Below are 56,457 nucleotides of genomic sequence, written 5' to 3'. Positions count from 1 at the left end.
ACGAGGGGGACCGCTGTGTACAGCGCCTCAATGGGCACGTTGTACCGGGTCTGAGCGGGGATCTCCACCTTGGAGCGGCTGCGCCGGTGGAAGATCACGCTCCAGATGATCAGACCCCACATCAGTGCGCCGACCACCAGTGCCGCGATCCAGGAGCCCTGCCACATCTGAAGGACCATGGGTCCTTCCTTGGTGACGGGGGTGGGGAGGCCAAGCCTGGGGAGGTCGTTGGCCGAGCAGCCGGTAGCGGTCGCGATGACGAGGCCCAGTGCCAGCGCCTGAGGCAGCTTCCGCCGCATCGTGCGCCGCGGCGAGCGGTCGGAGCCGTTGGGACTCACGTAGCGCCTTCCCGAAGTCTCGCCCGCGATCGCGTCGCCGCCGGGAGTGCTGTGCGCCTCCCCGGCGACCCGGCCACGGGCACGGTTTGAATGCTTATGCGGGCCAAACCCTACTCCAGGCTTATGCGCTCCTGACGGGCAGGTCCCAGTAACGCGCCGCCCGGGTACCCGATCAGCCCCCGCAGGGGTTGACTCGCAGGTCATGGCAGGCATTAGAGGCTCGCACACCCGATCGGGGGACACTGCTGCGACACACGGGTGACGGATCGTCGGACGCCCAGGAACCGGACAAATCGGCGTGCCGCGACGCGCACCCGGAGGCATGCCGGGCCCGCACAGCTGATGGACGGTGAGACGGGGATTACGGTGTGGTGCGTGTCCTACTTCGACGTCGCCTCGACCGCTCCGCTGCATCCCGTCGCCCGGCAGGCGCTGACCGCCGCGCTGGACGAAGGGTGGGCCGACCCGGCCCGGCTCTACCGCTCCGGACGGCAGGCCCGGATGCTGCTCGACGCGGCCCGCGAGACGGTGGCCGAGGTGCTCGGCGCGCGGGCGGACGAGATCTCGTTCACCGCCAGCGGCACCCAGGCGGTGCAGTTGGGCATGCTCGGCGCACTCAAGGGCAACCGGCGCAGGGGAAACCACCTGGTCCACTCCGCAGTCGAGCACTCCAGCGTGCTGCACGTCGCCGAGCAGCACCTCGCCGGCGGCGGCGAGGTGAGCGCCGTCCCGGTCGACCGCCTCGGCCGGGCCGACCCGGCGCAGTACCCGCTCCGTGAGAACACCGCGCTGGCCGTACTCCAGACGGCCAATCACGAGGTCGGCACCCTCCAGCCGGTCGAGGAGGTCGCCGCCCGGTGCGCGGCGGCCGGTGTCCCACTGCTGGTGGACGCCGCGCAGAGCGCCGGCCGGCTGCCCGTCCCGGCCGGCTGGTCGCTGCTGGCCGCCTCCGCGCACAAGTGGGGCGGCCCGGCGGGCGTCGGCGTGCTCGCCGTCCGCAAGGGCGTCCGCTACGCCTCGCCGCTGCCCGCCGACGAACGCGAGCGCGGCCGGGTCCCCGGCTACGTCAACGTGCCCGCGATCGTCGCGGCGGCGGCCTCACTGCGGGCCGTCCACGCCGAGGCCGAACGGGAGAACGCCCGGCTGCACGCGCTGGTCGAACGCATCCGCACCCAGGTCGCGCAGTTGGTTCCCGAGGTGGAGGTGGTCGGCGACCCGGTCAACCGGCTGCCGCACCTCGTCACCTTCTCCTGCCTGTACGTGGACGGCGAAGTACTGCTCGGCGAACTCGACCGGGCCGGCTTCGCGGTCTCCTCCGGCTCCTCCTGCACCTCCAGCACCCTGACGCCCAGCCACGTGCTGGCCGCGATGGGCGTGCTGACCGAGGGCAACGTCCGGGTCTCGCTCCCGTACGGCGTCGACGAGGCCGACGTGGACCGCTTCCTCGCCATCCTGCCCGGCCTGGTGGCCGACGTACGAGCCCCGCTCGGGCTCGACCTCCCGACCGCCCCCGCCCGGACCGACAGCCTGGTCATCGACGCACTGGGCAAACTCTGCCCGCTCCCGGTGATCGAGCTGGCCAAACGGATCGGCGAGGTCGCCCCGGGCGGGACGGTCGCCGTCCTGGCCGACGACGAGGCGGCCCGGCTGGACATCCCGGCCTGGTGCGGCATGCGTTCGCAGGAGTACCTGGGCGAGGCCCCGGCCGCCGACTACGGCGCGGACCGGGGCTTCGCCTACCTGGTGAAACGGATTTCCTGACTGGTCACAGCAACCGGAGCAGGGGCCCGAGGCCCCGCCCCTGCTCCGGTCAGCCCTTACTTGACGAGCTTGGCGCGGACCTCCGCTGCCGCGGCCTCGCCGTAGGCGGTGGCGAAGCGGTCGAGGAACTGGCCGTGGCGCAGCTCGTACTCCTGGGTGCCGACGGTCTCGATGACCAGGGTCGCGAGCATGCAGCCGAGCTGGGCCGAGCGCTCCAGGCCGAAGCCCCAGGACAGGCCCGCCAGGAAGCCGGCCCGGAAGCCGTCGCCGACGCCGGTCGGGTCGGCCTTCCGCTCCTCCGCCGGGCAGCCGACGGTGATCGCGGGCTCGCCCGCGCGCTCGATCCGCACGCCCTTGGGGCCGAGGGTGGTGATCCGGGTGCCGACCCGGCCGAGGATCTCCTCGGCGCTCCAGCCGGTCTTGGTCTCGATCAGCGCGGCCTCGTACTCGTTCGTGAACAGGTACGCGGCGCCGTCCACGATCTCGCGGATGTCGTCGCCCTCCAGGCGGGCCAGCTGCTGCGAGGGGTCGGCGGCGAAGGCGTAGCCACGGGTGCGGCACTCCTGGGTGTGCCGGACCATCGCCTGCGGGTCGTCGGCGCCGATCAGGACGAGGTCCAGGCCGCCGACGCGGTCGGCGACGGGCTTCAGCTCGATGTTGCGGGCCTCGGCCATCGCGCCCGTGTAGAAGGAGGCGATCTGGTTGTGGTCCTGGTCCGTGGTGCACATGAAGCGGGCGGTGTGCCGGGTCTCGGAGATGTGCACCGAGTCGGTGTCCACGTTGTTGCGGCCGAGCCAGCTGCGGTACTCCTCGAAGTCCGCGCCGGCCGCGCCGATCAGGATCGGGCGCAGGCCGAGCACGCCCATGCCGAACGCGATGTTCGGGGCGACCCCGCCACGGCGGATGTCGAGGGTGTCGACCAGGAAGGAGAGCGACACCGTGTGGAGCTGCTCGGCGACCAGCTGGTCGGCGAAACGCCCGGGGAAGGTCGTCAGGTGGTCGGTGGCGATCGAGCCGGCGACGGCGATACGCACGGGGTTCTCCTCAGGTGGCCCTAGGGCGGCGGCAACGGACTGAACCCCCACACGGTACCGGGCCGAGCCCGGGTGGCACACCCGACCCTCGAAGGTGTACTACCCCGCAGTAGCTCTGTTCCGGCGCGATGCGGCGGCCTAGGGTCGCAGACAAAGGGCCGAGACGGGCCCCCGGCCAGGCTCGTGGCGTCGCCGCCACGGCCGAGTGATCGGAGCGATGACCGATGATGTCCAGTCACCCCGCCCTACGGCCCTCCGGCAGCCGGCCGACCTCCGGCTCCCGCAAGGGTGACGCCGACACCGACACCCTTGACTCGCTGGTCAGCACCTCGCGCCGGATGGGCCGGTTCTGGCCGTCCTCCGCCGCGCACCAGGAGCCGGCCGCAGCCACCCCGGTCGGGGTGTCGGTCCCGACCCGCACCCAGCGGCTGGTCGCCGGGATGCCCGAGTACGGAGGCTGAGCCAGGGGTCGGCCCGGGTGGCGGGGCCGCGTGGCCGCCCTTACCGGTCTGGCAGGTCGGCCGAAATGTCGGCGGGAAAGTGTCGGCGGGAACCAGAATCCTCCGAGCCACGTCACACCCGCACAGCGCCGCTGTGGAGGCGGAGGCTGAACCCCCGGGAGGATGTCTCAGCATGAACCAGAAGACCGCAGTGGTAACAGTCAGGACCACGCGCAGGCGTCGGGTGACGGCACTGGCGGGGCTGCTGCTTGCCGCCGGAGCGGTCAGCGCGTGCGGATCGGGCACCAGCACGACGGCGGCGAGCGCCTCGATGACCACCCCGCCCGCTGCCTCACCCAGTACCTCCGCCAGCCCCAGCCCGTCCGTGGGCCCCTCCCAGTCGGCCGGTGGCGGTGCGACCAGCGCCCCCACTCCCGGGCCGCCCGTCTCGCCCAGCAGCCCGGGGGTCGCGAGCGGTGAGCCCGCCCCCGTCAAGCTCCCGGCCATCGGCTACCAGAGCCAGGGCAACACGCTCACCGTCTACTTCTACGGCGGCACCTGCGACACGTACGGCCTGAAGGCGGACGAGTCCAAGGCCGGCCAGGTGGGCGTCCGCGTGGTGATCACCCAGACCGCGCCGATCGGCCGGGAGTGCCCCGCCCTGGTCAAGAGGAACGCGGTGAGTGCCCAGCTCAGCCACCCCCTGGCGGGCCGCAAGGTGGTCGACCTGGCGACCGGCCAGGACGTCCCGAACGACCCGGGCCCCATCGGCGGCCCCCAGTAGTCCGTTCCGGACGAACGAAGCCCGGACGCACGAAGCCCGGACAGACGAAGGCGGCCCCCGGGATCACCCGGGGGCCGCCTTCGATGCGTCAGGCTCAGCTCTAGTTGAAGCTGTCGCCGCAGGCGCAGGAGCCGGTGGCGTTCGGGTTGTCGATCGTGAAGCCCTGCTTCTCGATGGTGTCGACGAAGTCGACCGACGCGCCGCCGAGGTAAGGGGCGCTCATCCGGTCGGTGACGACCTTCACACCGTTGAAGTCCTTGACCACGTCGCCGTCGAGCGAGCGCTCGTCGAAGAACAGCTGGTAGCGCAGGCCCGAGCAACCGCCCGGCTGAACCGCCACGCGCAGCGCGAGGTCGTCACGGCCTTCCTGCTCGAGCAGGCCCTTCACCTTGGCCGCAGCGGCATCGGTAAGGAGCAGACCACTCTCGACGGTGGTCTTCTCGTCCTGGACGGTCATCTGCTACTCCCGGTCTTTGACGACGATCTGCCGCCAGTCCCAACCAGCGGCCGCCCGGATTAATTTCCGAGCGGTGATTCTGGTGTCTCCGCAATAAGAGGCGCCGTTCAGCGCCCACTCCCCCACACACCCATGCTCGCACACCCACGGCCGCTGGTCACCGCCCGATCGGCCAAACCACCCACGGGTGCGGGTCCGGGACAGCAGGATGGGAGGCATGCTCATTCGCCAACTCCAGGACACCGCAGCGGATGCGGAAACGGTCCGGGCCATCTCCCGGAACACGTTCCGCGATCCCGCCGCTGTCACCCCCGGAGCCCCCGAGACCCCTGAGCCCCCGGAGTCGCCGGACGCCGCCGCCCGCATCCAGCAGCTCGCCTGGATACGGCACCTGGTACGGACCGACCCGGAGGGCTGCTGGATCGCCGAGCAGAACGGCAGCGCGATCGGAGCGGCGCTCTCGATCCGGCGCGAGGGGGTCTGGATCCTGGCGTTCTTCGCCGTACTGCCGAGCGCCCAGGGCAAGGGCGTCGGACGGCTGCTGCTGGAACGGGCGGCGGAGCACGGCCGGGGCTGCCTCCGCGGTCTGATCTGCGCCTCGCCCTCCCCCGCGGCCGCCCGGCGCTACCGGCAGGCCGGTTTCACGCTGCACCCCACCATGCGGCTGACGGGCAAGGTGGACCGCGCCGGGCTGCTGGACCCGGGCGACATCCCCGTACACCCCGGCAGCGCCGTCCACACCCACCTGCTGGACTCGGTGGACCGGCGCACCCGGGGCTCCGCGCACGGCCCCGACCACGCCTTCATGCTCGCCCACTACGACGAGCTGCTGATCGCCGACACCCTGGCCGGCAGCGGCTACTGCTACCGCGACGGCGGCACCGTGAAGCTGCTCGCCGCCACCTCCAAGCGGATCGCGACCCGCCTGCTCCGGGAGGCGTTGGCCCGGGTGCCGGACGGTGAGGAGGCCGTGGTGGGCTTCCTCACCGCCGAGCAGGAGTGGGCCGTGGACGTCGGCCTGGAGGTCGGCCTCAGCCTGGAGACCCGGGGCTACCTCGCGGTACGCGGCATGCGGCCGCCCACGCCGTACATCCCCAGCGGGGGCTTTCTCTGACCAGGGCGGCCAGACCGACCCGCAGGCCGGTCAGGCCATCGTGGCGAGGATCTCGCGGACCATGTCCATCGTGGTGCCCGGGTGCAGGAAGGCGAAGCGGGCGACGGTCTCGCCCTCCCAGCCGGTCGGGGTGACGAAGCCGATCTGGTCGGCGAGCAGTTGCTGGGACCAGCGGTAGTAGTCGTCGTTGGTCCAGCCGGTGCGGCGGAAGCAGACGGCGGAGAGCTGCGGGTCCATCAGCAGTTCGAGGTGCTCGGTCTCCTCGATGAGCTGCGCGGTCTCGCGGGCCAGGGTCAGGCCCTCCTCGATCGCGTCCGTGTACGCCTGGGTGCCGTGCACCGCGATCGAGAACCAGAGCGGCAGGCCACGGGCCCGGCGGGTGAGGTGGTAGGCGTAGTCGGTGGGGTTCCACTCGTCGCCCTCGGTGTGCAGCACGTCCAGGTACGAGGCGTCCTGGGTGTGCACGGACCGGGCCAGCTGCGGGTTGCGGTAGAGCAGCGCGGCGCAGTCGAACGGCGCGAACAGCCACTTGTGCGGGTCCACCACGAACGAGTCGGCGTGCTCGATGCCGTTGTAGCGCTCCCGGACGGAGGGGGCGAAGAGCCCGGCGCCGCCGTACGCGCCGTCCACGTGGAACCACATGCCGCGCTCGCGGGTGACCTCCGACAGACCCTGCAGGTCGTCGATGATGCCCTCGTTGGTGGTGCCGGCGGTGCCGACCACCGCGATCACGGTCTCGGGGTTCGGGTCGGCGGCCAGCGCGGCGCGCAGCGCCTCGCCGGTGAAGCGGCGGTCGACGGTCGGGACCTTGAACGCTTCGACGCCGATGATGTTGAAGGTGTTCTTGACGGACGAGTGCACCTGGTCCGCGACAGCCACCCGCAGCCGCGCCTCCGGACCCACGCCGAGCTTGCGGCGGGCGGTGTCCCGGGCGACGACCAGGGCGGAGAGATTGCCGGCCGAACCGCCGGAGACGAAGGTGCCGCCGGCCGACTCGGGCAGGCCCGCACGGTCGGCGATCAGGCGCAGCACCTGATTCTCGGCGGCGATCGCACCGGCCGCCTCCAGCCAGGAGATGCCCTGCAGCGAGGCGCAGGAGACCACCATGTCGAAGAGCAGCGCGGCCTTGGTCGGGGCGCACGGTATGAAGGACAGGTAGCGCGGGCTGTCGGCGGAGATCACCGCGCGGGAGAGCTCGTGGTCGTAGAGCTTGAGCACGTCGGCGGGGTTGTTGCCGTGCTCGTTCAGCAACCCGGCCAGGTGGGTGCGCAGGTGCTCGCCGTCGCCGGGGTGGTCGAGCGGCACGGGATCGTACTGGAGCCGCTCACGCATGTAGTCGAATACCAGGTCGACCAGCTCCGCGTCGGGCCGGTGCATGCGGTTGGGGGCTGCAGACACGAGGGTGCCTCTCGCTGTGGGGTGGCAGGGGGAGGCCCGGGGGCTGCCGAGGGACGCCTGCCGGACATGATCAGCGTAGGCAGCGCAGGCCCCCGGGCGCGCGTCGGAACCCGGCCGGTCGGGCAGTTTTCGAGCGCGTTCGAGAGGTGTCGCGCAGGATTCCTGCGTGGCGGCTGTTACAGCTGGCCGATCAGCTGCGAGAGCACCACTGAGCTGCGGCTTCGCTGTACGCCGGGCTCCTTGCGGATCCGCTCGATCACGGCTTCCAGGTGCCGGGTGTCGGAGGCCCGCAGGTGCACCAGGGCGTCCGGATCGCCGGTCACCGTCCAGGCGGCGACCACCTCGGGGAACTGGCGCAGGCTGGCGAGGATCTCCTCGGGCGCGGTGCGCTCGCGGCAGTAGACCTCGACGAACGCCTCGGTCTGCCAGCCGAGCAGCGCGGGGTCGAGGACGACCGTGAAGCCGCGTACCACGCCTCGTGAGCGCAGCCGGTCGATTCGGCGGCGGACGGCGGTGGCGGAGAGGTTGGCGAGCAGGCCGATCTCGGCGTACGAGGCCCGGCCGTCCCGGCTCAGGTGGGCGAGCAGCAGCCGGTCCGTGTCGTCCAGGGAGGCCCCGCCCAGCTCTGGCTCTCGATCCGGCGCTCGGTCCGGCGCTCTACTCGTGCTCATGGGTGCGGGGCTCCACTGGTGACAGGTACGTGGGGGAAGGCTGGACGTTCTTGCAGAAACGTCACGCCGCTCCCCATTCTGGCGAAGATTCCCGGTCAGTCCACCAACAGGACGATCTTTCCCCTGGTCCGGCCCTCGGCGTTCAGCGCCTGGGCACTGGCGGCCTGGGAGAGCGGGAAGATCGAGGCGACCGGCACTGTGAGCTTTCCCTCGTCGGCGAGCCGGCCGAGTTCGGTCAGGTCGGCGGCGTCCGGACGTACGAAGAGGTACTGCCCGCCGAGGGCGACCACTCCGTAGTCCGCGATCGAGGCGATCCGGTGCGGGTCGGCGACCAGCCCGGCCGAGAGACCGACCACGCCGCCGCCGATCACGTCGAAGACCGCGTCCACCCCGGCGGGTGCGAGCGCCCGGACACGGTCGGCCAGCCCGTCGCCGTACGTCACCGGCTCGGCGCCGAGTTCGCGCAGGAAGGCGTGGTTGCGCTCGCTTGCGGTGCCGATCACCCGGGCACCGAGCGCCTTGGCGATCTGGACGGCCAGGCTGCCGACGCCACCGGCGGCGGCGTGGATCAGTACCGTCTCCCCCGGCTGCACCCGCAGCTTCTTGACCAGCCCCTGATAGGCCGACAGCCCGGCCAGTGGCAGCCCGCCCGCCGCCGCCCAGTCCAGCGACGCGGGCTTGAACGCGAGCGTCCGCACGGGGGCGGAGACCAACTCGGCGTACGTGCCGAACTCGACGGAGTCCTTGCGGACGTAACCGACCACCTCGTCACCGGGCTTGAACTCGGTGACGGCCCCGCCGACTGCCTGGACCACGCCGGCCACGTCCCAGCCCATGATCAGGGGGAAGTGGACGTCCAGGATGCCGTCCAGGTGCCCGTCGCGGATCTTCCAGTCGACCGGGTTCACCCCGGCCGCCTTGACCCGGACCAGCACCGAGTCCGGTCCGACCTTGGGATCGGGGAGCTCGAGGTACTCGACGACCTCGGGACCGCCGTACTGCAGAATCGCGATTGCCTTCATGGGCCCAGCCAACACGGGCGGGCCCGGGCCGCAGCGCGACACGCCTGGGAAGACTCCGTCCCGGTGAGCGGTTCTGATCACATCGACAGGGTGGACATCGTCAGAGTGACGCGAACGGGTTATGATAGATAGCGTCAGATAGACGAAAAGGCTGCTCGACTCGGCCGGCCGTACAGGAGGGCACCCGCCCGTGACCACCACCACCGAGACCTACGGGATCGACCCCACTCCGACCCCGCTGGCTCTGCTGCTGCTCGGCCGCGAGGCCGACCCGAACAGCGAGCGCGGCGTCGAGTGCCCGGGCGATCTGCCCGCGGCGTCCGACCCCGACCTCGTCGAGCGCGCCCGCGCCGCCAAGGCGAAGCTGGGTGACCGGGTCTTCATCCTGGGTCACCACTACCAACGTGACGAGGTCATCGAGTTCGCCGACGTGACCGGCGACTCGTTCAAGCTGGCCCGCGACGCCGCCGCCCGCCCGGAGGCCGAGTTCATCGTCTTCTGCGGCGTGCACTTCATGGCGGAGTCCGCCGACATCCTCACCAGCAGCGCCCAGCAGGTCATCCTGCCGGACCTCGCGGCCGGCTGCTCGATGGCCGACATGGCCACCGCCGAGCAGGTCGCCGAGTGCTGGGACGTGCTCGCCGACGCGGGCATAGCCGACGTCACCGTCCCGGTCTCGTACATGAACTCCTCGGCCGACATCAAGGCGTTCACCGGCAAGCACGGCGGCAGCATCTGCACCTCCTCCAACGCCCAGCGGGCGCTGGAGTGGGCGTACGAGCAGGGCCAGAAGGTGCTCTTCCTGCCGGACCAGCACCTCGGTCGCAACACCGCCGTCCGCGACCTGGGCTTCTCGCTGGACGACTGCGTGCTCTACAACCCGCACAAGCCGAACGGCGGGCTGACCACCGAGCAGCTGCGGAACGCGAAGATCATCCTCTGGCGCGGGCACTGCTCGGTGCACGGCCGCTTCTCGGTCGACTCCGTCAACGACGTCCGCGCCCGGATCCCCGGCGTCAACGTGCTGGTGCACCCCGAGTGCAAGCACGAGGTGGTCTCGGCCGCCGACCTGGTCGGCTCGACCGAGTACATCATCAAGGCGCTGGACGCCGCCGAGCCCGGCTCCAAGTGGGCCATCGGCACCGAGCTCAACCTCGTCCGCCGGCTCGCCAAGGCGCACCCGGACAAGGAGGTCGTCTTCCTGGACCGGGCGGTCTGCTTCTGCTCGACCATGAACCGGATCGACCTCCCGCACCTGGTCTGGACGCTGGAGTCGCTGGTCGAGGGCCGGGTCCCGAACGTCATCACCGTGGACGCCGAGACCGAGAAGTACGCGAAGGCCGCGCTGGACCGGATGTTGGCGCTGCCGTAGGGCTCCGCCGATTCCGAGAAGGTTGAAGGGCGGGCACCCGGTGGGTGCCCGCCCTTCTCACGTACTACTCGCTCTCGCCTACTCGGCGAAGCCGGGGATGATGCCCTCGCCCTCGGAGAGCAGCATCTCCTTGACCTGGTCGATGGTCGCCTCGGCGTCCGGCAGGATCAGGTCCGACGGTTCGAGGGAGTCGTCGGGCAACGGGGTGCCGAACTCCTTCACCGCATCCAGCAGCTTGCCGAGCGCGGCTCGGAACTGGGGTTCGTCCCCCGCCTCCAGCGCGGTGAGCAGCTCGTCGTCGAGCTGGTTGAGCCGGTTCAGGTGGTCGTCGCCCACCCGGTACTGCCCCTCACCCATGACCCGCATGATCATGCCGGTGTCTCTCCCTGCTCTCGGAAGCGCCGCTTACTGAGTTGTGTCACTACTACTTGTTGTAGTTGATCGTCGGGGGCTTGTCCTGCTTGCCCTGCTCGATCGCCGGCTGGGCCGCCGGGCTGCCGCCGGTGAGCTCGGCCTTCATCCGGGCCAGCTCGAGCTCCACGTCGGAGCCGCCCGCCACCCGCTCCAGCTCGGCCTCGATGTCGTCCTTGCGGCCGAGCCCGCTGTTGTCGTCGAGCGCACCCGAGGCGAGCAGCTCGTCGATCGCACCGGCCCGCGCCTGCATCTGGGCGGTCTTGTCCTCGGCCCGCTGGATCGCCAGGCCCACGTCGCCCATCTCCTCCGAGATCCCGGAGAAGGACTCCGCGATCCGGGTCTGCGCCTGGGCGGCGGTGTACGTGGCCTTGATGGTCTCCTTCTTGGTACGGAAGGCGTCCACCTTGGCCTGCAGCCGCTGGGAGGCGAGCGTGAGCTTCTCCTCCTCGGCCTGCAGCTGCTGGTACTGCGTCTCCAGGTCGGTGATCTGGGACTGCATGTTGGCCTTGCGGGTCAGAGCCTCTCGGGCCAGATCCTCACGACCCAGCGAGAGTGCCTTGCGGCCCTGGTCCTCGTACTTGGCGGACTGCTGCTGCAGCTGGGTCAGCTGGAGCTCCAACCGCTTGCGCGAGGTGGCCACGTCGGCGACGCCCCTACGAACCTTCTGCAGCAGTTCGAGCTGCTTCTGGTAGGAGTAGTCGAGCGTCTCTCGCGGGTCCTCCGCACGGTCCAGGGCCTTGTTCGCCTTGGAGCGGAAGATCAGCCCCATACGCTTCATGATTCCGTCGCTCATGGGCCTCGGGTGCCCCCTTCTCGGGCCTGCGGTTCGTCTCGTACTGACATGACTGAGTGTATGTGCAGCGAGAGGCTCGCCGCAGTGCACCTGCCTGCAACAAGACTGCTACATCCACCGCCGCCCCGACATCGTCCCAAGGGTGGATACCCGGACCGACCATGATCCGTCAGAGGGAGGTCACGCCCGTAGGGGACACGCCGGGCGGACGCTCCTATCGATACCGCTTCGGTTTGGACGGCACGACGGGAACCGCGCACCCACCACGTACGCTGGGGGTGTGTTCCGACGCCGCTCAGATGATGCCTCCTCCGCCACCGCGCTGGCCGAGCAGGACGATACGACCCAGTCCCGCGACCCGCAGGCCCCCAAGGGCCGGCCCACGCCCAAGCGCAGTGAGGCCGAGGCCAACCGCCGTACCAAGGTGGCTGTCCCCAAGGACCGCAAGGAAGCCGCCAAGCAGTCCCGCGAGCGCATCCGCGCCAAGCGGGAGCAGGAGCGCACCGCCCTGATCGCGGGTGACGAGCGCTACCTTCCGGCCCGTGACAAGGGCCCGGTGCGCAGGTTCGCCCGTGACTACGTGGACTCCCGCTGGTCGCTGGCCGAGTTCTTCCTGCCGTACGCCGTGGTGGTGCTGGTCCTCAGCATCGTCAAGGTGCCCGCGCTTCAGCTGCTCTCCACGCTGCTCTTCCTGCTCTTCCTCGTCCTGGTGGTGCTGGACTTCCTCCGGCTGGGCCTCGGCCTGCGCAAGGCGCTGGCCGCCAGGTTCCCCGGCCAGAACACCCGTGGTGTGGTCCCCTACGCGCTGATGCGCCTCCTGCAGATGCGGCGGCTGCGGCTGCCGAAGCCGCAGGTGAAGCGGGGCGAGCGACCCTGACGGCCGAGCCGGTTCCGCCGCAGCCGTACTGGACCGTTCCGTCCTGGGCCACCCAGAGCGCACCGGAGGTGACCGGTCCGTACGCGCTGCCCGGGCAGGGGGCCGGTACGCACGACCGGCTGCCGGCCCGTGGCGGCTCGTACCCGGCCGGGTCCTGGCTGGAACGGCAGGGCGGGCTGCGCAACCTCGTCCGCCAGGAGCTGGTGGCCCGGCAGCTCGCCGAGCAGCTCGACGGGCGGACCGGCCTGCGGGTGCTCGACGTCGGCTGCGGCCAGGCCACCCAGGCGATCCGGCTGGCCCGGGCCGGCCACCTGGTCACCGGGCTCGACCCCGACCCGGTGATGCTCGGCGCCGCGCAGGCCGCGCTGGCGGCCGAGCCGTCCGAGGTGCGGGAGCAGGTCCGGCTGCTCAGCGGGGACGGGCACCAGTGCGGGCGCTGGTTCGGGCCGCGCAGCTTCGATGTGGTGCTCTGCCACGGTGTGCTGATGTACCTGCCCGACCCGGACCCGATGCTCGCCTCGCTGGCCCGGATGCTGGCACCCGGCGGCCTGCTCTCGCTGCTGGTGCGCAACGCCGACGCGCTCGCCATGCGGCCGGGCCTGACGGGTGACTGGCGGGCCGCGCTGGACGCCTTCGACCACTCCCGCTACACCAACCACCTCGGCCTGCCCGCCCGCGCCGACCGGCTCGAGGACCTGGCGACGACGTTGAGCGAGGTCTCCGTCCCGCTGCGGCACTGGTACGGGGTGCGGGTCTTCACCGACAGCACGCCGGAGAGCGCCGCGCCGGTGGACGGGCGCCAGCTCGCGCAGCTGCTGGACGCCGAGGAGCGCGCCGGGCAGCAGGACCCGTACCGGCAGGTGGCGGCGCTGCTGCACGTGTTCGGCGCGAAGTAAGCGTCAGGGACAAGGGCGCGAGGGACTTGCGCGATGCGGGAGGGTGCGGGTCTGTTGCCTTCCGTTTCGCGCAGCTCCCCGCGCCCCTGGCTGTGGCTGGGCGGTTGCCTTCAGCTCTCGTGCAGGCTCATGGAGTAGATGACGTTACCGTCCTCCAGCAGGACGGCCCGGTCGACGCCGCCGTCCAGGAGTTCCTTCCAGTTCTCGCCGATCCACGACTCGGCGTCGCCCTGGCCCGGGTACTCCTCCTGGTCGGGCAGGGTGACCAGGGAGCCGTCCGCCGTCTCGTACCGCCACGTCCACACCATGCCTGGCTCCTCCCGATGACCTCGCTGTCGTGCGAAGGGTAGCGTGCCCACCCCTGGCCGCCCCATGCCTGACCGGGACTGCCGGTCGGGCAGGATGGGCGGCATGGCACTCCCCCGCACCCTGATCCTCGGCGGCGCCCGCAGTGGCAAGTCCACCCACGCCGAGCAGCTGCTCGCCGGTCATGCCGACGTGCTGTACGTGGCCACCAGCGGCTCCCGCGAGGGTGACCCGGAGTGGGCGCAGCGCGTCGAGCTGCACCGGGAGCGCCGTCCGGTGAGCTGGCGGACGGCGGAGACCTGCGAGCTGACGGCGGTGCTGGCCGACCCGGCGGACCGGGCGCCCGTACTGATCGACTGTCTGGCGCTCTGGCTTACCGCCGTGCTGGACGAGTGCGACGCCTGGGACGACGCCGTCTGGGCGGCGGGCGGCGAGCGGGCGGTCCAGCGGCGCTGCGACGAGCTGGCCGACGCCTGGCGGCTGACCGGTCGTCAGGTGATCGCGGTGAGCAACGAGGTGGGCATGGGCGTCGTCCCGGCGACCGCCGCCGGCCGGAGGTTCAGGGACACCCTCGGGCGGCTGAACATGGCGGTGGCAGACGCCTCGGAGCGTGTACTTCTCGTCGTTGCCGGGCAGGTGCTGACCATCAAACCCCCTGCCGTGTAGCCTTCCCAGCGATGGACACCACCATGGATCTCGATACCTTCTCCTCACTCGTGGAGCGCCCCGACGAGAGCGCTCGCCGGGCCGCCGAGGAGCGCTGGCAGCAGCTGGACAAGCCGCCCGCCGGCCTTGGGCGGTTGGAGGAGCTCGGCAGCTGGCTGGCCTCCGTCCAGGGCGCCTCGCCGGTACGGCCGCTGACCGCCGCCAAGGTGCTGCTGTTCGCCGGCGACCACGGGGTGGCCGCGCTCGGGGTCTCCCGTCCCGCTCCCGCCGGGCGCACCGCGCAGCGGGTGCACGCCGTGCTCGACGGCACGGCTCCCGTCGCCGTGCTGGCCCGGCGCTACGGCGCCGAGGTGCGCGTGGTGGACCTCGCGGTGGACGCCGACGCCGGGGAGTTCCCGGCCGAGGTGGTGCAGCACCGCGTGCGGCGGGGCTCGGGCCGGATCGACATCGAGGACGCGCTCAGCCCCCAGGAGGCCGTCCGCGCCTTCCGCGCGGGCATGGCGGTCGCCGACGAGGAGGCCGACGCCGGGACGGACCTGGTGCTGCTCGGCGACCTGGGGGCCGGCTCGACCACCGTCGCCGCCGTACTGGTCGGCGCGCTCTGCGGCACCGACGCGGCGGCCGTCACCGGGCGCGGCTCGGGGATCGACGACCACGTGTGGATGGTCAAGTGCTCGACCGTCCGGGACGCGCTGCGCCGGGCCCGCCCGGTCCTCGGCGACCAGCTCGCGCTGCTCGCGACGGTCGGCGGCGCGGACTTCGCCGCGATCACCGGCTTTCTGCTGCAGGCCGCCGCGCGCAAGCTGCCGGTGGTGCTGGACGGCACGGTCTCCGCGGCCTGCGCCCTGGTCGCGCAGCGGATCGCCTTCCGGGCACCGGAGTGGTGGCGGGCCGGTCAGTCGAGCGGCGAGCCGGCCCAGGCGAAGGCGTACGACCGGCTGACGCTGACCCCGCTGCAGAGCCTGGACGTCTCGATGGGCGAGGGCGTGGGTGCGCTGCTGGCGCTGCCGCTGCTGCAGGCCGCCTCGGACACGCTCGCCGACCCCGCCGACACCCTGCTGGTGACCACGGCCACCCGCGCGCCGCAGGAGCCCCCGCGCCTGCCCAGCGCGGCGGAGCTGCTGGGCAGGCTCTGAGAACTTGGCTGTGAACCAGCCCGTGCGTGAGCCCGGGCCCGGGCTCACGCACGGGCTGCGCTTCGCGTTCGGCACGCTGTCCGTGTTGCGGGTGCGGGTGGAGCGGTGGGACCGCCCGACGGCGGGGCGGGCGATGCTCTGCGCGCCGCTGGTCGGGCTGGTGCTGGGCGGGCTCGCCGCCGGCGCCGGTGCGCTGGCCGCCTGGCGCGGCGGCGGACTGCTCGGAGCCGTCACGGCGGTGTCCGTACTGGCCGCGCTCACCCGTGGGCTGCACCTGGACGGGCTGGCGGACGTCGCGGACGGCCTGGGCAGCGGGAAGCCCGCCGAGGACGCGCTGCGGATCATGAAGCAGTCGGACATCGGCCCGTTCGGGGTGCTGACCCTGGTGCTGGTGCTGCTGGCACAGACCGCCGCACTCGCCGGTCAGTTCGAGGTCTCGGTGTGGCGCGGCACGCTCGCGGCGCTGACCGCCGCCGTGACGGCCCGCTGCGCGCTGGCCTGGGGCTGCCTGCGCTCCGTCCCCGCCGCCCGGCCCGGCGGGCTGGGGGCGATGGTGGCGGGCACCGTGTCCCCGATCGGGGCGCTGTCGGTGACGGCGGTGCCGGTGCTCGTTCTTGTCGGTACGTCAGATCCGCTCCTGCCGACCGCCGTTGTGGTCGGCGTCGGCTGCGCCTGGCTGCTGCTCCGCCGCTGCGTACGGCGGTTCGACGGCATCACCGGCGACGTCCTGGGCGCGATGGCCGAGACGGCGGCGACAGCGGCACTGGTCGTGCTCGCGGTCGGCTGACCGGACGGTGGGGGCGTCCGCCGGGGCTCCGGCCGACGCCGAGGCGCCCAGGCACTACGGCGTGATCCCACCATGCGGACTAACATGCGGTGAGCACCGTAGCCCTGCGACCCGTTCCGGCGGATCACGCCGGGGTTACGCCGATACGGCACCGTCGCCGTAACCGGCCGTGGACCGCGAAAGAACAGGACGCATTTACGTGACTGCATTGTCTGTGAGCACCTCCTCCGCCGCCTCGCTGCGCGCGGACGCGCTCGTGATCGGCGTCGCCAAGGGTCCCAAGGGCCTGCTGCTGGCTCCCGGCTCCGAGGCCGTGGCCGAGGCGTTCGAGGGCAAGCTGGCCGAGGTCCTCAGCACCCTGGGCGCGACGGGCGCCGAGGGCGAGGCCGTCAAGCTGCCTGCCGCCCCCAGCCTGAAGGCCGCACTCGTCCTCGCGGTCGGCCTCGGTGAGGCCGCCGAGGCGGGCTACTCCGCCGAGACGGTCCGCCACGCGGCGGGCGTCGCCGCCCGTACCCTGGCCGGCCTCAAGAAGGCCGCGCTGGCCCTGCCGGCCGACTCGGCCGAGCTGATCGAGGCCGTCGCCCTCGGCGGCCTGCTCGGGTCGTACTCGTACACCACGTACAAGGGCGAGAACGGCAAGTCGCCGGTCGGCGAGCTCGTCGTGCTGACGGACCGCAAGGGCAGCAAGGACGCCAAGGCCGCCGTCGAGCGCGCCACCGCGATGGGCGAGGAGATCAACCGCGCCCGCGACCTGGTCAACGCCGCCCCGAACGACCTCAACCCGAAGTCCTTCGCCGCGATCGCCCAGGCGGCCGGCAAGGAGCACGACCTCAAGGTCGAGGTGCTGGACGAGAAGGCGCTGACCAAGGGCGGCTTCGGCGGCATCCTGGGCGTCGGCACCGGTTCGGACAACCCGCCGCGCCTGGTCAAGGTGGCCTACACCCACCCGAAGGCCAAGCAGACCATCGCGCTCGTCGGCAAGGGCATCACCTACGACTCGGGCGGCATCTCGCTGAAGCCGGCCGGCCACAACGAGACCATGAAGTGCGACATGGCCGGTGCTGCCGCCGTGTTCGCCGCCGTGGTCGCCGTGAAGCGTCTCGGCCTGGCCGTCAACGTCACCGGCTGGCTGGCGCTGGCGGAGAACATGCCGTCCGGTACGGCCACCCGCCCGGGTGACGTCCTGCGGATGTACGGCGGCAAGACCGTCGAGGTGCTGAACACCGACGCCGAGGGCCGGCTGGTGCTGGCCGACGCGATCGTCCGGGCCGGCGAGGAGAACCCGGACGTCATCATCGACGTCGCCACCCTGACCGGCGCCATGGTGATGGCCCTGGGCAACCGCACCTTCGGTGTGATGTCCAACAACGACGAGCTGCGCACCCGCCTGCACACCACCGCCGTCTCGGTGGGCGAGCCGGCCTGGCCGATGCCGCTCCCGGCCGACCTGCGCAAGGGCATGACCGACTCGACCATCGCCGACCTCGCCAACATGGGCGACCGGATGGGCGGCGGCCTGGTGGCCGGTCTGTTCCTGAAGGAGTTCGTCGCCGAGGGCACCGACTGGGCGCACCTGGACATCGCGGGCCCGGCCTTCCACGAGGGCGCGCCGTTCGGCTACACCCCCAAGGGCGGCACCGGCAGCGCGATCCGCACCCTGGTCCGCTTCGCCGAGGAGACCGCGACGGGCGGCAAGGCCTGAGAACGGCTGACCCGGCCACCGTCCGGGCCTGACAGCGGCTGACGTGAGGAGGCCCGGTGCATCGCGCACCGGGCCTCCTTCCGCATTACCACTCAGTAATGCGACATTACCGGTCGGTAATATGACGGATGCTGAGATGTAAATCTGTTCGCCCGGGGCGAAACTTTGTTCCGCACGGTGGAAATCTACCCGGTCATGATCAGTACCGCCGCCCCCGGCCTCCGTCGGCGCGCGCCCGTGAGCTGCGGGTATACCCTTTCGCACAGGGCAAACAGCCCCTGGTGCCCACCCCCGGGCACCCCGCCGGGGCAGCCCGGGACATCGGGCGCCGCGAACAAGTGCGAAGATGTATTTCCGGCATGACTGGGCGCCTTACAAGGCTGCCCGACCCCACCGGACCGCGACCGGCCCGGCGATCCGCACCCCTTTGCATGGAGGACGTGACGTGGCGAACGACGCCAGCACCGTTTTCGACGTAGTCATTCTCGGAGGCGGAAGCGGCGGTTACGCCGCGGCGCTCCGCGCCGCTCAGCTGGGTCTGAGTGTGGCCCTGATCGAGAAGGGCGAACTGGGCGGTACCTGCCTGCACCGTGGTTGCATTCCGACCAAGGCCCTGCTGCACGCCGCCGAGGTTGCCGACGAGACCCGCGAGGCCGCCGAGTTCGGCGTCCTGGCGACCTTCCAGGGCATCGACATCAAGGGCGTCCACAAGTACAAGGACGACGTCGTCTCGGGCCTGTACAAGGGCCTGCAGGGCCTGGTGGCCTCCCGCAAGGTCCACTACATCACCGGCGAGGGCAAGCTCTCCTCGCAGACCTCGGTGGACGTGAACGGCCAGCGCATCGAGGGCCGCCACATCGTCCTGGCGACCGGCTCCGTGCCGAAGTCCCTGCCGGGTCTGACCATCGACGGCGACCGGGTGATCTCCTCGGACCACGCCCTCAAGCTCGACCGCATCCCGAAGTCGGCCGTCATCCTCGGCGGCGGCGTGATCGGTGTCGAGTTCGCGTCCGTCTGGAAGTCCTTCGGCGTCGATGTCACCATCGTCGAGGCCCTGCCGCACCTGGCCCCGCTGGAGGACGAGAACTCCTCCAAGCTGCTGGAGCGCGCCTTCCGCAAGCGCGGTATCAAGTTCGAGCTCAAGGCCCGCTTCTCCGGCGTCGAGTACACCGAGAACGGTGTGCGCGTCTCCACCGAGAACGGCAAGCAGATCGACGCCGACCTGCTGCTCGTCGCCATCGGCCGCGGCCCGGTCTCGGCCGGTCTCGGCTACGAGGAGAACGGCGTCGCGATGGACCGCGGCTACGTCCTCGTCGACGAGTACATGCGCACCAACGTGCCCACCATCTCGGCCGTCGGCGACCTCGTCCCGACCCTGCAGCTGGCGCACGTCGGCTTCGCCGAGGGCATCCTGGTCGCCGAGCGCCTGGCCGGCCTCAAGGCCGTGCCGATCGACTACGACGGCGTGCCGCGCGTGACGTACTGCAACCCCGAGGTCGCGTCGGTGGGCATCACCGAGGCCAAGGCCGTGGAGCTGTACGGCAAGGACAAGGTCGTCACCCTCAAGTACAACCTCGCGGGCAACGGCAAGAGCAAGATCCTCAAGACCGCCGGCGAGATCAAGCTCGTCCAGGTCAAGGACGGCGCCGTCGTCGGTGTCCACATGGTCGGCGCCCGCATGGGCGAGCAGGTCGGCGAAGCCCAGCTCATCTACAACTGGGAGGCGCTGCCCAGCGAGGTCGCGCAGCTCATCCACGCCCACCCCTCGCAGTCCGAGGCCCTGGGCGAGGCGCACCTGGCGCTGGCCGGCAAGCCGCTGCACGCGCACGACTGACCGTGCCGCTCACCTTCCCCCATTCCCGTACGCAAGACTTGAATAGGAGTCGCTGAAACCATGGCGGTCTCAGTAACACTGCCCGCACTGGGCGAGAGCGTTTCCGAGGGCACGGTCACCCGCTGGCTCAAGGCCGAGGGCGAGCGCGTGGAGATCGACGAGCCGCTGCTCGAGGTCTCGACCGACAAGGTCGACACCGAGATCCCCTCGCCGGTCTCCGGCATCCTGGCCTCCATCAAGGTCGCCGAGGACGAGACGGTCGAGGTCGGCACCGAGCTGGCCGTCATCGACGACGGCTCGGGCGCTCCGGTCGCCGCTGCCGCGCCGGTGGCCGCTCCGGCCGCTGTCGAGGCTCCGGCCGCGCCGGCGCCCGTGGCCGCGCCGGTCGCCGCCGCTCCGGCTCCGGTTGCCGAGGCCCCGGCCGCTGCTCCGGCTGCCGCTGCCGGCACCCCGGTCCTGCTGCCCGCACTGGGCGAGTCGGTCACCGAGGGCACCATCACCCGCTGGCTCAAGGCCGAAGGTGACACCGTCGAGGTCGACGAGCCGCTGCTCGAGGTCTCCACGGACAAGGTCGACACCGAGATCCCGTCGCCGGTCGCCGGTGTCCTGGTGAAGATCCTGGTCGCCGAGGACGAGGCCGCCGAGGTCGGCGCCCAGCTGGCGCTGATCGGCGTGGCGGGCGCGGTCGCCGCTGCCCCGGCCCCGGTTGCCGCTCCGGCTGCTGCTCCGGCTCCGGTCGCTGCTCCGGTTGCTCCGGTTGCTCCGGTCGTCGAGGCTCCGGCTCCCGTCGCCGCCCCCGCCCCGGTCGCTGCTCCGGTTGCCGCCCCGGCCCCCGTGGCCGCTCCGGCTCCGGTCGCCGCTGCTCCGGTCGCTGCCCCGGTCGCCGACAGCTCCGACGCGTACGTGACCCCGCTGGTCCGCAAGCTCGCGGCCGAGCAGGGCGTCGCGCTCTCCGCCGTCACCGGCACCGGTGTCGGCGGGCGCATCCGCAAGCAGGACGTGATCGCCGCCGCCGAGGCTGCCAAGGTCGTCCCGGCTGCCGCCGTTCCGGCCGCCGCCGCGAAGGCCCCGGCGACCATCGCCGAGGTCTCGCCGCTGCGTGGCACCACGGTGAAGATGTCCCGCCTGCGCACGGTGATCGCCAAGCGCATGGTGGAGTCCCTCCAGGTCTCCGCCCAGCTGACCACCGTGGTCGAGGTGGACATCACCAACATCATGCGGCTGCGCAACAAGGCGAAGGCCGGCTTCCAGGCCCGCGAGGGCGTCAAGCTCTCGCCGATGCCGTTCTTCGTCAAGGCCGCCATCGAGGCCCTCAAGGCCCACCCGGTGGTGAACTCGCAGATCAACGACGCCGAGGGCACCGTCACCTACCACGGTGCCGAGCACGTCGGCATCGCGGTGGACACCGAGCGCGGCCTGCTCGTCCCGGTCATCCACGACGCGGGCGACCTGAACATCGCCGGCATCGCCAAGAAGACCGCCGACCTGGCCGCTCGCACCCGCGACAACAAGGTCACCCCGGACGAGCTGGGTGGTGGCACCTTCACCATCACCAACACCGGCTCGCGCGGCGCCCTGTTCGACACCCCGATCATCAACCAGCCGCAGGTGGCCATCCTGGGCATCGGCGCCGCCGTCAAGCGCCCGGTGGTCATCAACCACCCGGACCTGGGCGAGACGATCGCGGTCCGCGACATGGTCTACCTGGCCCTGTCCTACGACCACCGGATCGTGGACGGCGCCGACGCCGCCCGCTTCCTGGGCACCGTCAAGGCCCGCCTCGAAGAGGGCGCCTTCGAGGGTGACCTCGGTCTGTAAGGCAACTGGCACCTGATCAGCGATCCCCCGCTCCGGCTCTGCCGGGACGGGGGATCGCTTTCGTTCCGGCCTGTCAGACCTGAACCACTCCCATGCTCCGGAGCTACTACCGCGAGTATCAATCCGGGGCGCCCCGGCGGCCAACGCCACCCGGTCCAGCGAGCGCGCGCCACTCCCGGGCGCGCCTATCACGTGCGTCGGCCCGGTCGACCAGCGATGCTGTAGCAGTGATGTACGAGACGGACTTCTGGCAGCTCATCGACGAGAGCAGGGACGCCGCCGACGGCGATCCCGAGGAGCAGGCGGATGCGCTGGTGGAGCGGCTCGCCCAGCTGACTCCGGACGATGTCATCGACTTCGCCCGGCTGTTCGAGGCGCGGTTCCAGCGCGCGTACCGGACGGACCTGTGGGGGGCGGCTTACCTGCTGCTGGACGGGGCCTCGGAGGACGCGTTCGACTTCTTCCGGTGCTGGCTGATCGGGCAGGGGCGGGAGGTCTTCGAGGGCGGGCTGCACCACCCCGACGACCTGGCGGATCTGCTGTCCGACTTCGACGACGAGGAGGACGGCGACGCCGAGGATCTCGGCTACGCCGCCGACGAGGCGCACGAGCAGCTCACCGGTCTGCCGCTGCCGGATCTGGGAATCAAGCAGCCGCGCGCACCCGAGGGCGAGCCGATCGACTTCGAGAACGCCGCCGTGATGGCGGAACGGTTCCCCAAGTTGTGGGAGCGGTACGGGGACTGAGGAGGCGTGGGTCAGTCGTTCAGGCGGCGGCTCATCCAGACGTCGTCCACGTACGCGCCGTTGATCCGGAACTCCTCCGGCGAGACGCCGTCCACCTGGAAGCCGCAGCGGCCGTAGAGCCGCCGGGCGGGGGCGTTGTGGGCGAGGACGCGCAGGGTCATCCGGCGGATGCCAGCCGCGCGGGCGCTCTCGCAGGCCGCCTCGACCAGGGCGCGGCCGATGCCCTGGCCGCGGGCCTCCGGAGAGACGGCGAGGCCGCGGATCTGGCGGACGTGGCTGTTGCTGGCGAGCGGGGTCGGCGGGGCCTGGCGGATGAAGCCGAGGATCCGGCCGTCCTGCGAGCCCGCAGCCTCCAGGTCCGCGGCCTCCGCGACCAGGAACTGCTCCGGCGGAAGGTGCACGTCGAAGACCTTGGCGTCCTCGGGGGGCTGCGGTATGACGTCGCTCAACCATGACCAGGCGGCCCGGTCGAGCAGCGCGAGGGCCCGCTCGTCCGTCGCCCGTGCGGTACGTATCGTCACAGTCTCGGCTCGCATGCCCGCCATGCTAACGACCCGTCGCCTGCGCCACCATGCGCATTCTCCGTAGCCCGGCGAGGTGGACCTGCGAGGATGGCCGCATGCGTATCGCGGTGACAGGTTCCACGGGTCTGATCGGCTCCGCCCTCGTCCGTTCGCTGCTGGCGGACCCGGCGGAGCGACACGAGGTGGTGCGGCTGGTCCGCCACCGGAGCAGGACGGGCAGGCAGCCGGACGGCACGGTCGGGGTCGGTTGGAACCCGCAGCTGTTGCAGGTGGACCGGCACGGCCTGGACGGCGTGGAGGCCGTCGTACACCTGGCCGGTGCCGGGGTCGGGAACCGGCGGTGGACGGACGCCTACAAGCGGGAGATCCGGGACAGCCGGGTGCTGGGTACCGAGACGATCGCCGCCGCGCTGGCCGAGGCGAAGGAGCCGCCCCGGGTGTTGGTGAGCGGCTCGGCGGTCGGCTACTACGGGCAGACGGCGGCCCGGGTGATCGACGAGAAGGCGCCCGCCGGGGACGATTTCCTGGCTCGGGTGTGCGTCGAGTGGGAGGGCGCGACCCGGCCCGCCGCCGACGCCGGGATCCGGGTCGCGTACGCCCGGACCGGGCTGGTGCTGGCCGCCTCGGGCGGGGCGGGGGCCCGGCTGTTCCCGCTGTTCAAGCTGGGGCTGGGCGGCCGGCTGGGGTCGGGCTACCAGTTCTGGAGCGTGATCTCGCTGGCGGACGAGGTCGCGGCGCTGCGCTTCCTGATCGACACCCCCGAACTCAGCGGCCCGTTCAACCTCACCGGCCCCGAACCGGTGACCAACCGGGAGCTGACCGAGGCGATGGGCCGGGTGCTCGGCCGTCCGACTCCGTTCCCCGTACCGGAGTTCGCACTCAAGGCGGCGCTCGGCGAGATGGCGGTGGAGGTGGCCGGCAGCCACCGGGTGGTGCCGCAGCGGCTGTTGGACGCCGGGTTCGTCTTCCAGCACCCGGACGTCGACTCGGCGGTCCGGGCTGCTCTCTGAGCGGGGGCTGCGGTGGGGCGCGGGGGGCGCACAGTTGCATACGCACGGCGCGTTGCACGCCCCCGGTGACCGTACGCGCCCGCTTGGGCGCTCCTTCGGCACCTCGTGAGCACAGTCCGTGACCGCGCTCCCGTCCCGTACCACCACGCCCCTCCCATCCCGGCGATTCGACCGAACACCGCTGCCTGATCGCGGCTTTGACTGGGCATCACTTGGGCGGACCGTGTCCCGGCGCCCTGCGACCCGCCTCGGTCGCACCCCGGGACCAGGGAGGGAGCACGCCCGTGCCCGCATATGACTTCACCCGCCGCACCCGCCGTCAGTCCGACCCGGACGTCGTCGTGGTGGGCGCCGGACTCGCGGGCCTGGCCGCCGCCCGCGCGCTGACCGGCCGCGGCCTCACCGTCCAGGTCCTGGAAGCGACAGAGCGTATCGGCGGCCGGATGGCCACCCGTGAGCTCGACGGCTTCCGGCTGGACAACGGCAGCCAGCTGCTGAACACCGACTTCCCCGAGCCCGCCCGCCGGCTCGACCTGGACCGCCTGGAGTTGCGCCCGCTCGCCCCCGGCGTCCTGGTGTACAGCGCGGGCCGCCGCTACCGGGTCGGCGATCCGCAGCAGACCCCCGCCCGGCAGGCCGCCGCGCGGGGCCCGCTGGGCAGCCCGCTCGACAAGGCCAGGCTCGGTACCGCGCTCGGCCGCCTCGCCGCGACGCCCGTCCAGCGGCTGCTGGCCAGGCCCGAGACCAGCGCCGCCCAGGCCCTGGCCGAACGCGGCCTGGCCCCAAGGACCTTGGACGGGCTGCTGCGCCCGCTGCTCGGCGCGCTGCTCAGCGACCCCGCGCTCGGCACCAGCAGCCGGGTGGCCGACCTGGTGCTGCGCTCGTACGCGCGGGGCCGGCTCTGCCTGCCCGCCGCCGGGATCGCGGCCGTGCCCGCCCAGCTCGCCGAAGGGCTGCCGCCGGGGACGGTCCGGCTCGGCGTACAGGTCACGTCGATCGCCGCCGACGGGGTCGACACGGCCGCGCACGGCCGGATCGCCGCCCGGGCCGTGGTGATCGCCACCGACGCCCGGTCGGCGGCCGTCCTGCTGCCGGGCCTGCGGCTGCCGGACTTCCACCCGGTGACGACGTACTTCCACGCGGCCGACCGGTCACCGCTGGGCGAGCCCGTCCTGCTGCTCGACGCCGACCGGCCGGGCGGCCCGGGGGGCCAGTCGGCCGTCTCGCACTCGCTGGTACTGAGCGAGGTGGACCCGTCGTACGCCCCGCCCGGGCGCGCGCTGATCGCCACCACCGTGCTCGGCCGGCGGACCTTCGACGGCGGCGGACCGGCCGGGCACGAGCCGGTGGTGCGGAAGCGGCTGGCGGAGCTGTACGGGACTGCGACCTCGGGCTGGGAGTTCCTGAGTGTGCGTCACATACCGGATGCCGTACCGGTGATGCCCGCGCCGCACAACTTCCGGCGGCCGGTACGGGTGCTGGCCGGGCTGTACGTCTGCGGCGACCACCGGGACACCAGCACCGCGCAGGGCGCACTGGTCTCCGGACGGCGCGCGGCGGACGCCGTGCTGCGGGATCTGCGCGTCGCGGTGCCGGAGCAGGCGGCCGAGGAGGCCGCCTGACGGCGCGCTGATGAGGGGCCGGGCGGCGGCCCGGCCCCTCATCAGTTCATCAGTTCATTGGTGGTGACGCGGTGCTGGATTCACCAGTGCTGGACTCAGCCGAGCTTGGCCTTCAGGAAGTTCGCGCCGTTGTAGGAGCCCCAGCCGGTGACCTTGTCGTAGCCGGTGCCCGCGCTGTAGGCGCCGTTGCTGCCGCTGGTCACGTCGTGGAAGGCCGTGCCGTAGGCGGCGGTGCCGGCCAGCACATAGACGGTCCCGTTGGCGAAGCCGAAGGACGGCTTGCCCTTGGCCTTGGCCTCGCTGTTGTACACGGCGGCGAAGGCCGCCCAGTTGGGCGCGGCGGCGCTGGTGCCGCCGTACTGCGCCCAGGCGCCCCCGGTGTAGACCGCCCAGCCGGTGGAGGGGTCGGCGTCGGCCGCGACGTCGGGGACGGAGCGGTTGGCGCCACTGTTGACCTTGGCCTGGTAGCTCGGCGTGGCGAAGACGGAGGAGACCCCACCGCCGCTGCCGGACCAGGCGGTCTCCTTGCTCCACGCGCCGGAGGAGGAGGTGCCGAGGGTGGTGCCGCCGGCGCCGGTCACCCACGGGTCGGCCGCCGGGAAGTCGACGGAGGTGCCGCCGTTGCCCTGGTCGTCCGAGCCGCTGTCACCGGAGGCCGCGAAGACCGACTGGCCCTGCGCAGCGGCCTCCTTGAGGTCGGTGTCGACGGCGACCCGGTTGCCCGGGGTCTCGCCGGCCTCGTAGGTGCCCCAACTGATCGAGACGACCGGGACGTTGTCGCTGACCAGCTTGGCGTAGACGGCCGTCTCGCCGGCGTCGCTGTTCGGCGCCTCGTAGACCTTGACCGCAGCTCCCGGCGCCAGCGCCTGGACGACCTCGATGTCAAGCTCGACCTCGCCCTGCCCGGACAGGTCGGTGGTGCCGCCGCCCGCGTTGACCACGGTCGGGGTGCTCGGGTGCAGCGCGAAGTACTTGTCGTAGGCCGCGATGTTCGACTGCTGGTAGGCGGAGAACTCGACCAGGCCGACCGTCGACCCCTTGCCGGTGTAGCCCGCGCCGATCGTCGAGGTCAGGTTGTACGCGGCGCGCGCCTTGGCCGGGGTCAGGCCGGTGACCTTCGGCGTGGCGGTCGGGGCGCCCTGCGGGGTGCTGAAGTGGGTGTACCTGGCGAAGTCGTTGAGGCCGGAGATGTCGCTGACCTCGGCGGCGATACCGGCCGGCAGGACGGGGGCGGCGGTGTTGGCGAAGAAGTCCCGGCCGGATTTGTTGTCGTGGAAGGTCGCCAGGCCGGTGCCGAAGGCCTTCCGTACCTGGGCGGCGCTGCCGGAGGCCTCGATGGTGAGCCGGTTGGCCGACGCCGCGCCGACCTGAAGACCCTGCGCCTTCAGGTAGGCCGTGACCTTGGCGACGGTCTCCTGGGTGGCACCGAAGCGGTCGGCGAACTGATCGACTGTCAGATAGTGCTGATACTGCGCCGAGTTGGGGTCGGTGACCTGGGCCAGGAAGGCGTCCAGCCCGGCGGCGTCGCGCTGCTTGAGGCTGACGGCCAGTGATATCCGGCGGTCGGCGGCTATCTCTCCGGTGCGGGTGGAGTGGCTCACGGCCTGGACGACGTCACCCCGCAGCGCCACCTGCTGGGCGTCTGGGGTGACCGCGAAGGCCGGGGACGCGGCGAGGGCCAGAATCGGGAGCGGCGCGGCGATCAGTCCGACGAGGGGCTTGAGGCGGGACTTCACTGGGGTCCTCCTGGGGACGGTGGGGTGTCGCACTGGAGCTGATGGGCCCAACGCTAGGGATGTCGAGCCACCGTCAAAAGCGGGGATACCCTTGCCTGTTCTGTGAACGATCCGTTTCCTGCGGTTACCTCCGGTGTCGACGGGCGGGGTGTCGGTCGGGCTCCGTCAGCGGGCGGCGAGCACGCGGGCCAGGGTCATCCGGGAGCTGACGCCGAGCTTGCGGTAGATCCGGGAGAGCGTGCCCTCCACCGTCTTCACGCTGACGAAGAGCGCGGCGGCCACCTCTCGGTTGGTCGCCCCCTCCGCCACCAGGTCGGCCACCCTGTGTTCACCGGCCGTCAGCTGTTGGGCCGTCAGTCGGACCGTCGCCACGCCGGACCGGTCGCCCGGACCGAGCCGCCGCAACTCGCGCTCGGCGCGCTCCCGCAGCGGGCGTGCCGCGAGCCCGAGGCAGAGCTCACGCGCCTCCACCAGCGCGGCCCGGGCCGCCGCCCGCCGCCTGGCCCGGCGCTCCACCGCGCCCAACGCGGTGAGGGTGGCGGCCAGTTCGAGCGGCAGCTCCAGCCCGCGCAGCCGTTCGGCCGCCCCCCGCAGCAGCGTCACGCCTTCGGCCGGACGGCCGAGCGCGGCCTGCCGCAGCCCGTCCGCCCGGTCCAGTGCGGCCACCGCGCTCCCGGCGGGCGCACGTCCCGCTTCGCGCCCGAGCAGCGCACGGCCCTCCGCCAGGACCTGCGCCGCCTCGCCGTGCTCCCCCAGGGCCACCAGGCCCTCGGCCAGCAGCGCCAGCCGGTGGACCGCCGCCGCGTCGGCCAGCTCCATGTCGGCGGCCGCCGCGCGGGCCGACTGCAGGGCCTCCACGGCCAGCGCGGTCGCGGCCGGTTCGCCGGTGAGGAGGCGGGTGTGGGCGAGCACCTCCGTCGAGCGGATCAGGAAGAGCTGGTCACCGTCCGAGCTCGCGGCCTCGACCGCCTCCGCCGCCAGTTCGGCCGCCCGCCGCAGCTCCCCGCCCGCGAGTTCGGCTAGCGCGGTGGCGTACGCCGCCGGGGCGGAGCGCACGCCGCTGTCGGCGAGCAGCCGGCGGCAGCGCTCCGCCGCGTCGAGGGCGGACCGGCAGCGGCCGGCCCGTACGTCGACCCGGACGGCCGCGACCAGGGTGGCGAGCGTCTCCTCCACCTCGGCGCCCTCCGACGGGAGGGCGCGCAGTTCGGCGATCCGCGCCCGGGCGGCGGTCACCCGGTCGGCGTCCAGTTCGACGAGCGCCTGACGGCGCAGCAGCCCGGACAGCACCGCGACCGGCAGCCCGCTCTCCGCCGCGAACACGCGGGCCCCGCGCAGGGTCCGCTCGGCCTCGGCGTACTCGCCGCGCATCGCGCGGACCGTCCCGAGCAGGCCGAGGGCGGCGGCCCGGGTGGCGGCCGCGCGGGGGTCGGTGGCGGCGGGTTCGGCCGCGCTGGGTTCGGCTGCGCTGGGTTCGGCTGCGAGTTCGGCGGCCCGCGCGGCGTACTCGGCGGCGGGGGCGGTCCGGCCGCCGAGGAGCTCCCGGACGGCCGCCCAGTGCCAGAGCGGGGCCGCCAGGCCGGGGTGTCCGGCGGTGTCGAGCAGGCCGTCGCGGATCACCTCGCCGCTGTCGTGCAGCGCCTGGCCGGCCGCGCGCAGCAGCGCCAGGCGGGCCCTGGTCCGCAGAGCCAGGTCGGGTGCCGGGGTGACGCCTGGCCGGTGGTCGAGGACCGGGCGGACGGCCCGGCGGGCCTCCTCCGGCAGCCCGCCGTCGGAGGCGTACCCGGCGGCGGCCAGCAGGCGGTCCCAGCGCGGCGCGGGCGTGCCCGCCGGGGTACGGGCGGCGGCCAGCGCGGCCAGCTCGTACGCGGTCCGGTGGGCGCCCCGGCGCCGGGCCGCCACGGCGGCGCCGGTCAGTTCGGCAGCGACCGGCTCGTTCTGCTCCGGACGGGACAGGGCCAGGTGCCGGGCCCGTTCGGCGGGCTCGGGGGCGACGGCCGCCAGCGCCTGGTGGGCCCGCTGCCGCGCCGCTCGTGGCGCGTCGGCGAGCAGGGCGGCGGGCAGCAGCGGGTGCCGGAACCGCGCGCTGCCGTCGGCCGCCAGGTCCAGGATCCCGAGGGCCGCCCCCAGGGCCAGCCCGGACGGGGCGTCAGCGGCGCCGGCGGCCGTCAGCAGGGCGGTGGTGGGCCGGGCCGCCGCCGCTGCCAGCAGCAGGACGTGACGGGCCTCGTCGGGGAGGTCGCGCAGGCGGTCCAGGAGCAGCACCCGCAGCCGCTTCGGTACCGGGAGGTCCTCGCCGGGTGCGTGCGGGCCGGTGGTGCGGGCCAGTTCCAGCGCGTAGTGCGGGTTGCCGGCTGCCGCCCGGCCGATCTCGCGCAGTTCGGGGGCCAGCTGCCGCGCGCCGGGGCGGGCGGCGAGCAGCTGGGCCAACGCGGCGGGCGGCAGCGGGGGTATTCGCAGTTCGGCGGTGCCGGGCGGGCAGGGTTCGGGGGTGCCGGGTGCGCGGTCGCCGGGCAGTTCGCCCTCCGGTACGCGTTCGGTGGCCAGGACGCGTACGCCGAGCCGGCCGGCCCGGCGGGCGACGAAGTCCAGCACCTCGGCGCTCGGGCGGTCGAGCCACTGGATGCCGTCCAGCACCAGCAGCACGGGGGCCAGCGCTCTCAGCAGCTCGGCCACGGCGACCGGTACGACGAGCCGGCCGAGGTCGCCGGCCGGGTACTCGGCGCGCAGCAGGGCCGTCCGGAGTGCGGTGCGCGGGCCCGGTGCGAGCGCGTCGATCCGGTCGTCGGGGACCCGGCGGAGCAGGTCGATCAGGCTGACGAAGGGCAGCTCGCGCTCCCGCTCCGCCGGGGCGCACCGCAGGACGGTCACCCCCGAGCGCCGGGCCTCGGCGGCGAGCGCGGCCGCGACCGTGCTCTTGCCGATGCCGAGCGGCCCGTACAGGAGTACTGCGGTGTGCTCGCGCAGCAGGTCACTGGCCGTGGCCAGCAGTTCGGCCCGGCCGATCGCCCGACTCGGCATCCGCCACCCCCTCAATCTTGCTGTCATCTTCTCGTCATGAACCTGGCAACCCTGTCACCCATCCCAGCCCAGGACCTGGCTGATCGTCAACAGTCGGGTACCGGCCGGGCCTCCTCCGAAACGAGATGTTCACGGCAGCTTGATCAGAAGCACCACGGGGGCGCGTGGGGGCACCTACCGGCCGAAGGCCGGGGGAGAACTGCGCGGAACCCGAAGGCGACGACCTGTACCCTCCCGCTTCGAGCAGCCCCCGCACCCCTGTCCGCGGCCGGCGCCTGCCTACGACGGAGCGTCAGATCACCCCCGCCTGCCGGGCGGCCTCGTCGAAGGCCCGGGCCGCCTGGCTGACCCGGTACGGGGTGAGGCGGCGGTGGAAGTCGCGCAGGTACTCGACCGTACGGGTGGAGCGCATCTCACCGGCGGCGCGCAGCGCCTCCGTCGCCATCGCGCAGGCGTCGTCCACGTCGCCCATGCCCAGCCGGGCGGTGGCCAGCACCATCCGGCAGAAGATCCGGCTGCGGGCGTAGGCGGGCGCGCGCAGCCGCAGGGACTTCTCCGCGTGCTGCGCGGCGGGCCGCCACTGCTGGAGATCCCGGTAGCAGTGCGCGAACTCGTCGGCGAGCTGGGCCTCGTCGAAGAAGCGGGCCCAGGACGGCACCTCGTCGCTCGGCCGCCCGGCCGCGAGCGCGCGTTCGCAGCGGACCAGCGCGGTGGTGCAGGAGCGTACGTCGCCCATCAGCGCGTGACCGCGCGCCTCGGCGGCGTGCATCAGCGACTGGACCACGGGCGCGGCGGCCGTACCGACGCCCTGCTGCGCCACCCGGGCGAGCTGGATCGCCTCCCGACCGTGCCCGAGGTGGACGGCCTGCTGGCTCATCGTGGTCAGGACGTACCCGCCGAGCACCCGGTCCCCCGCCGCCTGCGAGAGGCGCAGCGCCTGGACGAAGTACCGCTGGGCCAGCCCGTGCGCGGCGATGTCGAAGGATGTCCAACCGGCCAGCCTGGTCAGGTCGGCGACCGCCCCGAACAGGGCCCGGCCGATCTGCTCGCCGTACCGGCCGCGCAGCATCGGCTCGGCCTCGCTCTCCAGGTAGCGGACCAGCGCCTGCCGGGCGTGCCCGCCGCCGTACGCCTGGTCGAGGGCGCGGAAGAGGTCGCCGACCGCGCGGATGGCGGCGATGTCACCCCGGCCGACGCGCAGCGGCGGCCGCTGCTCGCGCCCGGGCTGCTCGGCGGGCTCGGTGCCCGGCGGGCGGCCGGGGGTGGTGCCCCGGCTCTGCGCCGGCACCCGGCCGAGGGCGGGCAGCGGCGGTCTGACGCCGGGGACGGCCGGGCGGGGTGCGGCGGCGTCGGCCAGGCCTGGCACCGAGCCGTCCCTGGCGACGCGTTCGTCGGTCCGCCCGATCAGCCAGTCCCGGCTGGGGACGACCAGCCCGGCCGGGGTGAAGGCGATCCGGCGCAGTTCGGACTGCGAGCCGCTGTCCTTGCGCCACATGCTGGCGACGATGTCGACGGCCTCCTGCGGGGTCTCGGCGAACTCCAGCCCGGCGTAGACGGGGGCGCAGGCGTCCAGGCCGATGTCCTGGGCGGTGAAGCGGCGGCCGAGCCGGCGGGTGAAGACCTCGGCGATCAGCGCGGGGGTGGCGCCGCGTGGCTGCTGGCCGCGCAGCCAGCGGGTGACCGAGGTCTTGTCGTAGCGCAGGTCGAGCCCGTGCTCCAGGCCCAGCTGGTCGACCCGGCGGGCCAGGCCGGCGTGCGAGAACCCGGCCTCCTCGATCAGCGCCGCCAGGCGTGGGTTCTGGGTCTTGGCGGCGGCCTGAGCTGAGGTCGGGGCAGGGCTCCGTCCGGTCGGGTGCGCGGTGGGGTGCGCGGTGGCCTGTGTCGTCGCGGTTGCCGTTGCGGTGGCGGTGGCGTGCGCCGGTGCGTGCGCTCCCTGGTGCGCTGTGGTCCGCGCGCTGGTCTCGGAGGCGCCGACCGGGTCGGATGCGGGTGGAACGACGGCCCCGGCCTGCCCAGCGCGCGTGCCGAGCGGGTCGAGCGGGTCGAGCGGTCCGTACGCCGGGCTGTCGGTTGCAGGCCGTTGGGGCATATCAGTCAACACCTCTCGAGCGCCTCACCGGTCCCCCCGGTACCCGGAGCGGCGCCCCCTGTCGGGAATCGGCGTGAATGTAGCGAGCATTCTGCCGCTATGGGTGGATCTGGGCAGGCAATCCTCCGAACGGGTGAAGCAACGGCGTCCGTTGTGGGGAAGGTACGGCCGAACGTGTTTGGGTGAGAGGGCTGTTGCTCCCGCTCCGGCCCCCTGGTGGACGACACCATGAGAGCGGCCGCGTCTGTGGTGGTTCGTCACATAGGAGCGCTGCCCCGGGGTTTCTACCGTTCTCGGTCATGGACACCACCTCACCCGGCCCGCTCAGCGGCCGTACGGCACTGGTCACGGGCGCCGCCTCCGGCATCGGCCGGGCCTGCGCCGAGGCGTTCGCCGAGGCCGGTGCGCGGGTCTACGTCGTCGACCTGGCGGACGGCCCGGCCCGGGAACTCGCGGAGCGGATCGGCGGCGTGGCGCACGTCGCGGACCTGGCCGACCCGGAGGCGGTGGAGGCGCTGCCGGACGACGCCGACATCGTCGTCAACAACGCGGGCCTCCAGCATGTCGCGCCCCTGCACGAGTTCCCACCCGAGCGGTTCACGCTGATCCAGCGGGTGATGGTGGAGGCGCCGTTCCGGATCCTGCGCCGCACCCTGCCGCACATGTACGGCCAGGGCTGGGGACGGATCGTCAACATCTCCTCCGTGCACGGCCTGCGGGCCAGCCCGTTCAAGTCCGCCTACGTCACCGCCAAACACGCCTTGGAGGGGCTGAGCAAGACGGCGGCCCTGGAGGGCGCCCCCTACGGCGTGACCAGCAACTGCATCAACCCCGCCTACGTCCGCACCCCGCTGGTCGAGCAGCAGATCGTCGCTCAGGCGGCCGCCCACGGCATCCGCGAGGACGAGGTGGTGGAGCGGATCATGCTCGACCGCACCGCCGTGAAGCGCCTGATCGAACCCGAGGAGATCGCCGGGCTCGCGCTCTGGCTCTGCTCGCCGCACGCCTCGTACCTCACCGGCGCCAGCCTCCCCGTGGACGGCGGCTGGACGGCCCGCTGACCCACCCATCCCCGGAACCGAAGGTGACCCATGTCCAGACCCGCTCTCTGGAAGGTGGTCGGTGCCAGTCTCATCGGTACGACCATCGAGTGGTACGACTACTTCTTGTACGGAACATCCGCCGCCCTCGTGTTCGGCAAGGTGTTCTTCCCGAACACCGACCCGCTGACCGGCACCCTGCTCTCCTTCCTCACCTACGCGATCGGCTTCGCGGCCCGCCCACTGGGCGCGCTGGTCTTCGGGCACTTCGGCGACCGGATCGGCCGCAAGCGGCTACTGGTGCTGAGCCTGCTGCTGATGGGCGGCGCGACCACGCTGATCGGCTGCCTGCCGACGTACCGTCAGATCGGCGTCGCCGCACCCGTCCTGCTCACCACCCTGCGGCTGGTGCAGGGCTTCGCGCTCGGCGGCGAGTGGGGTGGGGCGGTGCTGCTGGTCTCCGAGCACGGCGACGCGAAGCGGCGCGGCTTCTGGGCCTCCTGGCCGCAGGGCGGCGCCCCCGCCGGGAACCTGCTGGCGGCCGGCGTGCTCTCGGTGCTGACCGGCGTCCAGTCGGACGCGACCTTCCTCGCCTGGGGCTGGCGGGTGCCGTTCCTGCTATCGGCGCTGCTGGTGATGGCCGGCCTGTGGATCCGGCTCTCGGTGGACGAGTCCCCGCTGTTCCAGCAGGCGCTGGCGGCGCAGCAGACGCGCGGGAAGGCCGAACAGCCCCCGCTGGTGGCCGTGCTGCGCCACCACTGGCGCGAGGTGCTGGTGGCGATGGGCGCCCGGATGGCGGAGAACATCTCGTACTACGTGATGACCACGTTCGTGCTCGCGTACGCCGTGGAGCACGTCCACCTCCCCAAGCAGACCGCGCTGAACGCCGTACTGATCGCCTCCGCGATCCAGTTCGCCCTGATCCCGCTGTTCGGCGCGCTCTCCGACCGGGTCGGCCGCAAGCCGGTCTACCTGGTGGGCGCAGTGGGCGTCGGGGTGTGGGCGTTCGTGTTCTTCGGGCTGGTGGACACCAGGAGCTTCGGCTCGCTGCTGCTCGCCGTGACGGTCGGACTGGTCTTCCACAGTGCGATGTACGCGCCGCAGGCGGCGTTCTTCTCCGAGCTGTTCGCGACCCGGATGCGCTACTCGGGCGCCTCGATCGGCGCCCAGTTCGCCTCCGTCGCGGCGGGCGCGCCCGCGCCGCTGATCGCCACCGCGCTGCTCAAGGACTACGGCACCTCGACCCCGATCTCGGTGTACATCGCGATCGCCGCCGTGATCACCGTGCTGGCACTGCTCTGCGCCAAGGAGACCAGGGGGCGCGACCTCACCGACCTCACGCCGTCCGCCCCGGAGCCCGAGCCCCTCGGACGGGCGGTCACGGCGTAGCTCCCGGAACGGTCGGTGGCGTTCGAAGTTGCCGACCGTTCCCTCCGTCCCGCCAAACCTGGCACCATGCCATCACCATGGACGCCGCACCCGCCCTCCGTAAGCTGCTCGACCTGCTCGCCTCGGGCGCCGCCACCGAGGGCTTCGGCGAGGTGCTCGCCGAAGCCCGCCACCAGGGCGCCCCCGCCGCCGTGCTCGCCGAGATCGACGAAGCCACCTGGCTGGCCCTGCGGATCCACCGGACGATGCGTCAGCACCGGCGCCGCGAGGCCGAACTGACGGCACTGTTCGACACCGCCGGAGATCTCGCCGCCTCCCGCGACCTGGACACCGTGCTGCGGGCGATCGTCCGCCGGGCCCGGCTGCTGCTGGGTACCGACACCGCATACCTCACGCTCCCCGACCCCGCCGCCGGCGACACGTACATGCGGGTCACCGACGGCTCGGTCTCGGAGCTCTTCCAGAACCTCCGGCTCAGCCTCGGCGACGGCCTCGGCGGGCTGGTCGCGCAGACCGCCCGCCCGTACGCCACGCCCGACTACCGCACCGACGGGCGGTTCCGCCATACCGGCCGGATCGACGCCGGGGTGCTGGAGGAGGGCCTGGTGGCGATCATCGGGGTGCCGCTGCTGCTCGGCGGCCGGGTGATCGGGGTGCTGTTCGCCGCCGAGCGCTCACCACGCGCCTTCTCCCCCGACGAGGTCGCGCTGCTCTGCACCCTCGCCGCGCACGCCGCGATCGCCCTGGACACCGCGAACTCGCTCGCCGGGACCAGGGCCGCCCTCACCGAACTGAACGCCGCGAACGCCGTCATCCAGGCGCACTCCGCCGCCGTCCAGCGCGCTGAGCGGGCCCACGACCGGCTCACCGACCTGGTGCTGCGCGGCGCCGAGGTCGCGGACGTCGCCGACGAGCTCGGCGCGCTGCTCGGCGGCGAGACCGCCGTCCACGACGCCGAGGGCCGGGTGCTGGCCGGACGGCCCCCGGCCGGCGACGGCCTGGCCGAGGCGGTCGCCGCGTCCCGCGCGCAGGGGCGGGCCGTCCGGCACGACGGCGGCTGGGTCTGCGTGGTGCTCGCCGGGCAGGAGCCGCTCGGCAGTCTGCTGCTGCACGGCAGACCGGACCTGGACGACGCCGACCGCCGCCTGTTCGAACGGGCCGGCGTGGTCACGGCGTTGCTCCTGCTGCTGCGCCGCTCGGTGGCCGAGACCGAGAACCGGGTCCGGGGCGAACTCCTCACCGACCTGCTCACCGCCCCCGGCCGTGACCCGGCCGGCCTCACCGCGCGCGGCCGCCGCCTCGGCGTGGACCTGGGCCGCCCGCACGTCGTGCTGGCCGCCGAGACCGCCGGACCGGACCGGTCCCGGCTCGCCGGAGCGGCTGCCCGCCACCTCTTCGGCACCCGTGGCATCAGCGCCGAGCACGGCGAGGCGGTGGTCCTGCTGCTCCCCGCCGACGGCGCCCGCTCCCCCGGCCAGGCCGCCGAGCAGGCCGCCGACCGCCTCGCCTGCCTCACCGGCGCCCCCGTCACCGTCGGCGCGGGCCGGGTCGCCACCGGCCCCCTGGCGCTCGCCGCCGCCCACGCGGAGGCGCTGCGCTGCGTACGGGCCCTGCGGGTGCTCGGCCGGGACGGCGACGGCGCGTCGGCCGACGGCCTCGGCTTCCTGGGCGTACTGCTCGGCGACGGCCACGACGTGGCCGCGTTCGTCGGAACGGCCCTCGGCCCGCTGCTGGAGTACGACGCCAGACGCGGTACCGAGCTGGTCCGCACGCTGCGCGCGTACTTCGACTGCGGCGGCAGCCTGACCCGCGCCAAGGACGACCTGCACGTCCATGTGAACACCGTCGTCCAGCGCCTGGACCGGATCGAGACCCTGCTCGGCCCGGACTGGAACCACCCGGAACGCTCACTGGAACTCCAGCTGGCCCTGCGCCTCCAGCTGCTCTCGGACAGGTGAGCTCCTGCTCTCGGACTGGTGAGCTCCTGAGGGGCGCGGGAGGCTCCCCAGAGCTGCCCCCGGGCCGGGATCGCCGCAGGCGTACCCTGGCGAGGTTGGTCTCGAACGCCTGGCAAGGAGCAGCGGTGAGCGAGCACGTACGGTTCGTACGCATGGGCATAGGCGAGGAGTCGGTGCCGTACGAGGTGGCCTGGGCCGAGCAGCAGCGGCTGCACGCGCTGCGGGTCGCCGACGAGATCCCGGACACCGTGCTGCTGTTGGAGCATCCGCCGGTCTACACGGCCGGCCGCCGCACCAACCCGGAGGACTACCCGCTGGACGGCACCCCGGTGGTGCCGGTGAACCGGGGCGGCGAGATCACCTGGCACGGCCCCGGCCAGTTGGTCGGGTACCCGATCGTCAAGCTGCCGGACCCGATGGACGTGGTCGCGTACGTCCGTCGCCTGGAGGAGGCAGTGATCCGCTCCTGCGCGGAGATCGGCGTCGACACCACCCGGATCGAGGGCCGCAGCGGGGTGTGGGTGCTGGGCCAGGAGATCCCGGACGCGGTGGTGGACCCGTCGCAGGTGGTGGAGATCGGCAAGCTCACGCTGCGGATGGGCCTCCCGCTGGGCATCGACCCGCGCCTCGCGGGCCCGGAGTACGCGGCGTCGAACGCCGGGCAGCGCGGGGACGACCGCAAGCTGGCCGCGATCGGCGTCCGGGTCGCGAGGGGCGTGACGATGCACGGGTTCGCGCTCAACTGCGACCCCGACATGACCTGGTTCGACCGGATCGTGCCCTGCGGGATCCGGGACGCCGGTGTGGGTTCGCTCACCTCCGAGCTGGGCCGGGACCTCCCGGTCAGCGCCGCGCTGCCGGTGGTCGAGCGGCACCTCGCCGAGGTCTTTGCCGAGCTCGCGGAGCCCGCGCTCGCCCGCTGAACCCTGCCCGCAGCTCGGGAATCCACCGAGTTACCGGGCTGTTGCCCTACGAATGCCGGGCCCAGGCCCGGCACAAGCCGCACAAGCACAGGCGTACCCTGGGGGTACCCCGTCTAGTTCTAGGAGTCGCACGTGTCCGCTGTCGCACCTGACGGCAGGAAGCTCCTCCGTCTGGAGGTCCGCAACAGCGAGACCCCCATCGAGCGGAAGCCTGAGTGGATCAAGACCCGGGCGAAGATGGGCCCGGAGTACAACGCCCTTCACGCGCTCGTGAAGAAGGAGGGGCTGCACACCGTCTGCCAGGAGGCCGGCTGCCCCAACATCTTCGAGTGCTGGGAGGACCGCGAGGCGACCTTCCTCATCGGCGGTGACCAGTGCACCCGCCGCTGCGACTTCTGCCAGATCGACACCGGCAAGCCCGCCGACTTCGACCGGGACGAGCCCCGCCGCGTCGCCGAGTCCATCGTCACGATGGACCTCAACTACGCCACCATCACCGGCGTCGCCCGCGACGACCTGGAGGACGGCGGCTCCTGGCTCTACGCCGAGACCGTCCGCCAGGTGCACGCGCTGACCGCCGGCCGCGAGGCCGGACGGACGGGCGTCGAGCTGCTGATCCCCGACTTCAACGCCGAGCCGGACCAGCTGGCCGAGGTCTTCTCGTCCCGCCCCGAGGTGCTCGCGCACAATGTCGAGACCGTCCCGCGGATCTTCAAGCGGATCCGGCCGGGCTTCCGCTACGAGCGCTCGCTCGACGTCATCACGCAGGCCCGCGCGGCCGGCCTGGTGACGAAGTCGAACCTGATCCTCGGCATGGGCGAGACCCGCGAGGAGGTCAGCCAGGCGCTGGCCGACCTGGTCGGGGCCGGCTGCGAACTGATCACCATCACCCAGTACCTGCGGCCTTCGCTGCGCCACCACCCGGTCGAGCGCTGGGTGAAGCCGCACGAGTTCGTGGAGCTGCAGGAGGAGGCCGAGGAGCTCGGCTTCGCCGGTGTGATGTCCGGGCCGCTGGTCCGCTCCTCGTACCGCGCCGGACGGCTGTACCGCCAGGCGCTGGAGCACCGCGCCAAGGCTGCGGTCTGACCATACGGTCTGCTCGGCGGTTCAGCAGTTCATCTGTTCAGGAGTTCAGCAGTTCGGGAGCGGCGGGGTGGGCACGGTTGCCCGCCCCGCCGCTGCCGTTCGGAATCGGCTCGCGTCCGCTTCCGCCCGGCTCCACCCGGTTCCGCCTCGAGTACGTCAGGCTTTCATCAGGCTTTGACGACGGGGTCACCGACCGGTAACACCGCGCGGCCAAGATGAAAGAGTCCCGGTTCCGCAGGCATCGAGGGGAGTTGCTCGGCATGCAGGGTAGGCAGGTAGCAGGTGGTGCGGCACGGCGCGGATTCGCGCTGGGCCAGGTCCGCTCGGTCGGCGACGCCCTGCGGCTCGCCGAGAACGTACTGCTGGCCGGCGGTCAGCGGCAGGCCCAGCGGAACGCCTGGGCGTCCGTCTGCGAGAACCGCCGGTACGCGGCGGACCGGGAGCACGGCGCGGCCTGACCACCCGCACGGGGGCGAACTCGTCCGGTACGTCCCGGTGTGTCCTGGCCTGTCCTGGTAGGTGTCGGTGCGGCTCGGCCGGTCTCGGCAGGCCCGGCCGGTCTCGGTGAGGCTTCCGATCGGTTGCCCTTTCGACTGGTTGGGGGCGCCCTTGGATATCCCGCGGCCGGGCCACGTACCATGAGCGTTATGGCGAGGGAAACATCCGAGAACCCCGGGCGACTCAAGCAGATCCGCACGGCGTACCAAATGACCAAGAAGGTCGACACCAAGATCGGCCTGATCATCGCAGGCGTCGGCCTCATTGTCTTCGGCGTGTTCCTCGCCATCGGCTTTGCGATCGACCACCCCATCTACCTGGGCATCCTGGGCTTCATCGTGGCCGTCCTGGCCATGGCGATCGTCTTCGGACGGCGCGCCGAGCGCGCGGCCTTCGGTCAGATGGAGGGCCAGCCGGGCGCGGTTGCGGCGGTGCTGAGCAACATCAAGCGCGGCTGGAGCGCCAACCCGACCCCGGTCGCGGTCACCCGCAGCCAGGACGCGGTCTACCGCGCGGTGGGCCGTCCCGGGATCGCGCTGATCGGTGAGGGCAACCCGAACCGGGTCCGCCCGCTGCTGGCGGCCGAGAAGAAGAAGATGTCCCGGGTGGTCGGTGACATCCCGGTGCACGACATCATGGTCGGCGACAGCGAGGGGGCGATCCCGCTCAAGAAGCTGCAGATCACCCTGATGCGCCTGCCCCGCTCCATCACGCCGGCCCAGGTCACCGAGACCAACGACCGCCTGCGCGCCCTGGGCGACCTGCTCTCCAAGGCGCCGATCCCCAAGGGCCCGATGCCCAAGGGTGCCCGGATGCCCAAGGGCGGCCAGGCCCGCTGACCGCTCCCGCTCGACCCGGCACAACGGCCCCGCCGCGAATCCTCGCGGCGGGGCCGTTTCACGTCGGGGGCTCCGCCGGCGGGCAAACATGGACAGGGGGCGCGTGGGGGTACCTCCCGGCCGAAGGCTGGGGGAGAACTGCGCGAAATCGGAAGGCAACCACCTGTGCCCTACCGCTTCGTGCAGGTCCCCGCGCCCCCGTTGTGGTCGGCGGCCGGCCTAGACACGGACCTCGATCGTGCCGACGGCCTTGTCGTGCAGTCCACGGCTGTCGCGGTCCCAGACCAGGGCGGGCACCACCAGGCAGAGCAGCAGGGTCCGCAGCAGCACCTGCGGGATGGTGGCGCGGGCGCCGCCCAGCCGGACCACCCGCAGACCGAACAGCCGCTTGCCGACGGTCGTGCCGACGGTGGCGAGCAGCAGCACCGTCACCGCGTAGAACAGCGGTGTGGTCCACAGGTTGGCCACCGACTGGTTGCCGTGCGCGAGCAGGCCGTAGGCGACCAGGCTGCAGAGCCAGCCGTCGACGAACAGCGCGCCGATCCGGCGGCCGGGGCCGGCCAGCGAGCCGGGGCCCTCCTTGGGCAGGCCGAGGCGCTCGCCGCGGTAGCCGAAGTCGGCGCCCATCTTCTCGGCCGCGGCCTTCGGGCCGTCGATCCACGATCCCAACGCTTCTCTGGTGTCCACGAATCCACACTATCCGGGCAGCACGGGCGATCTTCGAGCACCTCCCCCCGCGCCACGCCCGTACCTTGCCCACGCCACGCCCGCACCAGACCCGAGCCATGCCCTACTGCCGGCCGGCCCGCTGCGTACTGCCCCCGTGCGGGTGAATCGTGCCGCGCCACCGGCAACCAGTGGTCCAGACCACTGGTCGGACAGCACCCCGACCGGCGAAGCGTTTTGCCCGGAAGCGCGGGCCTTTGGCACCTGCGTGGCAGGCTTGGTTAACATTCAGGAAACGGTGAGGTCACCGACCGGAAACGGCCGATTCCTATCGTGAGCCACCAAACCGCACGCTGAGGAGGATGGATGTTCAACAACGCCGCCGAAGTGAAGCAGTACATCGCCGACAACGACATCAAGTTCGTGGATGTCCGGTTCTGCGACCTGCCAGGCGTCATGCAGCACTTCTCCGTGCCGGCCGCGACCTTCGACCCGTCCGAGACCCTGATGTTCGACGGCTCCTCGATCCGTGGCTTCCAGGCCATCCACGAGTCCGACATGGCCCTCGTGCCGGACCTCTCCACGGCCCGCCTGGACCCGTTCCGCAAGGCGAAGCACCTCAACATCAACTTCTTCATCCAGGACCCGATCACGGGCGAGGCCTACAGCCGCGACCCGCGCAACGTGGCGAAGAAGGCCGAGGCGTACCTCGCCTCCTCCGGCATCGCCGACACCGCCTACTTCGGGCCCGAGGCCGAGTTCTACGTCTTCGACTCGGTGCGGTTCGAGACCACCGCCAACGCCTCGTACTACCACATCGACTCCGAGGCCGGGGCCTGGAACTCCGGCTCGACCGAGGGCGACGTACGCGGCTACAAGGTCAAGTACAAGGGCGGCTACTTCCCGATCCCGCCGGTCGACCACTTCGCCGACCTGCGCGCCGAGATGTCCCTCGAGCTGGCCGCATCCGGACTCGAGGTCGAGCGCCAGCACCACGAAGTCGGCACCGCCGGGCAGGCCGAGATCAACTACAAGTACAACACCCTGCTGCACGCGGCCGACGACCTGATGCTGTTCAAGTACATCATCAAGAACGTCGCCTGGCGGAACGGCAAGACGGCCACCTTCATGCCGAAGCCGATCTTCGGCGACAACGGCTCCGGCATGCACGTCCACCAGTCGCTCTGGACCGAGGGCACGCCGCTCTTCTATGACGAGCAGGGCTACGCGGGCCTGTCCGACACCGCCCGCTACTACATCGGCGGCCTGCTCAAGCACGCGCCGTCGCTGCTCGCCTTCACCAACCCCTCGGTGAACTCGTACCACCGTCTGGTCCCCGGCTTCGAGGCCCCGGTCAACCTGGTCTACTCCCAGCGCAACCGCTCAGCCGCGATCCGCATCCCGATCACCGGCTCCAACGCCAAGGCCAAGCGCATCGAGTTCCGCGCCCCGGACCCGTCCTCCAACCCCTACCTGGCCTTCTCCGCCATGCTGATGGCCGGCCTCGACGGCATCAAGAACAAGATCGAGCCCCTGGAGCCGGTCGACAAGGACCTGTACGAGCTGGCCCCCGACGAGCACGCCTCCGTCCCCCAGGTCCCCGCCTCCCTCCCAGCCGTCCTGGAAGCCCTGGAAGCCGACCACGAGTACCTCCTCGCCGGCGGGGTGTTCACCCCCGACCTGATCGAGACCTGGATCGACTTCAAGCGCACCAACGAGATCGCCCCGATCGCGCTGCGGCCGCACCCGCACGAGTTCGAGCTGTACTTCGATCTGTAGAGGTCGTTTGGCCTGCACAAACGCAAATATCCGATTCCGTCGCTGCAGCTCGGCAAGGCTCTGAGCTGCAGCGACGGTTTCGTGGGAGGCCCTGCAGTACGGGGCCGGGCTACCCCCGGCCGCCTACACCCGGGGGCAACTGCCGACCCGTCTCAAGGGCCACGCCGAGACCGGCGCGGCCCAGCCGCTGTTCACCGTCTGAGCAGTGGTCAGGTAGCGGAACGACTGTCGGGCGCGAGGTCCCGGCACCCGCTCTTCGGCGCGATGGTGAGGCGGGCGGCGATCTGCCGGTGTGCGGCGGTGCCCGCCCGCAGCCAGGTGTTGGGCCGGCGAAGCTCCCAACGTGAGCGGTCCGGGCCCTCATCTCCCTTACGATCTCCGCCAGTTGGCCGACCAGGCGCTGTTGAAAATCGGGAGACGTCGTTCCAGGCGCCGACTAACCTGGCGAGCTTGTTCTTCGCGCCTTCAGGAGGAGACCGTCATGTACCAACCGTCCCCACTGGCCGAACCGTACGCACGCGGCCTCCTCGACGTCGGCGACGGCAACCAGATCTACTGGGAAACGCACGGCAACCCCGACGGAAAGGCCGTACTTTCCGTACACGGCGGCCCCGGGGCAGGCGGGCGGCGCAGTGGCGGAGGGCGGCCCCGCAGGGGCGGGGTGTTCGATCCCGAGGTCTACCGGGTCGTCGAGTTCGACCAGCGTGGCTGCGGTGAGAGCCGGCCGCACGCCTCCGATCCGGCCGTCGGCCTCGAGCACAACACCACCGAACACCTCATCGCCGACATGGAACGGCTGCGCGAGCACCTGGGCATCGAGCGCTGGCTCCTCTACGGCGGCTCCTGGGGCTCGACCCTGATCCTCGCCTACGCCCAGCGCCACCCCGAGCGGGTCTCCGAGATCGTCGTCATCAGCGTCTTCACGGCTCGGCCGGAGGAGACCGACTGGCTCTACCACGGCGTCGGACGGCTGCTGCCCGGCCCGTGGGAGGCGTTCCGCGACGCACTGCCGGCCGCGGACCGGAACGGCAACCTCGTGGCAGCCTACGACCGGCTGCTCAACAGCCCGGACGAAGCCGTCCGGTTCAAAGCGGCGCGGGACTGGTGCACCTGGGAGGACGCCGTCATCGCCCACGAGGCACTCGGCAACCCGGGCTCCTACAGCGACCGGCCCGACGACGCGCTGCTGGCCTTCGTCCGGATCTGCGCACACTACTTCGCGAACAACGCCTGGCTCGAGGACGGACAACTACTCCGCGACGCACACCGGCTGGCCGGAATCCCGGGCGTACTGATCCACGGCCGGCTCGACCTCGGCTGCCCACTGAAAGCCCCCTGGGAGCTGGCCAAAGCCTGGCCGGACGCCGAGCTGAAGGTGATCGACGACTCGGGACACACCGGCAGCCCCGCCATGCGGCAAGCGACCCTGGAGGCGCTGGCACGGTTCGGCGGGAAGGAGTAGTGACTCACGGCAGGTTCTGACCAGCACGAAGCCCCCGACCCGGGCACTGTCACCCGGATCGGGGGCCACCGCGTGTTCGGGTGCTCAGGCTGGGGTGATGTTCTCCGCCTGCGGGCCCTTCGGGCCCTGGGTGATGTCGAAGTTGACCTTCTGGCCCTCCTGAAGCTCACGGAAGCCCTGAGCGGCGATGTTCGAGTAATGGGCGAAGACGTCCGGGCCGCCGCCGTCCTGCTCGATGAAGCCGAAGCCCTTTTCCGCGTTGAACCACTTCACTGTGCCCGAAGCCATGGTGTTGCCCCTTCAGCCTTTACGGACCGTACTCGGCCCATCGCGAGACAGCCATACCCCGGGGGCCACGAGCTGAACGCCGCCGAATGGGTGGCTCTCCGCGCAGCGCGACGCCCCGGCTTCGTCCTCGGGCTTCCGCGTACCGTCCTTCGCCCTGGAAACAGGGGCCCAGCCGGCCCCGAATCCCCCGGGGTCACAGCCCCGGCAGGGTCTCCTGGTCGCCCGGGACGGCGCGGGGTGCGGTGTCGGGGCCTCGGCACTCGGGGCCGAGGCGGAGGATGCGGGATTCGGGGTCGTGGAGGGGGCGGGCGCAGCGGCGGCAGCGGACGGTCTGCGGCAGCAGGGGCGGGATCGGGGGGATCAGAGCGGGCTCGGACATCCCCACAGTCTGCCCGGTGAGCCCCGTCAGCCCGTCCGTCAGCCCGTCAGCCGATCGGGCTGAGGGCGAGGACGGCGAGGTCGTCGGTAAGCGGGCTGGAGTGGCGGCGGACGTCCTGGTCGAGGAAGGCGACGACGTCCTCCGGGTCGGTGCCGCCCAGGGCGGTGAGGCGTTCGGTGAGCGGATAGAAGGCGCCGGCGGTGTCGCGGGCCTCACTGACGCCGTCGGTGTGCAGGAGGAGGGTGTGACCGGGCGGGAGGGGGATCGTGACGGGCCGGGCCGGCCGGTCGGAGCCGAGCTGTCCGAGGCCGAGCGGCAGGTATTCGGGGCACTCGACGGGCCGTACCCGGGTCGGGGTCAGCAGGACCGGGGCGAGGTGACCCCGGTTGACCACCTCACACTCGCCGGAGCCGGCCCGGTGCTGGAGCAGGACGGCCGTGACGAAGAGTTCGTCGTCGCCGCGCTCGCCGGCCTCGCGGAGCACCTGGCGGTCGAGAAGTTCGGCGAGGTCCGCCAGATCCGGCGTCTCGTGCGCGGTGGCGCGGAACGCGCCGAGCACGTCGGCCACCGTCCGGACCGCCTCCAGGCCCTTGCCCCGGACGTCGCCCAGCAGCACCCGGGTGCCGAAGCGGGTCTCGCAGACCTCGTACAGGTCACCGCCGATCGCGACGTCGGCCTGCGCCGGGCGGTACAGGCCGGCCGCCTGCAGGCCGCCGATGTGGGTGGGGACGGGCCGCAGCACCGTGCGCTGCAGGGTCTCGGCGACGGTCCGGACCCGGACCAGGTCGCGGTCCTGCCGGATGCGCTGCCAGGAGAGGACCGCGCCCATCAGTCCGGCCAGGGCCGTCGCGATGTAGATCCAGATGTGGTGCTGCTCGACGAGGTGGTCCGCCCGGGCGGCGAGCACGGCCTGCAGGCCGATCGCCACCAGGGTCGAGAAGCCGACGACGAGCGGACGCAGGCCGAAGGCCGCTATCACCGGGAGCACGGTGAGCAGGAAACCCGCCGCCACGGTGTGCGGCAGCACGATCTCCAGGCTGAGGTCCACGGCGATCAGCAGGAACGGCAGGGCGACCACCCAGCGCGGCGCGCGCCAGCTCTCGCCCACGATGACGTTCCCGCGCGCCGCGACGGTCGCGGGGCTGTGCCGGGGCGTGGCAGGAGTACGGGGTGCGGGCTGCCGACGTGCGGGCTGCTGGGGTGCGGCGGGCCGCGACTGGACGGGCGCGGACAAACTGACCTCCTCGGCCGGGCGGGACGATGTCCTGTCGGCGCCTTGCGCGGCGCGGGTCGGGCACGTCGAGCGCGCGGCGTGAACCTCCCCTCCATGGTCGCCAAGGCGGCGACCCCGGGGCGATGGCGAAAGTCCCGCCCGGACGGGACCAAAGACCCGGTTACGCCGCACCCCAACCTCAGAGCCTGGATGTGAACCTGGCGCTCAGCGCACGGCGACCGGCAGGCTCTGGTAGCCGCGCAGCACGAGGCGGTCCCGGCGGACGGGCGGTCCGGCCGGGGCCAGCCGCGGGAAGCGGGACAGCAGCGCCGGCAGCGCGACCGTGCCCTCCAGCCGGGCGAGCTGGGCGCCGAGGCAGAAGTGCGACCCGCCGCCGAAGCTGAGCGGGCGGCTGTCCCGGCGGGTGGGGTCGAAGCGGTCGGGGTGTTCGTAGCGGAGCGGGTCGCGGTTGGCCGCGCCGATCAGCAGGAGCGCCATGCAGCCGTACGGGACCTCGATCTCGCCGATGCGCAGGCCGTCGGCGAGCGAGATGCGGGAGGTGAGCTGGACGGGCGAGTCGAAGCGCAGCACCTCGTCGGTCAGGCCCGCCGCCGTCACGGTGCCGGACCGCAGCCCGGCCGCCGCCTCGGGATGGTCGAGCAGCAGGGCGAGGCCGTTGCCGAGCAGGTTGGTGGTGGTCTCGAAGCCGGCCACCAGCAACAGCACCAGGTTGGCGAGCAGTTCCTGCCCGGAGAGCCGGCCGGGGTCGGCGTCGGCGACCTGGACCAGCGCGCTGACCAGGTCGTCCTGCGGGTGGGCGCGGCGCCGGGCGGCCAGCGCGGTGAAGTAGCCGGCGAGTTCGTCGGCCGCGTCGTCGGCGGCGGCCAGCTCGGCTTCCTCGGCGATGATCTCCAGCGAGACCGTCAGGTCGGAGGCCAGGGTCCGGAACAGGTGGCGGTCGGCCTCCGGTACGCCGAGCAGCTCGCAGATGACGCCGACGGGGAGCCGGTAGGCGAAGGTGTCCATGAAGTCGACGGGCGTACCGTCGGCGCCCTGCTCGGCCATCTCGTCGAGCAGCCGGTGCACGGCCGCGACCACGGCGGGCTCCAGTGCGGCGACCCGGCGGGCGGTGAAGACCGAGGCGATCAGCGAGCGCATCCGGGAGTGGTCCGGCTCGTTCCGCTCCAGGATCGACCGACTGAACATGATCTTCGAGGAGTGGTCGGTGAAGCCCTCCTCCCACCGCGTTCGCACCTCCAGGTCCGGGACCTGGAAAGCCCCGTCGCGCAGCGCCTCGTTGACCTCCCGGTACCCGACCGCCATGACCAGGGCCTCGTCGGTGGTCGTCACGGGACCGAGTTGGCGGGCCTGTTCGTACAGCGGGTACGGGTCCCCCCGGCCTGCCACCGTCATCAGCTGTTCCAGGATCGCCGCGCCGTCCATCGCCACTCCTCCCCGGGATCCCTGAGATCCCGGAATCCCTGACATCACCGGGGCGCCTCGACCCCGGTTACTGTTCGGTAAACGCCGTGTGATCCAGCTGAGTTCCGGCCGGATCCCGGTACGGGAGCGGCCCTGGACCCGGTCGGACCGGGCCGGATCCGGCCGAGGCCGGCCGCAGCGGGCCTGCGGCCCGGGAGATGCTTGGGCCATGAGCAGCGAAAAGGCGCCGACCAGCGACGACGGGACGGGCGGCGAAAAGGCGATGACCGGCGAGGACGGGATGAGCGGTGACGGTGGGACGACCGGCCAGGACGGGACGACCGGCCAGGACGGGACCCGGCGACGGACGGGACGGCGGTGGATCGTCTGGCTGACCGCGCTGGCCGTACTGCTGAGCGGTGGGGTGGTCGTCGTGGTGCTGGTGGTGCGGGCGCACGAGAAGGTGACCGTGCCGACCGCGCTGGTGCCGCTGATCGACGCGGCGGCCAAGACCTGCCCGGCCGTCACGCCCTCGCTGCTCGCCGCCCAGCTCTACGCCGAGTCGCACTTCCGGGCGTCCGCCGTCTCCTCGGCCGGGGCCGAAGGCATCGCCCAGTTCACCCCGGAGACCTGGGCGGAGTGGGGTGTGGACGGGAACGGCGACGGCGTCAAGGACGTGTTCGACCCCGCCGACGCGATTCCCGCGCAGGCGAAGTACGACTGCTGGCTCGCCCGGCAGGTCGCCTCGGTGCCGGGCAACGCGACCGACAACATGCTCGCCGCCTACAACGCGGGCCCGGGCAAGGTCACCCAGCACCAGGGGGTGCCGCCGTACCCGGAGACGCGGGCGTACGTGAGCACGATCGTCAAGTACGCCGCGCAGTTCGGCTACCTCGACCGACCGGCAAAGTGACCGGGTGGCGTGACCTCGGGCCCCGGGCCCCGGGCGTGACCGGTCGGCTCGGGGGCGCCGATCTCCTACCCTGTGGGGATGGAGATCTGGATCAACCCGCGATGCGGGAAGTGCCGCAGCGCGCTCACCGAGTTGGACGCCGTCGGCGCCGAGTACACCGTCCGCCGCTACCTGGAGGACCCGCCGACCGCCGCCGAGCTAGAGCAGGTGCTGGAGCGGCTCCTGCTCGAGCCGTGGGACATCACCCGGCTGGACGAGCAGCCGGCCAAGGACCTGGGCATGAAGAAGTGGACGCGCACGAACACCGACCGCACACGCTGGATCGCCGCGCTGGCGGAGCACCCGATCCTGATCCAGCGCCCGATCATCACCGCCGATGACGGGCACGCCGTGGTGGCCCGGACGCCGGAGGTACTGAAGTCCGTACTGCCGAGCTGAGCCCTGCCATCGCACGCCCGCCCGCCCGTATGCCCGCCCGCCCGGCCGTCATGCGGGCGGGCGGTCAGCTGTGGGTGGGCCGGTCAGCTGCGGATGACGGACTTCACCGGCTCGCCCGGACGCCAGGAGCGGATCAGCAGGTGATCGTCCTCGACGGTCGTCAACACCACCTCCGTCAGGTCGAGTCGGAAAGCGTGGGACGGCTCCTGCGGCGGCTGCGGGAGATCCGACTCGTACGCGGAGATGTCGACCTCGTCGACGATCTCCACGGCGATGCCGGAGATCTTCGCGTCGCCGCTCACCATCGTCTCGTCGCCGGGATTGCTGTGCAGCGCGAAGCGTCCGTCCCGACGCAGGTCCAGTGCCTTCATCGCGCCGTACATCGAGCCGATCGTCAGATCGGCGCCGCTGATCCGGACCTCCGTACCGCTCACCCGGGGTGCGCCGCTCTTGCGCAGGGTGGCCAGCACATGGTGCCGGTGAGCCTCGAAGCGGGCCCGCACAGCGGGCTCCAAGTCCGGGGCCTCCTGCTCGAAATCCTGCCAACTGGTCATGCGGCCAGTCTGGCAGCGGGCACTGACAGATCCCGGGCAGCGCCGCAATGTGCCGACGCGCTGCCGCCCGGGTAGGCCAGACTGGCCCGATGGCAGACACCAGCTACATCGCGTTCCTGCGGGCGATCAACGTCGGCGGACGGACCGTGAAGATGGAGCGGCTGCGCGCGCTCTTCACCGAGCTGGGGCTCGGTGGGGTCCGCTCGTACATCCAGAGCGGCAATGTCTTCTTCACCACCGGCGAGGCAGACCGCGCGGCGCTGACCGCCCGGATCGAGCAGCACCTGGCGGCGGCTCTCGGCTACCCGGTGCCCGTCATGCTGCGGACGGTGGCGGAGGTCGAGGAGCTGGTCGCGGCCGACCCCTTCGCGGGCATCGAGGTGACGCCTGAGTTGCGGCTCTGCGTCGTCTTCCTCTCCGAACCGCTGCCGGACGACTACGAGTTCCCCGTCCACTCCCCCAAGGGCGACTGGGACATCCTCGGTGCTACCCCCGGCGCGGCGTTCATCGTGATGCACCTGCGGAACGGGCGGCTCGGCGCCAACCCCGCCGCGGCCTTCCCGAAGTCGTACGGGGGCCAGGGCACGGCCCGCTTCTTCCACACCACCGTCAAGATCCTCGCCGCCGCGAAGGGCTCCGGCGGTAGTTGATGGGTGCGCTCAGTGCGGGAACATCCTCGGTGGGCGCCGGGACGGGAGTTCGTCGCGGAACTCCTCCACCGCCGAGCTGATCTGGCGGGTCAGCCAGGTCTGTTCGATGCGGTCGAGGTAGAGGTGCCGGGCGGCCAGGGACTCGACGGTGACGGCGAAGTAGAGCGTCATCAACGGGTTGACGAAGAGCTCGCTGTTACTGGTGCGCTCGGTGAAGCGGACGTCGCCGAACTCGCCGCGCAGCGCCGCCGCGACCGAGCCCTGGACGATGCTGGGGTGTTCGGGGAAGGCGGCCCGGGCGTGGGCGACGGCGTCCAGGTAGAGGGCGCCCTCCCGGGTGTCGCGAGGGATGGAGAAGGCGCCGAGGTATCCGTCGGCCCGGTCGAGGGCGGCGAGGTTCTCCAGGACGAGCGAGTGGTTGACGCCGTGGTAGGCGTCGACGCCGAACCCGAGGCAGACGACCAGGCGTTCGGGGATCTCGGGCATGCCCGCCACCGCGCCCAGGCTCGCCATGTCCTCCTCCGGCGTGCCGAGGCCCGCCTCGTCACCGCGCATCAGGATGTCCGTACCGCCGTCCACCAGCACGATCGCGTCGATGCCGAGCCGGGCCGCCAGCGCCCGGTAGGCGGCGCGCAGCGGCTGGACCCCGACCGAGTCGAAGGCCCAAACGGTGTCGGGCATGCCGTGCAGGCGCAGCCAACGGGCGAGGGTGCGCTCGGGGAAGTACTGTTCGGCCGACCGCGTGTCGGGGCGGATCTCGGCGAGTCCGGGCTCCTGCCACACCTCGGCGTCCAGCCCGTACAGATGACTGAACGACAGGTTGGCGAGGTGCACCTGGTGGCCGGCGGCCCGCAGCGCCAGGGCGAGCGGCAGCCCGGCGTAGACGTCGAACCCGCCTCCCGCTCCGGCTATCAGGATGCGTTCGGCTCCTCGGAGCCTGGTCAGCAGCGGCGGTTCGAAGAGGGAGGACATCCGGGGACGCTACCAGGGGCGGAGGTTGTCCCCGGCAGATGGGAGGATGCCGTCATGACTGAGATCATTCTCGACCTCGACCCTGAGCTGGTACGCGACGCCGAGGAGCGGGCGCGGGAGTTGATCCGCTGCGGCTTTCTGGAGCAGGACGAACTCGCCGAGGTGCTGCTCGACTCGTTCGACGACGCCGGCCTGGACGTCGAGCACGCCGACGAGATAGTCGCGCCGCTCTGGGAAGCCCGGCTCGCCGAGCAGGAGAGCTGGCCCGAGGTCACCGACGTGGACCGGCTCGCCGAGGCGTTCGACGCGCTGGAGGCGCAGGGCATCGTCGCGGAGATGGACTTCACCTGCTGCGCCCGGTGCGGCTACGCCGAGATCGGCGCGGAGGGCGACGAGGACTCGCACGGGTTCGTGTTCTTTCACGAGCAGGACACCGAGCGCGCGGCGGCCGGCGAGGGCCTGACGCTCCGTTACGGCGCGTTCAAGGCCGAGGAGGGAGCGGACGAAACGGGCGCCTCCGACGAGGAGACGGCGGAGGAAACGGCGGCGATCGGGCGGGCCGTGGTGGCGGCGCTGGCCAAGGCCGGGCTGCGGACGCAGTGGGACGGTTCACCCGACGAGGTCATCGTCGTCACACCGCTGAACTGGCAGAACCGCCTGCCGGAGTAGGTTCCACGTAGGCCGGACACCAGTTCAGACGGGGGCGCGCGGGGGGCACCTCCCCCGCGCGCCCTCGTCGGTCACCCGATGCCGGTCACCCGATGCCGGTCACCCGATCCCGAGGCGCTTCCGGAACGGCGCGCTCCGCGCGTAGAACGCGGCGCCGGCGAAAGAGGCCGGCCATCAGATCTGCGAACCCCAGAGCAGGTCGGTGCAGCGCGCGTACGTGTCGCGCCAGTGCGGCCACTGACGGACCGTCGAATCGTCGCAGTCGGCGAGCAGCCGGTCGATCTGCCGGTCGTCCACGCCTTCGAGCAGCCAGACCAGGGCGTCGGAGGGGGCGGGGCCGTCCGCCGCCCGCAGCAGGTCCAGCAGCTCGGGCAGGGTGCCGATCCGCGAGCCCGCCGGGAAGATCCCGGTCATCCGGGGCAGCAGCTGGCGCTCCTCGATCCGCAGGTGGGTCTCCAGCCGCGCCGCCAGCTCCTCGACGGCGTACGCGACCGGCCAGCTGCTCGCCGGGTCCCGGGTGGCGATCCGGACCAGGGTGGTCACCCGGGTGAACGAGTGGTCGAGGTTGTGGTGGTCGGATTCGAGCCAGTTGAGCAGCAGCCGCAGCTCGGGCGCGAAGCGCCGCAGCAGTGGCCAGAGCCGGGTGTCCTGCTGCTCGTGGTGGCAGGTGAGCATGGCCGTCATGAAGTCCCAGTGCCGCTGCAGCGCCTCGGCCCCGGCGTGGTCGTCGAGCTGGAGCAGCCGCAGCGCGTTGGGCAGCCGGGCCAGGTCGCGGCGGAGTGCCGCGTGCACCAGCCGCAGACCGGCGAAAGGCATCGGGCCGACGACCGGCTGGACGTCGCGCTCCTTGCCCGACTGGGCGGGGATCTTCGGGGACTCGACGGGCAGCAGGTAGCTGGGCATCGCACTCTCTTCATGACTGGCTGAGACTGGGCCGGTTCGGACACTGCGACCGCAGCACCCCGACTCGGATCTCCAGGGTGGTGACAGCTCATCAGAGTCGAATCAATGTCCGATTGACGCGCAGGTCAGAGCCCTGCCGGGCTTCTCCTGAGCCGTTCGGCGGACTCTTGCTGTCAGAGCTCAGTTCTAGCCTGCCGGTATGACAGAGACCGCCGCCGTGCCGGTCCCGGCAGCCCCGAAAGCGCGGCGGCCGTAGGACCGGAAGGTCCTACGGCCGCCTGGGCGCAACGTTTCAGCCGGGTCGGTCGGTCTCTGAGTCGGTCTCCGGGTCAGTCGCTCTCGGGGCCGGTCAGGTTCTTGGTGAGCCACTCGAGGCAGTTGGGGATCATCTTCTTGAAGTCCGAGGTGAGGTGCTTGCCGCCCGGCTGCTCGTAGTACTCGACGGTGGTCGGGGCGACGGCCTTGGCGACCCACTTCTTCACCAGGTTGGTCTCGTACGGGGTCCCGCCTGCGGCGGTGGCGTACATCCGGACGTCGGCCTTGCTGGTGGCGATCAGGTTGTCGGGGCTGTTGGCGATGCGCTCGGCCTCGTGGCCCTTCCAGAGCAGGGAGTCCGGATTCCAGTAGCCGTCGATCGGCACCGCGGCCTTGTAGATGTCGGGGTGCTGCATCGCCAGTTTGGCGCTGCAGAACGCGCCGGTGGAGGCGCCCATCAGGCCCCAGCTGTCGCGGCCCTTCAGGGTGCGGAAGTTGGCGTGGATGAAGTCCGGGATGTCCTGGGACATCCAGGTGCCCATCTTCGGCTGGCCCGGGATGTCGCTGCAGTCGAAGGCCCGGTTCTCATCGCTCGTCAGGTTCTGCACCGGCATGATCATGATGAACGGGTGCGCCTTGCCCTGCTGGGACAGCTGCGCATCCTCCACCTGGATCGGCAGCTGGTTGTCCGTCCAGGTGTTGTAGCCGTTGCTCTGGCCGCCCGCGTAGAGGGTGAGGACGGGGAAGCCGTAGTTGGCGAACTTCGGGTCGTTGTACTGCGGCGGCAGCCAGACCCAGACCTTGCCGGAGACGCCGGACTTCGGGCCCGTCAGGGTGGTCACCAGGATCGGCCCGGCGGAGGTGTCGTGGGACTTGTCGAACTTGGTGGCCGGGCCGGTCGGCATCAGGACCTTGGACGGCTTCGGCGGGATGCTGGTCTGCGGGGAGACGGCGGAGTTGACGTCTGCGGCCGCCTTCCCGTCGACGGCGGGTGCGGTGCCACCGCCGCTGCTGCCGCAGGCAGCCAGGGCCCCGGCGAGGGCGAGCGTGATGGCTGCGACGAGGACTGCGCGAGTACGGGTGGGCTGCGACAGCGGCTGCACGGTGAGTCTCTCCGACCGATCTCACGCCCGGTCGACCGATCCGGGCGGTGGCCCCGAGTGGGGCGCATTGTGGGGTTTCGCGGGTGGGGCTCGCGGGGTTCTGGCCGACGCGGACTCCTGACCGCCGCTGACACCTGACTGCCGCGAACGTCCGGTCTGCCGACCCCGGTGACGGCGCGCCCGCTCCCTGCGGAACTGCGCGCCGTTCATGAATCCTATGACGTGCCTCGGCCCCCCACCGGTTGCCGTCAACCGCGCAAACCTCCGTATCCCCGCCGATCAGCGGGGGTTCACCCCCGCCGAAGGTCGGGTCCAGGTGGGCGAGTCACCGCCTGGGCGTCCATGATCACGTCCTGCGCACCGAAAACGCCCAGCCTGCTACCGAACCGGACACCTGACCGGCCGTCCCCGATGCCGCACCCGCCGATCGTCCGCCGGGCGCGAGCGTGACCAGACTCACACCACCGGGCGGGCCGGTCCGGGTGTCCCACCAGCTGGAGCTCTCGTTCCCGATCGATCGTTGGACGCTCTTACAGTGCCCCGGCGAGGGCCCTTGAGCGATCATGAGGGCGTCGTCATGCCTGAGGAACCCGAGGAGCGCGCCATGCCGGACCAGGTCGCCGTAGTCACCGGAGCGGGTACGGGCGTCGGGCGCGCCGTGGCGCTGGAGCTGGCGCCAGCCGGCTGGCACGTCGTGCTGGCCGGGCGCCGGGCCGAACCGCTGCGGGAGACCGCCGCACTCTCGGGGCGGGCCGCCGCCGTGGTGCCGACCGACGTCACCGACCCGGCCGCCGTGGACGCGCTCTTCGACGAGACGGCGGAGCGCTTCGGCCGGCTCGACCTGCTGTTCAACAACGCGGGGACGTTCGGCGCCCCGGTCCCGGTCGAGGAGCTGTCGTACGCGGACTGGCGAGCGGTGGTGGACCTCAACCTGACGGGCACCTTCCTCTGTGCGCAGGCCGCCTTCCGCCTGATGAAGACCCAGCACCCGCAGGGCGGACGGATCATCAACAACGGCTCGATCTCGGCCCACGCGCCGCGCCCGAACAGCATCGCGTACACCGCGACCAAGCACGCCGTCACCGGGCTCACCAAGTCGCTGTCGCTCGACGGCCGCCCGTACCGGATCGCCTGCGGCCAGATCGACATCGGCAACGCGGCGACCGACATGACGGCCGCGATGAGCGTCGGCGTCCGGCAGGCCGACGGCCGGATCGCCGCCGAGCCGACCATGGACGTGGCCGACGTCGCGCGCACCGTGCGGCACATGGCCGAGCTGCCGCTGGAGGCCAACATCCAGTTCGCGACCGTGCTGGCGACCACGATGCCGTACATCGGGCGCGGGTAGGGCCGTCGGCCTGGAGCACAGCAGGGGGCGCGGGGAGACTGCGCGATGCGGAAGGGTGCGGGCTGTGGCCTTCCGGATTCGCGCAGTTCCTCGCGCCCCTTGTTGTGGCTGAGCAACAGCGTCAGTTGCGCCAGGTGTCGTTCAGCGTGATCAGGCCGCTCGCCGGGACGGTGGCAGTCCGGTTCGCGCCAGACTCCCAGGTGACCGAGCCGTCGGCCGCCTTGCGGATGTACTTGTACTGGAAGGCGGTGCCCGCAGGCATCGTCACGTTCAGCTTCCAGACCGGGTAGCTCGCCGAGGAGAGCAGCAGGGCCTTGCTGGTGTCCCAGCCGCCGAGGGCGGCGTTGTCGCCGGCCACGTAGATGTTCTGGCCGGTCACCGTGGTGGCGTTGACGCCGAACGCCGCGCCGGCGGTGGCGGACGGCGAACCGGGGGCGCCGACGTACAGGGCGACGGAGTCGCCGGCGCCGACCGTCGCGGTGAACGTGCCGTCCGAGCCGACGGTGTAGCTGGTGCCGGTGCAGCCGCCGTTGACGGGGTCACCGTGCTCGACGTCGCAGTAGGTACCGGCCGGCAGCGAGGTCTGGAAGGTCTGGGTGATCGGGTAGCTCTCGTGGTTGATGGCCACGTAGCCCTTGCTGCCCCGGCCGAACCCGATCGCGTTGCCGCCGTCGGACCACCAGTTGGTCACGCCCGTGCCGGAGACCGCGTTGCGGAAGCCGACCATGTTGGCGACGGGCTGCCAGGCGTGGGTGCAGTTCCACCCGTCGCTGTAACAGGCGTTGACCGTACCGCCGTTCGGCGGGCCGTCGTCGTTGTTCGAGAAGGCGTAGCCGGAGTAGACGTTGGGCGAGCCGTACGGGAAGGCCAGCATGAAGACGTTGGCGAGGGTGTACGTGTTGCCGTACTTGTAGTTCAGGGTCGAGCCGTTGCGCTCGGTGTCCCAGTTGTCGACGAAGGTGCGGGCCTGGCTGCTCGGCAGCAGGCCCGAGCCCCAGTTGGACAGGCCGGCGATCTGCCCGCCGTCGAAGGCGCTCTTCAGCCAGGTGCCGGAGCGGAACTCGTCCACGTCACCGTTGCCGGTGTACTCGGAGGGCTGGATCGGCTCGCCCGCGCCGTAGATGACCTCCTGCACCCAGAAGGCGTTGGGGTTGCTCATCTTCGCCTTGATGGCGGCGAGTTCGGTGGCGGCGATGTGCTTGGCCGCGTCGATCCGGAAGCCGTCCACGCCGAGCGAGAGCAGGTCGCTCAGATAGTTGGCGATGGTCTGCTGGACGTACGCGCTGCCGGTGTCCAGGTCGGCGAGGTTGACCAGCTCGCAGTCCTGCACGTTGGTGCGGTCGTC

The 56,457-nt window shown here is 72.0% G+C and carries 52 protein-coding genes and 1 pseudogene (2 of these 53 cut by a window edge); 30 read left to right on the top strand and 23 right to left on the bottom strand.

Annotated features, from left to right (window positions below):
* On the bottom strand, positions 1-338 hold the 5' portion of the coding sequence (gene coxB, locus P3T29_RS03500) for a cytochrome c oxidase subunit II (protein ID WP_280714728.1). The gene continues 514 nt to the left of window position 1, outside the view; 338 of the gene's 852 nt are visible here — the first part of the coding sequence; its start codon is at positions 336-338; its stop codon lies off the left edge, out of view.
* Between the two features lie 375 nt (positions 339-713).
* On the opposite strand from coxB, the gene P3T29_RS03495 reads away from it, so the two are divergent.
* The gene (locus P3T29_RS03495; RefSeq protein WP_280714727.1) at positions 714-2,099 is read left to right on the top strand and encodes an aminotransferase class V-fold PLP-dependent enzyme; all 1,386 of its coding nucleotides are present in this window, start codon (positions 714-716) and stop codon (positions 2,097-2,099) included.
* A 56-nt stretch (positions 2,100-2,155) separates the two neighbouring features.
* On the opposite strand, the gene P3T29_RS03490 is transcribed toward P3T29_RS03495, so the two are convergent.
* A complete protein-coding gene (locus P3T29_RS03490) occupies positions 2,156-3,133 on the bottom strand; it encodes a carbohydrate kinase family protein (RefSeq protein ID WP_280714726.1) in 978 nt (325 codons plus the stop codon).
* 224 nt (positions 3,134-3,357) lie between these two features.
* On the opposite strand from P3T29_RS03490, the gene P3T29_RS03485 reads away from it, so the two are divergent.
* Together P3T29_RS03485 and P3T29_RS03480 are read left to right on the top strand one after the other, a co-directional pair.
* On the top strand, positions 3,358-3,594 hold the full coding sequence (locus P3T29_RS03485; RefSeq protein ID WP_280714725.1) for a hypothetical protein: 237 nt from the start codon (positions 3,358-3,360) through the stop codon (positions 3,592-3,594).
* Positions 3,595-3,766: 172 nt separating this feature from the next.
* A complete protein-coding gene (locus P3T29_RS03480) occupies positions 3,767-4,357 on the top strand; it encodes a hypothetical protein (protein WP_280714724.1) in 591 nt (196 codons plus the stop codon).
* Positions 4,358-4,457: 100 nt separating this feature from the next.
* On the opposite strand, the gene erpA is transcribed toward P3T29_RS03480, so the two are convergent.
* Positions 4,458-4,814, bottom strand: a complete 357-nt coding sequence (gene erpA / locus P3T29_RS03475) for an iron-sulfur cluster insertion protein ErpA (RefSeq protein ID WP_280714723.1) — start codon at positions 4,812-4,814, stop codon at positions 4,458-4,460.
* A gap of 217 nt (positions 4,815-5,031) precedes the next feature.
* Between erpA and P3T29_RS03470 the strand changes: the two genes are divergently transcribed.
* A complete protein-coding gene (locus P3T29_RS03470) occupies positions 5,032-5,928 on the top strand; it encodes a GNAT family N-acetyltransferase (RefSeq protein ID WP_280714722.1) in 897 nt (298 codons plus the stop codon).
* A gap of 30 nt (positions 5,929-5,958) precedes the next feature.
* On the opposite strand, the gene P3T29_RS03465 is transcribed toward P3T29_RS03470, so the two are convergent.
* The 3 genes from P3T29_RS03465 to P3T29_RS03455 form a co-directional block, all read right to left on the bottom strand.
* A complete protein-coding gene (locus P3T29_RS03465) occupies positions 5,959-7,326 on the bottom strand; it encodes a pyridoxal-dependent decarboxylase (protein WP_280714721.1) in 1,368 nt (455 codons plus the stop codon).
* Between the two features lie 176 nt (positions 7,327-7,502).
* A complete protein-coding gene (locus P3T29_RS03460; RefSeq protein WP_280714720.1) occupies positions 7,503-7,997 on the bottom strand; it encodes an Lrp/AsnC family transcriptional regulator in 495 nt (164 codons plus the stop codon).
* A 95-nt stretch (positions 7,998-8,092) separates the two neighbouring features.
* Complete coding sequence (locus tag P3T29_RS03455) at positions 8,093-9,019, bottom strand: NADP-dependent oxidoreductase (protein ID WP_280714719.1); 927 nt, start codon at positions 9,017-9,019, stop codon at positions 8,093-8,095.
* 190 nt (positions 9,020-9,209) lie between these two features.
* Between P3T29_RS03455 and nadA the strand changes: the two genes are divergently transcribed.
* A complete protein-coding gene (gene nadA, locus P3T29_RS03450; protein WP_280714718.1) occupies positions 9,210-10,391 on the top strand; it encodes a quinolinate synthase NadA in 1,182 nt (393 codons plus the stop codon).
* Between the two features lie 78 nt (positions 10,392-10,469).
* Here nadA and P3T29_RS03445 read toward each other — a convergent pair whose 3' ends face one another.
* On the bottom strand, positions 10,470-10,763 hold the full coding sequence (locus P3T29_RS03445) for a hypothetical protein (protein ID WP_280714717.1): 294 nt from the start codon (positions 10,761-10,763) through the stop codon (positions 10,470-10,472).
* Between the two features lie 52 nt (positions 10,764-10,815).
* A complete protein-coding gene (locus P3T29_RS03440) occupies positions 10,816-11,574 on the bottom strand; it encodes a PspA/IM30 family protein (RefSeq protein WP_280714779.1) in 759 nt (252 codons plus the stop codon).
* A 304-nt stretch (positions 11,575-11,878) separates the two neighbouring features.
* Here P3T29_RS03440 and P3T29_RS03435 point away from each other — a divergent pair, with 304 nt between their 5' ends.
* On the top strand, positions 11,879-12,475 hold the full coding sequence (locus P3T29_RS03435; RefSeq protein WP_280714716.1) for a DUF3043 domain-containing protein: 597 nt from the start codon (positions 11,879-11,881) through the stop codon (positions 12,473-12,475).
* A 119-nt stretch (positions 12,476-12,594) separates the two neighbouring features.
* Positions 12,595-13,371 carry a methyltransferase domain-containing protein gene (locus tag P3T29_RS03430; RefSeq protein WP_280714778.1) on the top strand — a complete coding sequence of 259 codons (777 nt, stop codon included), beginning with the start codon at positions 12,595-12,597 and terminating at the stop codon, positions 13,369-13,371.
* Positions 13,372-13,481: 110 nt separating this feature from the next.
* Here P3T29_RS03430 and P3T29_RS03425 read toward each other — a convergent pair whose 3' ends face one another.
* Positions 13,482-13,679 carry a hypothetical protein gene (locus P3T29_RS03425; RefSeq protein WP_280714715.1) on the bottom strand — a complete coding sequence of 66 codons (198 nt, stop codon included), beginning with the start codon at positions 13,677-13,679 and terminating at the stop codon, positions 13,482-13,484.
* Between the two features lie 115 nt (positions 13,680-13,794).
* Between P3T29_RS03425 and cobU the strand changes: the two are divergent.
* The 7 genes and pseudogenes from cobU to P3T29_RS03390 form a co-directional block, all read left to right on the top strand.
* Positions 13,795-14,343, top strand: a pseudogene (gene cobU, locus P3T29_RS03420) (bifunctional adenosylcobinamide kinase/adenosylcobinamide-phosphate guanylyltransferase); the annotation flags it as partial.
* Positions 14,344-14,354: 11 nt separating this feature from the next.
* A complete protein-coding gene (gene cobT, locus P3T29_RS03415) occupies positions 14,355-15,479 on the top strand; it encodes a nicotinate-nucleotide--dimethylbenzimidazole phosphoribosyltransferase (protein ID WP_280714714.1) in 1,125 nt (374 codons plus the stop codon).
* Positions 15,480-15,489: 10 nt separating this feature from the next.
* Positions 15,490-16,266, top strand: coding sequence for an adenosylcobinamide-GDP ribazoletransferase (locus tag P3T29_RS03410; protein WP_280714713.1), 777 nt, complete (start codon positions 15,490-15,492; stop codon positions 16,264-16,266).
* 199 nt (positions 16,267-16,465) lie between these two features.
* Entirely contained in the window at positions 16,466-17,968 is a 1,503-nt protein-coding gene (locus tag P3T29_RS03405; protein ID WP_280714712.1) for a leucyl aminopeptidase, read from the top strand.
* A 445-nt stretch (positions 17,969-18,413) separates the two neighbouring features.
* Positions 18,414-19,802, top strand: coding sequence for a dihydrolipoyl dehydrogenase (gene lpdA, locus P3T29_RS03400; protein WP_280714711.1), 1,389 nt, complete (start codon positions 18,414-18,416; stop codon positions 19,800-19,802).
* A 60-nt stretch (positions 19,803-19,862) separates the two neighbouring features.
* Positions 19,863-21,620, top strand: a complete 1,758-nt coding sequence (sucB, locus tag P3T29_RS03395) for a 2-oxoglutarate dehydrogenase, E2 component, dihydrolipoamide succinyltransferase (protein WP_280714710.1) — start codon at positions 19,863-19,865, stop codon at positions 21,618-21,620.
* A gap of 230 nt (positions 21,621-21,850) precedes the next feature.
* The gene (locus P3T29_RS03390) at positions 21,851-22,366 is read left to right on the top strand and encodes a DUF4240 domain-containing protein (protein ID WP_280714777.1); all 516 of its coding nucleotides are present in this window, start codon (positions 21,851-21,853) and stop codon (positions 22,364-22,366) included.
* An 11-nt stretch (positions 22,367-22,377) separates the two neighbouring features.
* Here the strand turns inward: P3T29_RS03390 and P3T29_RS03385 are convergent, their stop codons facing one another.
* Positions 22,378-22,902, bottom strand: coding sequence for a GNAT family N-acetyltransferase (locus P3T29_RS03385; RefSeq protein WP_280714709.1), 525 nt, complete (start codon positions 22,900-22,902; stop codon positions 22,378-22,380).
* Positions 22,903-22,985: 83 nt separating this feature from the next.
* On the opposite strand from P3T29_RS03385, the gene P3T29_RS03380 reads away from it, so the two are divergent.
* Both P3T29_RS03380 and P3T29_RS03375 read left to right on the top strand, forming a co-directional pair.
* Positions 22,986-23,900 (top strand): TIGR01777 family oxidoreductase, encoded by a 915-nt coding sequence (locus P3T29_RS03380; protein WP_280714708.1) that lies wholly within the window; start codon positions 22,986-22,988, stop codon positions 23,898-23,900.
* Between the two features lie 284 nt (positions 23,901-24,184).
* Positions 24,185-25,522, top strand: coding sequence for an NAD(P)/FAD-dependent oxidoreductase (locus tag P3T29_RS03375; RefSeq protein WP_280714707.1), 1,338 nt, complete (start codon positions 24,185-24,187; stop codon positions 25,520-25,522).
* A 95-nt stretch (positions 25,523-25,617) separates the two neighbouring features.
* Here the strand turns inward: P3T29_RS03375 and P3T29_RS03370 are convergent, their stop codons facing one another.
* The 3 genes from P3T29_RS03370 to P3T29_RS03360 all read right to left on the bottom strand — a co-directional run bounded on the left by P3T29_RS03370 (position 25,618) and on the right by P3T29_RS03360 (position 32,365).
* The gene (locus P3T29_RS03370; RefSeq protein WP_280714706.1) at positions 25,618-27,258 is read right to left on the bottom strand and encodes a S53 family peptidase; all 1,641 of its coding nucleotides are present in this window, start codon (positions 27,256-27,258) and stop codon (positions 25,618-25,620) included.
* A gap of 165 nt (positions 27,259-27,423) precedes the next feature.
* Positions 27,424-30,276 carry a LuxR family transcriptional regulator gene (locus P3T29_RS03365; RefSeq protein WP_280714705.1) on the bottom strand — a complete coding sequence of 951 codons (2,853 nt, stop codon included), beginning with the start codon at positions 30,274-30,276 and terminating at the stop codon, positions 27,424-27,426.
* Positions 30,277-30,568: 292 nt separating this feature from the next.
* Complete coding sequence (locus P3T29_RS03360; RefSeq protein WP_280714704.1) at positions 30,569-32,365, bottom strand: regulator; 1,797 nt, start codon at positions 32,363-32,365, stop codon at positions 30,569-30,571.
* 299 nt (positions 32,366-32,664) lie between these two features.
* Between P3T29_RS03360 and P3T29_RS03355 the strand changes: the two genes are divergently transcribed.
* The 7 genes from P3T29_RS03355 to P3T29_RS03325 all read left to right on the top strand — a co-directional run bounded on the left by P3T29_RS03355 (position 32,665) and on the right by P3T29_RS03325 (position 40,098).
* Positions 32,665-33,426 (top strand): 3-hydroxybutyrate dehydrogenase, encoded by a 762-nt coding sequence (locus P3T29_RS03355; RefSeq protein WP_280714703.1) that lies wholly within the window; start codon positions 32,665-32,667, stop codon positions 33,424-33,426.
* Positions 33,427-33,456: 30 nt separating this feature from the next.
* Positions 33,457-34,794 carry an MFS transporter gene (locus P3T29_RS03350; RefSeq protein ID WP_280714702.1) on the top strand — a complete coding sequence of 446 codons (1,338 nt, stop codon included), beginning with the start codon at positions 33,457-33,459 and terminating at the stop codon, positions 34,792-34,794.
* Positions 34,795-34,871: 77 nt separating this feature from the next.
* On the top strand, positions 34,872-36,752 hold the full coding sequence (locus P3T29_RS03345; RefSeq protein WP_280714701.1) for a GAF domain-containing protein: 1,881 nt from the start codon (positions 34,872-34,874) through the stop codon (positions 36,750-36,752).
* Between the two features lie 125 nt (positions 36,753-36,877).
* Positions 36,878-37,675: a lipoyl(octanoyl) transferase LipB gene (gene lipB, locus P3T29_RS03340; protein ID WP_280714700.1), complete on the top strand. Its 798-nt coding sequence runs from the start codon at positions 36,878-36,880 to the stop codon at positions 37,673-37,675.
* Between the two features lie 132 nt (positions 37,676-37,807).
* On the top strand, positions 37,808-38,761 hold the full coding sequence (locus P3T29_RS03335; protein ID WP_280714699.1) for a lipoyl synthase: 954 nt from the start codon (positions 37,808-37,810) through the stop codon (positions 38,759-38,761).
* A gap of 260 nt (positions 38,762-39,021) precedes the next feature.
* Positions 39,022-39,219 carry a hypothetical protein gene (locus P3T29_RS03330; RefSeq protein WP_280714698.1) on the top strand — a complete coding sequence of 66 codons (198 nt, stop codon included), beginning with the start codon at positions 39,022-39,024 and terminating at the stop codon, positions 39,217-39,219.
* 189 nt (positions 39,220-39,408) lie between these two features.
* Complete coding sequence (locus P3T29_RS03325) at positions 39,409-40,098, top strand: DUF4191 domain-containing protein (RefSeq protein ID WP_280714697.1); 690 nt, start codon at positions 39,409-39,411, stop codon at positions 40,096-40,098.
* Between the two features lie 219 nt (positions 40,099-40,317).
* On the opposite strand, the gene P3T29_RS03320 is transcribed toward P3T29_RS03325, so the two are convergent.
* Complete coding sequence (locus tag P3T29_RS03320; RefSeq protein ID WP_280714696.1) at positions 40,318-40,785, bottom strand: RDD family protein; 468 nt, start codon at positions 40,783-40,785, stop codon at positions 40,318-40,320.
* Positions 40,786-41,130: 345 nt separating this feature from the next.
* Between P3T29_RS03320 and glnA the strand changes: the two genes are divergently transcribed.
* Positions 41,131-42,543, top strand: coding sequence for a type I glutamate--ammonia ligase (gene glnA / locus P3T29_RS03315; RefSeq protein ID WP_280714695.1), 1,413 nt, complete (start codon positions 41,131-41,133; stop codon positions 42,541-42,543).
* A 481-nt stretch (positions 42,544-43,024) separates the two neighbouring features.
* Positions 43,025-44,005, top strand: a complete 981-nt coding sequence (pip, locus tag P3T29_RS03310; protein ID WP_280714694.1) for a prolyl aminopeptidase — start codon at positions 43,025-43,027, stop codon at positions 44,003-44,005.
* An 84-nt stretch (positions 44,006-44,089) separates the two neighbouring features.
* On the opposite strand, the gene P3T29_RS03305 is transcribed toward pip, so the two are convergent.
* The 4 genes from P3T29_RS03305 to P3T29_RS03290 all read right to left on the bottom strand — a co-directional run bounded on the left by P3T29_RS03305 (position 44,090) and on the right by P3T29_RS03290 (position 47,328).
* On the bottom strand, positions 44,090-44,293 hold the full coding sequence (locus tag P3T29_RS03305) for a cold-shock protein (RefSeq protein WP_280714693.1): 204 nt from the start codon (positions 44,291-44,293) through the stop codon (positions 44,090-44,092).
* A 193-nt stretch (positions 44,294-44,486) separates the two neighbouring features.
* The gene (locus tag P3T29_RS03300; RefSeq protein ID WP_280714692.1) at positions 44,487-44,672 is read right to left on the bottom strand and encodes a DUF6011 domain-containing protein; all 186 of its coding nucleotides are present in this window, start codon (positions 44,670-44,672) and stop codon (positions 44,487-44,489) included.
* Positions 44,673-44,718: 46 nt separating this feature from the next.
* Entirely contained in the window at positions 44,719-45,906 is a 1,188-nt protein-coding gene (locus P3T29_RS03295; RefSeq protein WP_280714691.1) for a PP2C family protein-serine/threonine phosphatase, read from the bottom strand.
* Between the two features lie 204 nt (positions 45,907-46,110).
* Positions 46,111-47,328, bottom strand: coding sequence for a cytochrome P450 (locus P3T29_RS03290; RefSeq protein ID WP_280714690.1), 1,218 nt, complete (start codon positions 47,326-47,328; stop codon positions 46,111-46,113).
* Positions 47,329-47,536: 208 nt separating this feature from the next.
* On the opposite strand from P3T29_RS03290, the gene P3T29_RS03285 reads away from it, so the two are divergent.
* Positions 47,537-48,220: a lytic transglycosylase domain-containing protein gene (locus P3T29_RS03285; RefSeq protein WP_280714689.1), complete on the top strand. Its 684-nt coding sequence runs from the start codon at positions 47,537-47,539 to the stop codon at positions 48,218-48,220.
* Positions 48,221-48,298: 78 nt separating this feature from the next.
* On the top strand, positions 48,299-48,658 hold the full coding sequence (locus P3T29_RS03280; protein WP_280714688.1) for an ArsC/Spx/MgsR family protein: 360 nt from the start codon (positions 48,299-48,301) through the stop codon (positions 48,656-48,658).
* A gap of 83 nt (positions 48,659-48,741) precedes the next feature.
* Here P3T29_RS03280 and P3T29_RS03275 read toward each other — a convergent pair whose 3' ends face one another.
* The gene (locus P3T29_RS03275; protein WP_280714687.1) at positions 48,742-49,212 is read right to left on the bottom strand and encodes a pyridoxamine 5'-phosphate oxidase family protein; all 471 of its coding nucleotides are present in this window, start codon (positions 49,210-49,212) and stop codon (positions 48,742-48,744) included.
* An 89-nt stretch (positions 49,213-49,301) separates the two neighbouring features.
* Here P3T29_RS03275 and P3T29_RS03270 point away from each other — a divergent pair, with 89 nt between their 5' ends.
* Complete coding sequence (locus tag P3T29_RS03270; RefSeq protein WP_280714686.1) at positions 49,302-49,862, top strand: DUF1697 domain-containing protein; 561 nt, start codon at positions 49,302-49,304, stop codon at positions 49,860-49,862.
* Between the two features lie 9 nt (positions 49,863-49,871).
* On the opposite strand, the gene P3T29_RS03265 is transcribed toward P3T29_RS03270, so the two are convergent.
* Positions 49,872-50,834 (bottom strand): DUF1152 domain-containing protein, encoded by a 963-nt coding sequence (locus P3T29_RS03265; RefSeq protein WP_280714685.1) that lies wholly within the window; start codon positions 50,832-50,834, stop codon positions 49,872-49,874.
* A 54-nt stretch (positions 50,835-50,888) separates the two neighbouring features.
* Between P3T29_RS03265 and P3T29_RS03260 the strand changes: the two genes are divergently transcribed.
* Positions 50,889-51,503, top strand: coding sequence for a hypothetical protein (locus tag P3T29_RS03260; protein WP_280714684.1), 615 nt, complete (start codon positions 50,889-50,891; stop codon positions 51,501-51,503).
* A 174-nt stretch (positions 51,504-51,677) separates the two neighbouring features.
* On the opposite strand, the gene P3T29_RS03255 is transcribed toward P3T29_RS03260, so the two are convergent.
* Positions 51,678-52,406 (bottom strand): hemerythrin domain-containing protein, encoded by a 729-nt coding sequence (locus P3T29_RS03255; protein ID WP_280714683.1) that lies wholly within the window; start codon positions 52,404-52,406, stop codon positions 51,678-51,680.
* 329 nt (positions 52,407-52,735) lie between these two features.
* Complete coding sequence (locus P3T29_RS03250; RefSeq protein ID WP_280714682.1) at positions 52,736-53,764, bottom strand: alpha/beta hydrolase-fold protein; 1,029 nt, start codon at positions 53,762-53,764, stop codon at positions 52,736-52,738.
* Positions 53,765-54,341: 577 nt separating this feature from the next.
* Between P3T29_RS03250 and P3T29_RS03245 the strand changes: the two genes are divergently transcribed.
* Complete coding sequence (locus tag P3T29_RS03245) at positions 54,342-55,112, top strand: SDR family oxidoreductase (RefSeq protein WP_280714681.1); 771 nt, start codon at positions 54,342-54,344, stop codon at positions 55,110-55,112.
* A gap of 121 nt (positions 55,113-55,233) precedes the next feature.
* Here P3T29_RS03245 and P3T29_RS03240 read toward each other — a convergent pair whose 3' ends face one another.
* A protein-coding gene (locus P3T29_RS03240) for a carbohydrate-binding module family 20 domain-containing protein (protein ID WP_280714776.1) crosses the window boundary here: on the bottom strand, positions 55,234-56,457 show its 3' portion. 444 nt of this gene lie beyond the right edge of the window; the window shows 1,224 of its 1,668 coding nt (coding positions 445-1,668); the start codon falls outside the window, past its right edge; it ends in the stop codon at positions 55,234-55,236.

Source organism: Kitasatospora sp. MAP5-34 (genome assembly GCF_029894335.1).
Lineage (GTDB): Bacteria > Actinomycetota > Actinomycetes > Streptomycetales > Streptomycetaceae > Kitasatospora.
This window is presented reverse-complemented; position numbering and strand designations above follow the sequence as displayed.

Coding starts and splice junctions, on each gene's coding strand:
- P3T29_RS03265 (WP_280714685.1), bottom strand. CDS start 50,834: ATGTCCTCCCTCTTCGAACCGCCGCTGCTGACCAGGCTCCGAGGAGCC.
- P3T29_RS03260 (WP_280714684.1), top strand. CDS start 50,889: ATGACTGAGATCATTCTCGACCTCGACCCTGAGCTGGTACGCGACGCC.
- P3T29_RS03480 (WP_280714724.1), top strand. CDS start 3,767: ATGAACCAGAAGACCGCAGTGGTAACAGTCAGGACCACGCGCAGGCGT.
- P3T29_RS03255 (WP_280714683.1), bottom strand. CDS start 52,406: ATGCCCAGCTACCTGCTGCCCGTCGAGTCCCCGAAGATCCCCGCCCAG.
- P3T29_RS03350 (WP_280714702.1), top strand. CDS start 33,457: ATGTCCAGACCCGCTCTCTGGAAGGTGGTCGGTGCCAGTCTCATCGGT.
- P3T29_RS03440 (WP_280714779.1), bottom strand. CDS start 11,574: ATGGGGCTGATCTTCCGCTCCAAGGCGAACAAGGCCCTGGACCGTGCG.
- P3T29_RS03275 (WP_280714687.1), bottom strand. CDS start 49,212: ATGACCAGTTGGCAGGATTTCGAGCAGGAGGCCCCGGACTTGGAGCCC.
- P3T29_RS03305 (WP_280714693.1), bottom strand. CDS start 44,293: ATGGCTTCGGGCACAGTGAAGTGGTTCAACGCGGAAAAGGGCTTCGGC.
- P3T29_RS03485 (WP_280714725.1), top strand. CDS start 3,358: ATGATGTCCAGTCACCCCGCCCTACGGCCCTCCGGCAGCCGGCCGACC.
- P3T29_RS03270 (WP_280714686.1), top strand. CDS start 49,302: ATGGCAGACACCAGCTACATCGCGTTCCTGCGGGCGATCAACGTCGGC.
- P3T29_RS03290 (WP_280714690.1), bottom strand. CDS start 47,328: ATGGACGGCGCGGCGATCCTGGAACAGCTGATGACGGTGGCAGGCCGG.
- cobT (WP_280714714.1), top strand. CDS start 14,355: ATGGACACCACCATGGATCTCGATACCTTCTCCTCACTCGTGGAGCGC.
- erpA (WP_280714723.1), bottom strand. CDS start 4,814: ATGACCGTCCAGGACGAGAAGACCACCGTCGAGAGTGGTCTGCTCCTT.
- P3T29_RS03285 (WP_280714689.1), top strand. CDS start 47,537: ATGAGCAGCGAAAAGGCGCCGACCAGCGACGACGGGACGGGCGGCGAA.
- P3T29_RS03380 (WP_280714708.1), top strand. CDS start 22,986: ATGCGTATCGCGGTGACAGGTTCCACGGGTCTGATCGGCTCCGCCCTC.
- P3T29_RS03345 (WP_280714701.1), top strand. CDS start 34,872: ATGGACGCCGCACCCGCCCTCCGTAAGCTGCTCGACCTGCTCGCCTCG.
- P3T29_RS03245 (WP_280714681.1), top strand. CDS start 54,342: ATGCCTGAGGAACCCGAGGAGCGCGCCATGCCGGACCAGGTCGCCGTA.
- P3T29_RS03355 (WP_280714703.1), top strand. CDS start 32,665: ATGGACACCACCTCACCCGGCCCGCTCAGCGGCCGTACGGCACTGGTC.
- P3T29_RS03470 (WP_280714722.1), top strand. CDS start 5,032: ATGCTCATTCGCCAACTCCAGGACACCGCAGCGGATGCGGAAACGGTC.
- P3T29_RS03280 (WP_280714688.1), top strand. CDS start 48,299: ATGGAGATCTGGATCAACCCGCGATGCGGGAAGTGCCGCAGCGCGCTC.
- pip (WP_280714694.1), top strand. CDS start 43,025: ATGTACCAACCGTCCCCACTGGCCGAACCGTACGCACGCGGCCTCCTC.
- P3T29_RS03390 (WP_280714777.1), top strand. CDS start 21,851: ATGTACGAGACGGACTTCTGGCAGCTCATCGACGAGAGCAGGGACGCC.
- P3T29_RS03385 (WP_280714709.1), bottom strand. CDS start 22,902: ATGCGAGCCGAGACTGTGACGATACGTACCGCACGGGCGACGGACGAG.
- P3T29_RS03325 (WP_280714697.1), top strand. CDS start 39,409: ATGGCGAGGGAAACATCCGAGAACCCCGGGCGACTCAAGCAGATCCGC.
- sucB (WP_280714710.1), top strand. CDS start 19,863: ATGGCGGTCTCAGTAACACTGCCCGCACTGGGCGAGAGCGTTTCCGAG.
- P3T29_RS03360 (WP_280714704.1), bottom strand. CDS start 32,365: ATGCCCCAACGGCCTGCAACCGACAGCCCGGCGTACGGACCGCTCGAC.
- glnA (WP_280714695.1), top strand. CDS start 41,131: ATGTTCAACAACGCCGCCGAAGTGAAGCAGTACATCGCCGACAACGAC.
- P3T29_RS03365 (WP_280714705.1), bottom strand. CDS start 30,276: ATGCCGAGTCGGGCGATCGGCCGGGCCGAACTGCTGGCCACGGCCAGT.
- P3T29_RS03445 (WP_280714717.1), bottom strand. CDS start 10,763: ATGATCATGCGGGTCATGGGTGAGGGGCAGTACCGGGTGGGCGACGAC.
- P3T29_RS03455 (WP_280714719.1), bottom strand. CDS start 9,019: ATGAAGGCAATCGCGATTCTGCAGTACGGCGGTCCCGAGGTCGTCGAG.
- P3T29_RS03330 (WP_280714698.1), top strand. CDS start 39,022: ATGCAGGGTAGGCAGGTAGCAGGTGGTGCGGCACGGCGCGGATTCGCG.
- P3T29_RS03460 (WP_280714720.1), bottom strand. CDS start 7,997: ATGAGCACGAGTAGAGCGCCGGACCGAGCGCCGGATCGAGAGCCAGAG.
- P3T29_RS03425 (WP_280714715.1), bottom strand. CDS start 13,679: ATGGTGTGGACGTGGCGGTACGAGACGGCGGACGGCTCCCTGGTCACC.
- P3T29_RS03300 (WP_280714692.1), bottom strand. CDS start 44,672: ATGTCCGAGCCCGCTCTGATCCCCCCGATCCCGCCCCTGCTGCCGCAG.